At 67.4% G+C, this 48359-nt stretch carries 44 protein-coding genes; 17 read left to right on the plus strand and 27 right to left on the minus strand.

Annotated elements, in window-relative coordinates; genetic code table 11:
- Positions 1–8: 8 nt before the first annotated feature.
- On the minus strand, positions 9–383 hold the full coding sequence (locus ASG69_RS21100) for a histone-like nucleoid-structuring protein Lsr2 (protein WP_056444087.1): 375 nt from the start codon (positions 381–383) through the stop codon (positions 9–11).
- Positions 384–1304: 921 nt separating this feature from the next.
- On the opposite strand from ASG69_RS21100, the gene ASG69_RS21110 reads away from it, so the two are divergent.
- The 6 genes from ASG69_RS21110 (at position 1305) to ASG69_RS22670 (ending at position 5598) form a co-directional block, all read left to right on the plus strand.
- Positions 1305–1634 carry a hypothetical protein gene (locus tag ASG69_RS21110; RefSeq protein ID WP_056444089.1) on the plus strand — a complete coding sequence of 110 codons (330 nt, stop codon included), beginning with the start codon at positions 1305–1307 and terminating at the stop codon, positions 1632–1634.
- 971 nt (positions 1635–2605) lie between these two features.
- A complete protein-coding gene (locus tag ASG69_RS23195) occupies positions 2606–2938 on the plus strand; it encodes a hypothetical protein (RefSeq protein ID WP_235579031.1) in 333 nt (110 codons plus the stop codon).
- 421 nt (positions 2939–3359) lie between these two features.
- Positions 3360–3650, plus strand: coding sequence for a hypothetical protein (locus ASG69_RS21120; protein ID WP_235579032.1), 291 nt, complete (start codon positions 3360–3362; stop codon positions 3648–3650).
- Between the two features lie 207 nt (positions 3651–3857).
- Complete coding sequence (locus ASG69_RS21125) at positions 3858–4115, plus strand: glutaredoxin family protein (protein WP_156380620.1); 258 nt, start codon at positions 3858–3860, stop codon at positions 4113–4115.
- 34 nt (positions 4116–4149) lie between these two features.
- A complete protein-coding gene (locus ASG69_RS21130) occupies positions 4150–4749 on the plus strand; it encodes a DnaB-like helicase N-terminal domain-containing protein (protein WP_082544431.1) in 600 nt (199 codons plus the stop codon).
- 303 nt (positions 4750–5052) lie between these two features.
- Positions 5053–5598, plus strand: coding sequence for a hypothetical protein (locus ASG69_RS22670; RefSeq protein ID WP_156380621.1), 546 nt, complete (start codon positions 5053–5055; stop codon positions 5596–5598).
- A gap of 917 nt (positions 5599–6515) precedes the next feature.
- Here ASG69_RS22670 and ASG69_RS21135 read toward each other — a convergent pair.
- On the minus strand, positions 6516–6893 hold the full coding sequence (locus ASG69_RS21135) for a hypothetical protein (RefSeq protein ID WP_056444095.1): 378 nt from the start codon (positions 6891–6893) through the stop codon (positions 6516–6518).
- A 190-nt stretch (positions 6894–7083) separates the two neighbouring features.
- Positions 7084–7359, minus strand: coding sequence for a hypothetical protein (locus ASG69_RS21140; protein ID WP_056444098.1), 276 nt, complete (start codon positions 7357–7359; stop codon positions 7084–7086).
- Positions 7360–7508: 149 nt separating this feature from the next.
- On the opposite strand from ASG69_RS21140, the gene ASG69_RS21145 reads away from it, so the two are divergent.
- Together ASG69_RS21145 and ASG69_RS21150 are read left to right on the plus strand one after the other, a co-directional pair.
- A complete protein-coding gene (locus tag ASG69_RS21145) occupies positions 7509–7859 on the plus strand; it encodes a hypothetical protein (RefSeq protein ID WP_056444101.1) in 351 nt (116 codons plus the stop codon).
- A complete protein-coding gene (locus ASG69_RS21150) occupies positions 7856–8482 on the plus strand; it encodes a DUF6308 family protein (RefSeq protein ID WP_056444104.1) in 627 nt (208 codons plus the stop codon). The genes ASG69_RS21145 and ASG69_RS21150 overlap by 4 nt, the downstream gene beginning before the upstream one ends.
- Positions 8483–8503: 21 nt before the next feature.
- Here the strand turns inward: ASG69_RS21150 and ASG69_RS22675 are convergent, their stop codons facing one another.
- Together ASG69_RS22675 and ASG69_RS21160 are read right to left on the minus strand one after the other, a co-directional pair.
- Positions 8504–8827, minus strand: a complete 324-nt coding sequence (locus tag ASG69_RS22675; protein WP_156380622.1) for a hypothetical protein — start codon at positions 8825–8827, stop codon at positions 8504–8506.
- 376 nt (positions 8828–9203) lie between these two features.
- Positions 9204–9503, minus strand: coding sequence for a hypothetical protein (locus tag ASG69_RS21160; protein ID WP_056695905.1), 300 nt, complete (start codon positions 9501–9503; stop codon positions 9204–9206).
- Positions 9504–9691: 188 nt separating this feature from the next.
- On the opposite strand from ASG69_RS21160, the gene mobF reads away from it, so the two are divergent.
- Complete coding sequence (gene mobF / locus ASG69_RS21165; protein WP_056444114.1) at positions 9692–15829, plus strand: MobF family relaxase; 6138 nt, start codon at positions 9692–9694, stop codon at positions 15827–15829.
- Positions 15830–15884: 55 nt separating this feature from the next.
- Here the strand turns inward: mobF and ASG69_RS22680 are convergent, their stop codons facing one another.
- The 7 genes from ASG69_RS22680 to ASG69_RS22685 all read right to left on the minus strand — a co-directional run bounded on the left by ASG69_RS22680 (position 15885) and on the right by ASG69_RS22685 (position 26881).
- Positions 15885–16289 carry a hypothetical protein gene (locus tag ASG69_RS22680; protein WP_156380623.1) on the minus strand — a complete coding sequence of 135 codons (405 nt, stop codon included), beginning with the start codon at positions 16287–16289 and terminating at the stop codon, positions 15885–15887.
- Positions 16290–16420: 131 nt separating this feature from the next.
- Positions 16421–22327 (minus strand): helicase-related protein, encoded by a 5907-nt coding sequence (locus ASG69_RS21170; RefSeq protein WP_156380624.1) that lies wholly within the window; start codon positions 22325–22327, stop codon positions 16421–16423.
- 200 nt (positions 22328–22527) lie between these two features.
- A complete protein-coding gene (locus ASG69_RS21175; protein ID WP_056444117.1) occupies positions 22528–23142 on the minus strand; it encodes a hypothetical protein in 615 nt (204 codons plus the stop codon).
- 233 nt (positions 23143–23375) lie between these two features.
- On the minus strand, positions 23376–23789 hold the full coding sequence (locus ASG69_RS21180) for a DUF4913 domain-containing protein (RefSeq protein ID WP_056444120.1): 414 nt from the start codon (positions 23787–23789) through the stop codon (positions 23376–23378).
- On the minus strand, positions 23786–25690 hold the full coding sequence (locus ASG69_RS21185) for a type IV secretory system conjugative DNA transfer family protein (RefSeq protein ID WP_056444123.1): 1905 nt from the start codon (positions 25688–25690) through the stop codon (positions 23786–23788). Before ASG69_RS21185 ends, ASG69_RS21180 begins: the two co-directional genes overlap by 4 nt.
- Positions 25690–26337 carry a hypothetical protein gene (locus ASG69_RS21190; RefSeq protein WP_056444126.1) on the minus strand — a complete coding sequence of 216 codons (648 nt, stop codon included), beginning with the start codon at positions 26335–26337 and terminating at the stop codon, positions 25690–25692. The genes ASG69_RS21185 and ASG69_RS21190 overlap by 1 nt, the downstream gene beginning before the upstream one ends.
- 403 nt (positions 26338–26740) lie before the next feature.
- Positions 26741–26881 (minus strand): hypothetical protein, encoded by a 141-nt coding sequence (locus ASG69_RS22685; RefSeq protein WP_156380625.1) that lies wholly within the window; start codon positions 26879–26881, stop codon positions 26741–26743.
- Positions 26882–27052: 171 nt separating this feature from the next.
- Here ASG69_RS22685 and ASG69_RS21200 point away from each other — a divergent pair, with 171 nt between their 5' ends.
- The 4 genes from ASG69_RS21200 to ASG69_RS21215 all read left to right on the plus strand — a co-directional run bounded on the left by ASG69_RS21200 (position 27053) and on the right by ASG69_RS21215 (position 30762).
- Positions 27053–28327: a hypothetical protein gene (locus ASG69_RS21200; RefSeq protein ID WP_156380626.1), complete on the plus strand. Its 1275-nt coding sequence runs from the start codon at positions 27053–27055 to the stop codon at positions 28325–28327.
- On the plus strand, positions 28324–29106 hold the full coding sequence (locus ASG69_RS21205; RefSeq protein WP_056444133.1) for a hypothetical protein: 783 nt from the start codon (positions 28324–28326) through the stop codon (positions 29104–29106). The genes ASG69_RS21200 and ASG69_RS21205 overlap by 4 nt, the downstream gene beginning before the upstream one ends.
- A gap of 195 nt (positions 29107–29301) precedes the next feature.
- Complete coding sequence (locus ASG69_RS21210) at positions 29302–30309, plus strand: hypothetical protein (protein WP_156380627.1); 1008 nt, start codon at positions 29302–29304, stop codon at positions 30307–30309.
- Positions 30310–30369: 60 nt separating this feature from the next.
- On the plus strand, positions 30370–30762 hold the full coding sequence (locus ASG69_RS21215; RefSeq protein ID WP_056444139.1) for a histone-like nucleoid-structuring protein Lsr2: 393 nt from the start codon (positions 30370–30372) through the stop codon (positions 30760–30762).
- A 3-nt stretch (positions 30763–30765) separates the two neighbouring features.
- Here ASG69_RS21215 and ASG69_RS21220 read toward each other — a convergent pair whose 3' ends face one another.
- The 15 genes from ASG69_RS21220 to ASG69_RS21290 all read right to left on the minus strand — a co-directional run bounded on the left by ASG69_RS21220 (position 30766) and on the right by ASG69_RS21290 (position 44967).
- The gene (locus ASG69_RS21220; RefSeq protein WP_056444142.1) at positions 30766–31344 is read right to left on the minus strand and encodes a hypothetical protein; all 579 of its coding nucleotides are present in this window, start codon (positions 31342–31344) and stop codon (positions 30766–30768) included.
- A 17-nt stretch (positions 31345–31361) separates the two neighbouring features.
- Positions 31362–33008, minus strand: coding sequence for a peptidoglycan DD-metalloendopeptidase family protein (locus ASG69_RS21225; RefSeq protein WP_056444146.1), 1647 nt, complete (start codon positions 33006–33008; stop codon positions 31362–31364).
- Complete coding sequence (locus tag ASG69_RS21230; protein WP_056444150.1) at positions 33005–33331, minus strand: hypothetical protein; 327 nt, start codon at positions 33329–33331, stop codon at positions 33005–33007. The genes ASG69_RS21225 and ASG69_RS21230 overlap by 4 nt, the downstream gene beginning before the upstream one ends.
- Positions 33332–35149 (minus strand): ATP/GTP-binding protein, encoded by a 1818-nt coding sequence (locus ASG69_RS21235; RefSeq protein ID WP_056444153.1) that lies wholly within the window; start codon positions 35147–35149, stop codon positions 33332–33334.
- Between the two features lie 54 nt (positions 35150–35203).
- Positions 35204–36721 carry an SCO6880 family protein gene (locus ASG69_RS21240; RefSeq protein ID WP_056444155.1) on the minus strand — a complete coding sequence of 506 codons (1518 nt, stop codon included), beginning with the start codon at positions 36719–36721 and terminating at the stop codon, positions 35204–35206.
- A complete protein-coding gene (locus ASG69_RS21245) occupies positions 36718–38232 on the minus strand; it encodes a hypothetical protein (RefSeq protein WP_056444157.1) in 1515 nt (504 codons plus the stop codon). Before ASG69_RS21245 ends, ASG69_RS21240 begins: the two co-directional genes overlap by 4 nt.
- Positions 38229–39065: a hypothetical protein gene (locus ASG69_RS21250; protein WP_056444159.1), complete on the minus strand. Its 837-nt coding sequence runs from the start codon at positions 39063–39065 to the stop codon at positions 38229–38231. Before ASG69_RS21250 ends, ASG69_RS21245 begins: the two co-directional genes overlap by 4 nt.
- Positions 39062–39697, minus strand: coding sequence for a hypothetical protein (locus ASG69_RS21255; RefSeq protein ID WP_056444162.1), 636 nt, complete (start codon positions 39695–39697; stop codon positions 39062–39064). The genes ASG69_RS21250 and ASG69_RS21255 overlap by 4 nt, the downstream gene beginning before the upstream one ends.
- Positions 39698–39738: 41 nt before the next feature.
- Complete coding sequence (locus tag ASG69_RS21260; RefSeq protein WP_056695908.1) at positions 39739–40023, minus strand: hypothetical protein; 285 nt, start codon at positions 40021–40023, stop codon at positions 39739–39741.
- Complete coding sequence (locus ASG69_RS21265) at positions 40020–40328, minus strand: hypothetical protein (RefSeq protein ID WP_056444168.1); 309 nt, start codon at positions 40326–40328, stop codon at positions 40020–40022. Before ASG69_RS21265 ends, ASG69_RS21260 begins: the two co-directional genes overlap by 4 nt.
- Positions 40325–40618, minus strand: coding sequence for a hypothetical protein (locus ASG69_RS21270; RefSeq protein WP_056444170.1), 294 nt, complete (start codon positions 40616–40618; stop codon positions 40325–40327). Before ASG69_RS21270 ends, ASG69_RS21265 begins: the two co-directional genes overlap by 4 nt.
- A gap of 43 nt (positions 40619–40661) precedes the next feature.
- Positions 40662–41306, minus strand: coding sequence for a DUF6668 family protein (locus ASG69_RS21275; RefSeq protein ID WP_056444374.1), 645 nt, complete (start codon positions 41304–41306; stop codon positions 40662–40664).
- Positions 41307–41335: 29 nt separating this feature from the next.
- Positions 41336–42970 (minus strand): cutinase family protein, encoded by a 1635-nt coding sequence (locus ASG69_RS21280; RefSeq protein ID WP_056444173.1) that lies wholly within the window; start codon positions 42968–42970, stop codon positions 41336–41338.
- Positions 42971–42996: 26 nt separating this feature from the next.
- Positions 42997–43812, minus strand: a complete 816-nt coding sequence (locus ASG69_RS21285) for a hypothetical protein (protein WP_156380628.1) — start codon at positions 43810–43812, stop codon at positions 42997–42999.
- A gap of 72 nt (positions 43813–43884) precedes the next feature.
- Positions 43885–44967 carry a hypothetical protein gene (locus tag ASG69_RS21290; protein WP_200935351.1) on the minus strand — a complete coding sequence of 361 codons (1083 nt, stop codon included), beginning with the start codon at positions 44965–44967 and terminating at the stop codon, positions 43885–43887.
- Positions 44968–45535: 568 nt separating this feature from the next.
- Here ASG69_RS21290 and ASG69_RS21295 point away from each other — a divergent pair.
- From ASG69_RS21295 to ASG69_RS21310, 4 genes are all read left to right on the plus strand, one after another.
- Positions 45536–46171: a hypothetical protein gene (locus tag ASG69_RS21295; RefSeq protein ID WP_156380629.1), complete on the plus strand. Its 636-nt coding sequence runs from the start codon at positions 45536–45538 to the stop codon at positions 46169–46171.
- 194 nt (positions 46172–46365) lie between these two features.
- Positions 46366–46584: a hypothetical protein gene (locus ASG69_RS22690; protein ID WP_156380630.1), complete on the plus strand. Its 219-nt coding sequence runs from the start codon at positions 46366–46368 to the stop codon at positions 46582–46584.
- Between the two features lie 31 nt (positions 46585–46615).
- Positions 46616–47098, plus strand: a complete 483-nt coding sequence (locus ASG69_RS21305) for a hypothetical protein (RefSeq protein ID WP_235579033.1) — start codon at positions 46616–46618, stop codon at positions 47096–47098.
- Positions 47095–48231: a DUF6545 domain-containing protein gene (locus ASG69_RS21310; protein WP_056444187.1), complete on the plus strand. Its 1137-nt coding sequence runs from the start codon at positions 47095–47097 to the stop codon at positions 48229–48231. The genes ASG69_RS21305 and ASG69_RS21310 overlap by 4 nt, the downstream gene beginning before the upstream one ends.
- Positions 48232–48359: the final 128 nt, after the last annotated feature.

Below are 48359 nucleotides of genomic sequence, written 5' to 3' on the forward strand. Positions count from 1 at the left end.
ATGGTCGGTCAGTGAGCGGCGTCGAATGCTTCGACGACCGCGGTGGGGATCCGGCCACGATCGCTGACCTCGTACCCGTTGCTGTTGGCCCACTCGCGGATCGCCCGCGTCTGCTCAGGGTCGCGCTTGGAGGACTTCTTGGTGGTGGCCTCAGCGGCGGCGCGGACAGCGGATGTGTGCCCACCACGCTTGCGTCCGCCGACTTTTGCGGCATGCTCGATGTAGTAGCCGAACGCCTTCCGGAACTCTTCCGCGTTCTTGTCATTCAGGTCGATCGCGTAGTCGACGCCATCGACGGAGAACTCGATCGACTCCCCGGTGCCATCAGCAATAACGCTCCCGTCGATGTCATCGGTCATTTCGACGATCAGATTCTTGGCCACGGTGCTTGTACCTATCTTTCACTGGTTCAGCGGTCACGCGATGCCTGCTCACCGTGTCACATTCACACGGCCCAGCCCTATGGCAAGACAGGTGTGTCGGAGCGCGGGGTGGTAGCGGGAACTACACGACGGGTGAAAGCGTTCTAGCAGTCGTGGATCACGACGAACGTGTAGCCCTTACCCTCGATGGTCACGATCCCGACGACCCCGAACTACGGGCCGCGCACGATCACGTCACGGATGTTCTGCGCGCGCACCGCCACCTCATCACGGAACCCGGACAGCTGCGTGACTGGTACCGCACTACTGCCCTCGCCAGGTTCCGTGAGGCACCCGACCCTGACTAGAACATATGTTCGAGCTTTGCTACGTTGTTGGTGCGGGGCCGAGTGGTGGCGAACGGGACAAGACCGAGGCGTCACGGAAAGCTCTCGGCCCCGCAAACCACTTGCGAGCAGCGGAGACGGAGCCCGAATGACATCAACAGCCGCGCTCACTCCTGCCGCGCGGTGACCGGTCGTGTTCGAGGACTGGCCAGTCAAGTTCACACCCGCACCGCGGCGGGTCTACGACCCGCCCCTACCTGTCGTCATCGACCTCGGCCGCGCGTTCGCCCGCACCCCACGACCTTCGCACCGAGGGCTTGCGCTGCGAGTGAAGCACAGGGACTGCATCTCACCGGCACCGCGCGCGGATTGCTCCGAGCCTGGGTGCGCACTACCTCCGGCGATTGGATTGGACTGTGCGAGGTCGAGTTGCACAGCGGGAACGGCCACGGCACTCTCCGCACGCACCAATGGTGCCCCTCCGGAGCCATCAGCCCAGCACTCACTGGACCGACCTGACGGCCGGTGAATCAGGGACCTGGCAAGGTGCCACACACGTCCATGAGCTCGACACCCATCGAGAGGATGGCCTCCAATGCCCGCACAGTCCTGGGTGACCCTCATTGTCGGCGTTCTCGCCGTCGTCGGGGTCGCCCTGACCGTCCGCCAACGCACCATCGCTGACAAACGCGCCCAAGCATGGGACCGCATCACCTGGTGCCTCGACCACACCCTCAGTGAAGACGACGACGAAGCCGAACTCGGATGGGGCATCTACGCCACCGTCACCGACTCACACCTGATCACCAGCACCGAACGAGAAGTGCTCCTGGCTGTGGCTGCGCAATCGACCCGTCGCGCACTGGCGCAACCATCGCGGATCGAGGACACTGAGAATCAGAACGAGCAGGAGGACCCGCGATGACCACCACCGAACCGCGCAAGACCGATAAAGCAGCGCGACCACGGGTTGCCGCTGCCGCAGCACGCGCCTACATCACAATGGCTGAGCGCGATCGCAAGCCCGTACCGGATTGGATCCGCGACGCCGCGGCAGGCAGGTCGACCACTGTTCCGCCTGAGCAGCCCTAACCAGCACAGTCAACCGACCGAGAGGCCCGCATCCCGCGATGGGATGCGGGCCTTTCGTCCTCTTCCGGTGCTGGCCGAGCAACCACCTTCAAGGCAGCCGAAACGGAGCCTCACTCTGCTCCGCGGACCACTCGACCGACGGCGTACCGCGGACCTGCACCCGAAGAAGTGCCCAAGTCGGCTCGCGCGGCCGGCAAGTCCGGCGGCCCCGTAGGTCCGGCAGGTCCGGTGGCGCCACCGCCACCGCCACCGCCGAACAACCCGCGATCACCGGCAGATTCTTTGCTCCGTACGTTTCGACATCGCCGGTGCCGCAACCGACACAGGACACAACCACTGCGTACAACCCGTCGATCAACGGACCAATCGGAGCGGAATGGCCCGGAGTTTCCGCATAGCCAACTTCCGAGTCGCGCAAGGTCCAACGGCGGCGGGCGCAGAGGAGTAGGCCGCGAGGGCCATCGCAGACCAACCGTGAGCGGCCGGGGGTAGGCCACCCTGCGTGCGTCCACTGAATGGAACTTCGCTGCGCTCCGTCCTCTGACAAGAACACGTCCTGTGTGTCGTGGTGGCTTCACCGAGTCTCCATCACCTGTGACCGCCCCATCAACCGCTGGCGGCTGCGCCGGCCTATGGGCTCCGAAGAACTTTTCACACCCGCACTGGCTGCGCTCGCATGAAAACTTCTTCGGCCTAACGTTTGACGCGTCGGCCCCGTGCGCTGGTGCCTCTCCTCGGCCACCAAGGCACAAAGAAATTGGCAGGGCGAAGTCCGGTCATCAATTCTCGAGGAGAGGTCCCGTCGTGGCCAAGAACACGACCGCACAGCAGCCTCGGACGAACACTGTTCCCAGCGGCCGCACCGCCGCCGCCATCGTCACCCACACCACGGCTGTCGTTACCGGACCCCAGTCCGCAAAGATCACCGTCACCGTCGCCGCGACCGGAGAGGCGCAGATGATTGTCACCTTCGGGCACGTCATGATGACCTTCCGCAACGCCGAAGCCGTGTGCGCAGTGATCGCCGCGTTCGCCTCGATCCGAGCAGCGCTCGTCGGAGCGGACGGCCACGCTCCCGCCCAGGCGGAACCGGGCGAAGAATTCGGTGCCGCTGCCATCTCCGTGCTGTGGCTCTGAGGCCATGAGCACTCGGTGGTGCCTCACACCCGCTACAGCCCTGAACAGCGCCGGAACGTGCACTGGGTCGACTTGCACATGGGCCCTCTGACCTGGCGCATCGTCGACCGCGTCGGCTACGACACGATGATGGAGGAGTTTCGTCGGGTTCATCGCACAGCGGTCGCGGTTCTATCGACGTAGGCCGGTTCCGCCGGGACCCCGCCAAGACCCTCGATGTGTTCGACGAAGTCTGACGCGATACCAGACGTTCGGCCCCGCAACGCGGGGCCGAACGTCGCCTGTCCACAACGGGTCTATGTCCACATGCTCTCCGGGAGCAAGGCGATGCGAGGTAGGCGTGAATGCCGACTGTGTGAGTCTCCACGGCAGCGCAAAACGCGCCATGTGCCAGAGAGGACACTCGATGATTGCGTGGACAGTGACCACCCACCCGGAGAACAGCCCCGAGATCCTCACCGCATCCGGAGCCGAACCGAACAGCGAGACGGCCAAACGAGCCGCCGCTGACGCCGTGAGGTGCGCCCTTCTCGACGCCCGCGAGCACGCCTCACCTGACAACGGCTGCGCCCCTTCTTACCTCGTCACCCTCGGCGGTGACTTCGCGCTTGTCCTAGGTCTGGGCCGGTGCCGGCTGGAGAACTACAACGGCGTGCTCGACAGCCTCGAACGCTTCGACGGAACAGGCAATAATCACCTTCTCTACCTCTGAAGACGTAAACCGCCGCAAACCCGAAATGCAGCGTCAAAAGTGGCCAATCGGTGACGGAGGGCTTGACTGTGATGTAGCCGAAACTGTTGTGCGGCCATAGCTGTAATGAAACTTTGTTATGAATTGAACAGTGGCGGAACGTGACAATATTGCGGCAAATGAAATATAATCGAATTATTGCTTCGAACTGATCTAAAGGCGCGAGCTGTGTCCGGCATCGCCTTCTACCCCAAGCCGAAATGCCAGCAGTGCACGGCGACGCTCCGGGCACTCGACAAGCTCGGGCACGACCAGACCGCCGTTGACATCACCATCGATTCCGGGGCGCGCGGCTCCGTGATGGCGCTCGGCTACCTCGCCCCACCCATGGCGGTCGTCGACGCTAGTCCGCACTGGGGTGGGTTCCGCGATGGCCGCGTAGCCGAACTGGTGGAAGCGGCAACGTTGCCGGCTGATCCAACCTGACCGAGCTCCTCCAACACCCAGCAAAGGCCGAGAAATGAGTGCACTGCGGGCAGTTCCCGGACACACGGCAACACCGGTACACGTCGATTCGCGATTCGACCTAGCTCCCTACACTGTGGATCTCGCGGATCTCAGCGCCGATGTAGTCGGCCTTGATCCGCGTACCGACCCGGAATCGCTGACCCTTTGTGCGCTCATGTGGTCCGTCGACACCGTCGCCGCCGTACGCGTCACCAGCGCCCTGGAGCCGGCCGACTTCGCGGAACCGGCCTACGCGGAGCTGTTCGCCGTCATCGCCGAACTCGTCACCAGTGAACAGCCGCACGACCCCGCCTCTGTTGCCGCCGTCCTGCACCGAGGCGGGGGAGGGCAGAAGGACGCACCGCTACGCCGAGCCCTCGCGGACGTCGTCACCGCCGACATCACCGGATTCTCCGCTTCCGTGCACTACGCCGACATCGTGCTCTCCCAGTCCTACCGACGGTCCTTCCACATCGCCGGGCAGCGACTCATGCAGGCGGCTGAAGAGGGACCAGAGGACGAGCTGTTCGATTACATGGTCGAGCTCGGCACCGCCCAGCGGGCAGCGTGGAGTCGGCTCAACACCTTCCGGGCCGGGGCAGCGCATCCATGAGCTTCGGGAGATCAGTACAGCTGATTCGTTTCGGTACCTCACCGCATATAGCGACGACGCGGGCCGATGGCGCGACACCGAACGTATACGCGTAACCGACTTCGACACTCGTCGGCACCTTTGAGTGCACCCCGTGTCGCCGGACGCCTTCACGCGCAATGACGCACCGCCCGAGGGGATCGCCACAAGGTGCTACGTGCCTTGTTCTGAGGATGAAGGGTGCAACGTGTCGCCGCACTTGAGTAGAGCGGTATCCCTGCCCGCGTGTAGCTAGAACTAGGTTAGTTCGCCTAGGTTGTGTCCATGACCGCATCGTCTCCGACAGTTGTACCGTGGTATCAGAAGCCTCTATTCACTGCCATTGCAGGAGCTGCTTTCGCAGGTCTGGTCGCATTGGGCGTCCACCAAGTGACGAAAGATGATGAGGCCGAAGCGCCGCCAGAGAATCCGACTATCTCCATCGGCGAACCCGTCGAATGGCGAGGCGCGAGTGGTCAGTACGTAGTTTCCGGCGCAACCACAGACCTGTTGCCGGGGATGCTCGTTTGGTCATTCAACCAGCCCGATGGCGCAGGCACCATATATATGCAACCTGGTCCTTGCAGAGTGGAAGACAATGGAACCTATAAGTGCACGACCGGCTATGCCGGCTCACCCGACGACGACGGTAGGGGCTATCAAGTAATTGTTTCCATTGTCGACGCTCGTCAAGCGGCGCAGCTTGCAGAAAGAATGCTCAATGGAGCAAATATCCCCGAAATAGAAGGCGTTCCTCACGTAACGTCCGGGGAACGATTCGGGCGGTCCGATGCGGTGGCGCAAGTCGCAGCAACCCGGCCGACAGAATAGAGGGCTGACTAGACTTGTAGTAAGAATTCGGTGCGGTAGAACTCGCACGATCGTCGCAACGCTGCGCCCCGATACCACCTTGTTCGTGGTGACGCCTCGGCCGTGCGGTCGGGACGCCGCGGCGAGCGGCATGTACAGGCGGTGAAGATGCCTCGACGTCCGATACCGCCGTCCGGGTAGCGGAGCGGGAACGTGTCGGCGATGCGTTCGCACCCAGGAAACGGGGTGGCGGAGAATACGTGCTGGCGGATCGGTCCGAGACCCCGTGAACCAAGAACCTCGTCTCTTCAATCCGTTGCAACCATGAGTACTGAATCTCGCGGTCCCAACCGCCGAGCCGTCGCCGCCGCGGTCCACGCGAAGAGGTAAGTCGGTGTCGCGGCTTGAAGCCTTCGATAGCGACCAAGCGTGGCGCAGTCCGGTCACTGCCGCGGCCGGCCGCATCGCGCCAGCATGTTCAGAAGGGAAAGCATCACCGGCGCCGTCCGCTTCGCCAACGGCGACCGCAGTTCGGTACCGAACGGCGCCAGTCCGGCGATGTGCTGCGCCGCCTCGGACTTCGGTGAACGCCGCTAACTGGGTGTCGGTGCCGTCCACGCTGCGGGTCTGCACGATGAGGGTGAGGACGGAGGAGATCGCGTGCGCCGCCTGGTCGGGATGGTCGAGATCCGCAGGTACCGATTCGGTGGACCCGACGATGTTGCGCGTCGGTCGTGCCCGGCCGACGCCGTCGACGGTGACGAGTTGGATCATCACGTCGTTGACCCCACGATCGGGGAGCGTCTGCACCTGGTGGCGGATGAACTCGTGCGCGCCGACGTCGTCGACGAACACCCCGTGCGCCAACGTTATGTGGCCGGGTTCCCCAGCGGGGGAGCGCGGCCACACCGTCGCCTCGACCGCTGTGGTCGCGCCGGTCATGCGGTCGCCTGCTCGTCGACGGCCGCGCCGTCGCTCGGTGCGGTGTCGATCGGTGTCGGCACTGTCGGGGTGGTTGCCTTGTTGCGCCGGGGGGTGCTGCGGCGGCCGGACCGGCGTGGTGCGGCGGGGGTGGGGAGGCCGGCGGCTTTGAGCTCCGCGGCGGTCCATCCGGCGGCGATCGCGTCGCGGTACGCCTTCTCGAACGCAGTGTCCGCGGTCGCGGCGGCGTCGCGTGCGTCGGCGACCGCGGAGTGCGCGGCGGCGGCCTCGGTGGCGGCGTCGAAGAGCGTCTCGACGAACCGGGTGCGGGTGTCGATCGCCTCGCGTGCGCGGGCGAGGACAGCGGACTTGTCGAGCGTGGTGATGGCAGACATGAGGGCCTTTCGAGATGGGAGCGTCGGCCGGCACACGCAACCGGACGCACACGACTGGTGGAGCTGCCGTGCGGCGGTGGTGCCGGTGGTGATGGACGCTCGACCGTGACCCTCATCGACGGTCGAACATGGACGACTCTAAATCATGGCCCCGACATGTGCACGGCCGCGCCGCGCGCATGTTCGGGGGTCAGTAGTAGAGGCGCGGGTAGACCCCACGGCTGCCGTTGCCGACGGATCCGCCGAGCAATGCCAGCGGGATCATGAACGCGAACACCACAGCGATGAGCGCGAACACTGCGGCGCCCGCGACGAGTGCGGCGATGACGGCACCGACAACGGCGATGGTGCCGAGCCAGATGATCGCACCGGCGACCCATGCGAGCGGGCGGGTGCGATGTTCGGCGACGTACTTGATCCCGAGGATGAGCAGTCCGCCGCCGGCCAGTGCCAGTGGTGTGAGCATGGTGAGTCCTCCCGGTCGGGAAGTGCACCACCAGGTGCGGCGCACGTGTCGTGACCCGCTGTCTACATCGGGGGTACGACACGAGACCGTCGCGTCGTCGCGCGGATTGCCTCACCGGAGCTGTCGGCGTCGTATGGCAGCCTCTCGGAATGGCCGACGACAGTGCACCACTTCCGCTGCGGACTCAGGTCCGCGACGTGCTCGACGGGCAGGTCGACAACGGAACCCATGCGGTGGTGATCGGGGCCTTCGTCGAGGTGATCACGGCGGGGCACGAACAGTCGGGGTTGTGGGCGCGAGGACTGTTCGTCGACGACACCGGTGCGGTCAAGTTCTGGCTCTTCCCGCGCGCCTTCATGCGCACTGACCGTAAGTACCTCGACGGTGCGACGCAGGTCGTCGTGAACGCTCGCGTGTCGGTCTCGGAGTCTCCCGCGCTGTTGGTCAACCATGTTTCGCGTTCCGGGCTCCGCGATTTCTTGACAGAATCCGCGCCATGAGTGTCACTCTTCCGCCACCCCTCGCAGCCTTTACCGACGACGACGCAGTGGCGCTCCTCCGCGAGTACTACGGCAGCACCTACCTCGGTGCCGGGTGCTACACCGGTGTCTTCTTCGACAGTTGGGCACCGCGGAACCGCGAGGTCGACGCAGACCGGTTCACCGCAGACGATCTCATTGCGGTCACCTTCCTCTCGGTCGACGTCAGCGCGAGAGCGGCGCGAGAAATACTCGTCACCCGCGCCGACGAATTCGCGGAACTGCTCGCCGCTGTCGGTCCCGATCACGACCTCGTCGACGATGTCGACGCACTCACCCGCGACTCTCCGCTGTGGCGTCTCGAGACGACGTTGTTGAGCATCAAATACATCGGTCGAACCAAGGCGACGAAGTTGATGGCCCGCAAACGTCCCCGGCTGGTCCCGATCTACGACGTCGTCGTCGGTGAAGTTCTCAAAACCACGCTCTCGCATCACAACCCCATCCGAGAGGCGTTGCGCGCTGACGGTGGCGCCCTCGATGCCCGTCTACGTTCGATCAGGACTGCGGCGGGCCTGCCCGACGACATCAGTGCACTGCGTGTCCTCGGCGTCATCAGTTGGGTGTGGGGCAAGTCGGAGTGAAGCGCGAGGCGCGACGCCTGGTCAGGTGGTCGGCGGTGCGGTCCAATCGTGGTCGAACACGCGGCGCACTTCTGTATGCCACTCGACGCCGGGGCCGCTGACCCATCCCGCGCCCGGTCTGCCGGTCTGGCCGTTGACGACCAGCGCCGCGAGCGCAGGTTCACCGTTGGCGTGGTTCTGCTCCGAGAGATGATCGAGTATGTGGCGCGCCTGGTTGCGGAGGTCGACACCGCGGACGCCGATAGCTGCGCCCAGTTCCCCATAGGTCAGCAATGACTTGCGCAGCGCCGCCACTACCAATGCGGCACGTGCACGTGAGACGTCGGGACCCCAGTCTTTGGCCATGTGGAGAACGCTAACGCGTCGCGAATGACGAGTGTGCGCCCATACCCCCGCGTCGGTCCGAGTGCGCAGGAGTCGGTCCGAAGTACTGGCCGGTGGCGACGGCGTGGGCGAGATTGCGCGCTCTGGGCCGAGTTTCTGTTTCTCGTCACCGACGCGAACGCAGGACGTCTCGTTGCATTCGTATTCTCCGGCGTCGTCGGGGTTGGGATCTCCGACTCGCGAGTATCCCCCCGCGAGTCGGTGCGCACGGATGGTGAGCTAAACGCCGCCGTGGATGAAGTTATTGCGCCCACACTCTTCGGGCTTCGGGGTGGTGCTAGACCGTTGACTCGGATGAGTCGGCATTGTGCGGGAGTAGATCGGTCTCCGACGACTCCTAGTCGCCGTTACCGGGCAACGAGCCCGACGCGGCGAGCACTGCGAGCAGCGTTCGTGCTTCACCAAGGGTGAGGCCGGCCAGCTCGGCAGCCGCGGTCATCCTCCCCTCCCGCTGTCGGATCGCGGCGAGCGCGCAGGCCTGGCGGCGGCGGGCAGCCTCGGCTTCCTTTGCGGCGGTCAGGAACTCGGTGAGCGAGTCCATGTTCGCCCTGTCGCGCTCGGCGCGGGAGGCGAGGACTTTGCGTCCCGCCTCGCATGCACGGGTGCGCGCGGCGACTCGAGACGAGGTGGACGGCATGTCGGCAACCTAGCTTGTGCGCCGACCGACGCAACCTCACCCGCATAGCGAATCCGCCATCTGACGCATTGAGTTCGCTCTTCAAGCGGCGTCGACAACACAAACACTCGACCACGCTCAACCACAACCCCCACACCTCATGCACTAAGGCCGTAAAAGCTGCTTTCGCGGGTACGTTCCTGATTGTGATGAATCTGCACAAGCTGACCGCCGGCGACGGGTACGAGTACCTGACCCGGCAGGTCGCGGCTGCTGATTCCACCGAGCGTGGGGCGACTTCGCTGGCCGATTACTACTCCGAGAAGGGTGAGTCACCGGGCCGCTGGGCCGGGTCGGGCTTGGCCGAGTTGGGCTCGGTCGCCGAGGGGCAGCAGGTCTCCGAGCTGCAGATGAAGGCACTGTTCGGCGAAGGGCTGCACCCGAACGCCGACGTGATGTTCGAGATCGCGATCGCCCGGGGCGCATCGAAGGCCGACGCCGCGCGCGCCGCCCGGTTGGGTCGGGCGTTCAAGGTCGACTCCGGTGCCACGGCGTACCGGGTGGCGTGCGCTGAGGCGTTCGTCGAGCACAACCTCGCGCGCGGCGAGAAGTGGAACGCGCCGATCGAGACGGCCCAGCGTGCGCGTCTGCGTACCGACGTCGGCACGAGAATGTTCACCAAAGAGTTCGGGCGGACGCCGGCTGACGAGCGGGAACTGTCGGGGTGGGTGGCGAAGATCGGCCGCCAGAAGACCACCGCAGTCGCCGGCTTCGACCTGACGTTCACTCCGGTGAAAAGTGTGTCCGCACTGTGGGCGGTCGCACCGCGGGAGGTCTCGCAGCAGATCGAAGCGGCGCACGAGAACGCGATCGCGGCCGCCGTGCAGTACCTGGAGAAGCACGCGTGCTTCACCCGCGTCGGCACCGGGGGAGTCGCGCAGGTCGACGGCAATGGTCTGATCGCCGCGCAGTTCACCCACCGCGACTCCCGCGCCGGGGATCCGAACCTGCACACGCACGTCGCGATCAGCAACAAGGTCGCCACGACGTTGCCCGACGGGACGACGAAGTGGTTGGCGCTCGACGGGGCCGCGCTCTACCGCAACAACGTCCCCGCCTCCGAGGTCTACAACACCGTCCTGGAAGCGCAACTGCGCGAGCGCATCGGTGTGCGGTTCACCGAGCGCCCGTCGGCGGATCGGTCGAAGCGCCCCGTGCGCGAGATCGACGGTATGGACGACCGACTGGCCGAGCGATGGTCCTCACGCAGCGCGGCGATCAAGACGCGCACCGCCGAGCTGGCCCGCACCTTCCAAGCCGACCACGGACGCGAACCGTCCGCCATCGAAGCGATCTCCCTCGCGCAGCAGGCAACGCTGGAGACGCGCGCGGCGAAGCACGAACCGGTCAGCCACGCCGAGCAGCGCGGCGGGTGGCGCAGCGAAGCGGTGCAGATCCTCGGCTCCGAGGAGGCGCTGTCCGAGCTGGTCTCCTCCATCACCGGACGCGCCGCGGGCGCACCGTCTACGGACTTCGATGCGCCGTGGGTCGGCACGGTCGCTGACGACGTCGTGGCCACGGTCTCGCGTGCCCGCTCACGGTTCCTGCGGCACAACATCCGCGCCGAAGCGGTGCGGCAGGTGCGCACCTACAACCCGCCGACCGAACGCATCGACGCACTCGTCGACGCGATCACCGACGCCGCGTGCGCGGAAGGAACGTCGATCGACCTATCGGGTGCCGCAGATGTGGACCCGGCCGCCGAGATCGCACCGCAGGCGATGCGCCGACGCGACGGACTCGACGTCCACACCCGGCACGAGTCGCAGTTGATGACCACCGCCGCCGTGCTCGACGCCGAAGCGCGCATCGTCGCCCTCGCACAACGCGACGACGGTGTCGCCGTGGCCGACGAGCACGTGGAGATGGCGTTGCTCGAGTCCACGGCGAACGGCCGCGACCTGAACGCCGGGCAACGTTCACTGGTGCGGGCGATGGCCACCTCGGGTGCGAAGTTGCAGCTCGCGCTCGCTCCCGCCGGCACGGGCAAGACAACTGCGATGAACGCGCTGACGCGGTCGTGGCAGAACGCCGGTGGCCGTGTCGTCGGATTCGCGCCGACCGCCGCGGCCGCCGCCGTGCTGCGTCAAGACATCTTGACGACGACGGACACGTTGGCGAAGTTCGTCGACATCACACGACGCCTGCGCGACGGCCGACCGGTGACAGTGCCCGCCTGGTACTCCGCGATCGGAGACAACACTCTGGTCATCGTCGACGAGGCCGGCATGACCGGCACCCTCGACCTGGACGAGGCGGTGTCCGCACTCGCCGAACGCGGCGCGACGGTCCGTTTGATCGGCGACGATCAGCAGCTCGCGTCCGTCGCATCCGGCGGTGTGCTGCGTGACATTCACGACCGCGTCGGCGCACTGTCGCTGTCGCAGGTGGTGCGGTTCCGCGACAGCGCCGAAGGTGCCGCTTCCCTCGCGCTGCGTGAGGGCGACGACGCCGCGCTCGGTTTTTACATCGACCACGGTCGCGTCCACGTCGGCTCCATCCGCGCCGCCACCGACGACGCTTACACCGCGTGGACCGCCGACCGCAACGCCGGCAAGGACGCGATCATGCTCGCTCCGACCCGCGAACTCGTCGCCGAGCTGAACACGCGCGCCCGCACCGACCGACTAGACGCATTTGACGCTCCCGTCGGCCTGGAAGCACCCCTCGCCGACGGCCTGTTCGCCAGCATCGGCGACACCGTCCGCACCCGATCCAACGACCGACGCAACCCGCTCTCGCAGACCGACTGGGTCCGCAACGGCGACCGCTGGATCGTCGAGGAAATCCTCGTCGACGGTTCACTGCTTGTGCGGCACCTCGAACTCGGTCGCACCGTCACCCTCGACGCCGACTACGTGCAGAGCGCGACCGAACTCGGCTACGCCGGAACGGTGCACTCCGCGCAGGGCTCGACCGCGGATACCTGCCACGTCGTCGCCACCGGAGACGAGACGCGTCAGCTCGCCTACGTCGCGCTCACCCGCGGCCGTCAGGAGAACCACCTGTACCTCGCGACGGTCTCTGAGGGTGATCTGCACACCGCGATGACCGAACGCGGGCTGCTCCCACCGACCGCCGTCGACGACCTCCGCACGATCCTGCGACGCGACGGTGCGCAGGTGTCGGCGCACTCGACGTTGGCGGCCGCGGACGACCCGCACCTGAACTTCTCACCCGCCGCACGCGCCTACGACCACTCCGTCGCCGCCGGCGCGGAGGCGCACCTCGGCGCCGAGGTGATGGCCGCGATCGACGTCGCGGCCGAGGAGGAAGTGCCCGGCCTGACCGACGAGACCGCATGGCCGACGCTGCGCGGGCACCTCGCCGTCATCGGGGCGAGCGGCCGCGACCCGGTGCAGGCGCTGCGCACCGCAGTGCGGTCCAAGGAACTCGGTTCCGCACTCGACAAGGCCGCTGTCCTCGACTTCCGACTCGACCCCAAGGGGCAGCACTCCGCCGGCGTCGGGCCGTTGCCGTGGCTGCCGTCTGTGCCGAAGGTGCTCCGCGACAAGCCCGAGTGGGGCGCATACCTCGACGCCCGCGAGAAGTCGGTCACCGCACACCGCGCCTCCCTCGCCGCCGTCGTCCGGACGTGGACACCGACGACCGCCCCGGTGTGGGCGCGGGCGTTCCTCGGCGCCGAGACCGACACTGCGCTGCTGACCGACCTCGCGGTGTTCCGCGCCGCCCACGACGTCGACCCCGCCGACCGCCGACCCACCGGACCCGCGCAGTACGCCGCTGCGTCCCTCAAGGCCCAGCGCACGCTCGATCGGCGAGCGACGAAGGTCATCGGGTCCGGCAACGACGCCGTCGGTCGGTGGCGACCGTTCGTCGATGAGCTCGACCATCACATCGCCCGCGACCCGTACTTCCCGGTCCTCGCCGACCGCCTGTCCGCTGCTGCCCGTGCCTGCATCGACGTGCACGCCCTGGTGCGGGACTCGCTCGGCCAGGCACCGCTGCCGGACGAGCTTCCCGCTGCCGCCCTGTGGTGGCGTCTGTCGAGCGAGCTGTCGGTGGCCGCGCTCGAGGCGGACGGCACCGGCTCCGACCTCGACCCGTCGTGGGCACCGGTGCTGACCGAACTCGTCGGCATGAATGCCGCTGTGCGCGTCATGTCCGACCCGTCCTGGCCGGCGCTGGTGGCGACCGTCGACGCCGCCGACCCGAGCATGTGGACCCCGGGCCAACTGCTCGGCACCGCCTACGAGTTCCTGCACGGCGGCATCGACCCGGTCGATCACGGACTGACCATCCCCGCGCACGAGCTTGCCCAGGCGCTCACCTGGCGCGCCGAGATGCTGGTGCGCGAGAACCACCTCGCCCGCACCTACATCGGCCCCGACGTCGAACCGCTGTCCGCCGAGGACGAGGAAGCCCTCGCTCCCGTCGACGAGACCATCGGCGACACCGCGAGCGACGTCCTGCCGCCCGAGTTCGCCGACCCCGGCACGCTCCTCGCACCCGTCAACGCCGCAGGGCCGGTCGACGACGCGTCCCCGTCGATCCCCGTCGATATGGACGCCGACTATCTCGCCTCCCTCGACGCCCTGGACGCACCGAGCGAGTACGACGACGCGCCGCCGCAGGAGTACGACGGGTACGACACCGAACCCGTCGCCGAGCCGAACGCCGCCCCGCTCGACACGGAGTTCAACGTCGACGCCGAGCCCGAGCCCGAGCGCGCCGTAGTGGACCCGTTCGACGCGATGCTCGACGACGCGAGGGTCGCCCTGCCGTACCCGACGGTCACCCGCGACGAACGCATCAGGCTGCTGCGAGCCGACCTCGACGAGGCCACCGCCCAGCACCGGGCGCTGCGTGCGGCGATCGCCGACGGCACCAGCCCCGCGATGGCGCACAGCGCACCGCTGGTGATCGAAATGCAGGAACGAGCCGACCGGCAGAAGCCGGCGCGGGTGACGATGCTCGACGCCCGCCAGGACTGGACGGACGCCGCATTCGAGGCCGAAGCGCTCTGGCACCACATCGACACCGCCGTCCGCGGCGACGTCGCCGCAGCCGTCGCGGCCGCCGGCGACGACGAGGACGCCCGATTGCTCGCCCAACGCACCCTGGACTGGGAGATCTGGCGCGCCGGATACGCCGACGACGCCGCAGCCACCGCACGGGCCCGCGCCGAGGTCGCCGCCGCCGAGTACGAGCGCGTCACCGCTGCTGACGGGGGAGCGGTGACCAACATCGACGTCATCGCCGCCCGCGGCGCAGCGGAGGACATCGACCTCGGTGTGCTCGCCGACCTCAAGGCCGAAACCGGCCGCATCGAGTCGGCGCTGTGGCGCGCTGAGGCCGCCGCCCGGCGTGAAGCGATGGAGGCACCCACTCAGGTGCCCGTCGTGGACGCTGAGCCTCCACTGGACGTGGCAGGAGAGGACGTCACGGTCCCCGAGACGGTGCAGTCGGCAGTGCTCCTCGCCGAAATGTCAGAGGCCGAGCCGGAGGTTGCGCTGTCGGCGGCGGACGCCGAGCTGTTGGCGCGGATGCAGCAGGACCCGATCCGCCTCGTTCCGGACGCCGACCTCGCTGCGTTCGTCGACCGCGCCGGTCGAGGACGCACCGAGCCCACCGTCGTCGACGACACCGAGAAGCTCCACGCCCACCTCACCGAGCAGGCCGCGGCCATCGCCGACGCCCGCGAACTCGACGCCGAGCTGCGCCGCATCACCGCAGACCATGATGCAGCGCGCACCGAACACGCCACGCTGTCCGACCAGTTGGCCGGGGCCAAGCGACGCGACCGCAAGACACTCGAACCCGCCGTCGAGGACGCACGGACACGGGTCGACCGCCTCGCCCGGCAGGTCCGCGACACGAAGCGCGCCGCCGCCGACGCAGCCGGCCGGGTGCGGGCCGAGACCAACGAGTGGCCGGCGATCACCGCCCGCGCCGCCGACACGCAGCGCCGCGCCGCGGACCTCACGGCCGCCGCGGTCTTCGACACGGCCATCACCGAGCAGCGCCGCCGACTGCGTGCCATGACGCTCGCGACGGAGCGTCACGACGCCGAGCAACGTCTCCGTTCCGTCAACGCCACAACCCGCGCAGCGGAAGCGTCAGCGATCGAAGGAGTCACCGACGCCGAGAATCGCACCGCCACGGCCGAGGTGGCTCGACAGGGCGCGGAGCGTTCCGCCGGGCGTTTGCTCGCGGACGCACCCACCACCGGCCGCGGCAACGGGCCCACACAGGGCGACCGCCGACGTCCGCAGCACGAGGCCGACACCAACGAACGCCGATACGACAACGATCACGGGCTGTGATGATCCCGACGACGTCCGAAGGTGACGGCAGAGTGTCGTAAACAGGAGGATCGCGTCAACCCATTTGCTTAACTCTTAGCCATTCTTTCAGTGCGTCCCGGACTTGAGTCTCGGTGGGTACAGCCGCAGTGGCGAAAGTGCTGGTCCCAGGTTTCCACTTCTTGCCGAGGTGAATCCACGTACCGTCGGTGTAAATGCGAACCAGCGCGTCGCAGCTGCTAGGCCACTCGCCACTAATCATGGTTCCGTCATAAACTCTGAGTTCGATGTTCCAGCATTTTCGTAGAATGCCTTGGTCGGGTCGGATGTTCAGTGCAAGAGCTGACTTGACGAAGTCCGGCACTAGACGGGAAAGATGTTGCTCCAGGGCTTTCAGTGAAGCCTGTTCCGCCGCGTGTAGACGTGCGATGAAGCGCTGTTGCTCAGCGCGCTCCGCATTCATATCGTCCGCCATGCTCATCGGATGAGTATGGCAGTAGGGGTGCGAGATGGCACTTTGCAGAAGGTGTCGCCGGTGGCGGGCACGCTGATCCGTCACGTGTACTTGACGGTGCAGCGTGCCCACGCCGGTTCCAGGCCCCCAGGTCGGCACTACTCCAACTCCGGTCCGGTATCGCGTCCAGGCTCGGTCGGGTCCGATGGCGGAGCTCGCCACCCTCCTTCGGTCCGTCCCGTCTCGGGGCCGCGGTACTCCGGTGGATCCGACAGTCGGCGGGCCGGGAAGTCCGGGTCTGCCACGTCGGTGCCAGGCGCGTTCGATTGCGTGCCGGCCCTCACCTCGGCGTCGAGTTCAGCTTGTCGCATCATGGCGCGGACGTCGTCCGCGGTCTCCATCCCGAGGTCTTCGACGAGCGCGGGGGTGGGGTTGAGCATCAGCGACCAGCCTTCTTCTCGTCCCTTCGCTGCGGCGCGTTCGGCGCGGGCCTCGTTGCGCGCGATCGCTTCGGGGCTGCTCTCGGACTCCTTGATCTCGCGCCGGATGCGCGAGACCTCGTCCGACAGGTCCTTGAGCTGGCGGGCTTTGGGGAAGTCGGAGAGTTCCGTCAGCTCCAGGTCGTCGAGGCGGTGGGCGTCACGGTCGAGATCGCGCTGGGCTTTCGCCAGGTCGGTGTCGACGGTGTGGGCCATGTTCTCTACGCGGGTGAGCAGGCCGAGCGCGTGCTGGCTGCGGTCGCTGTCCCCGATGCGCGCATACAGCGCCGCCGCGTCGATGGACTTCATGGACGACCCGAGCGCGGAGAACGAGAGGTACAGCGAGTTGTCCTGCGCGGGGCGCCGGGCCTCGATGGGGAACCCGCTCATCTCCGCCACGATGACCGACTTCATCAACCCTTCACCCTTGAGCGATGCGTGCGTGGCTTGCAGCGCCGTCACCATCGCCGTGGCCGCCTCGCTCCGCTGGCCGTAGAACCTGCCGCGCACGGTGATGCCGGGCCACTGTTCGGCCTCGCGCCGTGCTCGCAGTTTCGGCGCCGCTTCTCCCAGCATGGCGATGCGCTCACGTGCCCGCGGGACCTCCCGGCGCAGCCGATCGCGGTCACGCTCGATGGAGCGTTGCTCGGCGAAGTGCGAATCGGCCTCGGACTGGAGTTCCTGGAGTTGCGAGTCCAGCTCGATCTGCCGGATGTACCGATCGTCGCCCGTGGCGAGGGCTTTGGTCATCGCCGAGTTCTCCGCGAGGGAGTCCGAGTCGAGGTCGACCACCCGGCGCATCGTGCGGTCGGCCCTCTTGAGCTGTTCGATGAAGTGCGCCTTGCGGTGCACCGTCTGCCACATGACGGTGTCGAACGTCTTCTCCGCGACGTAGTTGAACACCTTGACGTGGGCGTTCTGGTTGCCCTGCCGGATGATTCGGCCCTCGCGCTGTTCCAGATCGGCCGGTCGCCACGGCACGTCGACGTGGTGCAGCGCGACGGCGCGGTCCTGAATGTTGGTGCCGGTGCCCATCTTCTCGGTGGAGCCGAACACCACCGACACCCGCCCGGTGCGGCACATTTCGAACAGCCGCGCCTTTTCCGACGGCTTCGGGTAGTCGTGGACGTAGGCGATGCCGGCGGGGTCCATGCCGCCGGCAATCAGCTCCTCGCGGATGCCGTCGTAGATCGACCAGGAACCGTCTGCTTTCGGGGTGGAGCGGTCGCAGAAGACGATCTGCAACGCCCCCGGTGTCGGGTGGGGTCCCCCGCCGGAGTCGAGGTAGGTGTTCTCGCGGGTGTCATTGTGCACGGCGAGGATTCGCTCGGCGACGATGTGCGCCCGCGAGTTGGCCGGGGGAGCGGCGTCGAGGTGCGCCACTCGCGGGTCGAGGGTGGCGTTGCGGCCGTCGTTGGCGACCTTGAGGGAGTTGTCGATGTCGGGCCTCTTGGCGTCGGCGTTGTCGGCGCGGTACCCGAGGTCGGCGATGAAGTCCTGCACCTCGAGAGCCGGGGTGAACGTGACGTCGGTGTTGCGGCCGCCGTCTTTGACCGGCAGGTTCGCCGGCACCTGATCGCGTGTCACGGCGTCGGTGTAGACGCTGGTCATGCCGATGAGGTCACCGACGTTGGTGAACTCACCGACTCTGGTGACGGCCCGCAGCCGCGATCCGGACGAGTTCAGCTCGACACGCTCGACGGTGTCGGTGAACGTCGACCCCCAGTCGTTGATCTGCCCGACGCCGGCGTCGTCGAGCAGGTCCGGGCGCAGGTAGTGCTGCATCACCCACAGCTCGGCGAGCGAGTTCGCGACCGGGGTGCCGGTGGCGAAGGTGGCCACGCGCTCGGTGTACTCCTCGGGCGGGATGCCCTTGGTGATCGCTTCCTCGCGCCGCATCGCCCGCAGGTAGTTGAGCTTTAGGTCCATGTCGGTGGCCCGGTGCGACCCTTCGTTGGCCAGCTCGGTCACCCCGGAGGCGCGGGCGAGGTTCTTGAACTCGTGGGCCTCGTCGATGAACAGGTAGTCGCATCCCGACGCCTCGAACGTCAGACCGCGGTCCTTCCCGGCCTGTTCCAGCGCCGTGTTCAGTTTCTCCTCAAGCTTGGCCTTCATTGCTTCGAGTCGTTTGATGGTGAGGTCGTTGTCGGCGTCGACGAGCTCCGCGCTCAGCGACTCGACCTGGGCGCGCATGTACTCGGCCTTCGTACCGGGATCGACACCGATCGAGGAGAACGCCGAGCGGGGCACGATGACGATGTCCCAGTCCTGCGAGGCGGATTGCGCGACGAGCAATCTTCGCCCGTCGGCGTCGGTCGCCGCGGACCCGGAGAGGATCCGCGCACCGGGATACCACTGGCCGGCCTCGCGGACGACCTGGTCGATGATGTGGTTGGGCACCACGATCCACGGCTTGTCGGCCAACCCGAGGCGCTTGAGCTCCATCGCCCCCATGAGGATCGTGCCGGTCTTGCCGGCCCCGACGACGTGATCGAGCAGCACCGTCGGCTCGGAGACGATCCGGGCGGCGGCGTTGCGCTGGTACGGATACGGCGCGTACTTCTCCCCGAGGCCGGGGAAGCTCATGTGCTCACCTGAGTGGACGGGGGCGACGAGTGAGTTGAACTTGTCGTTGTAGATGTCGAGCAGCAGCTCGCGGCGTTCCTCGTCCGCGTGCAGCGCCCACTGCCCGAACTCTTGCGACACTCGGCGGGCCTTCGACTGCGCGGCGCGGGTCGCCGCGTCGTGGACCGCCGGTGCGCCGGCGGACTCCTTGAACTCCTTGGAGCTGGCGATCTCGATGGGATCGCTGTTGAGCAGATCGGTCAGCAGTTCGGGCCAGTCGTAGTCGCCGGCGCGCATCCCGGCGTTGCTGATACCGCGGTCCTCGGCGGGCCGGTGCTCGAAGTTGAAGCTGGTCGACCACTGCCCTTTCTTGGGTACCAGCGCCCACTTGAGGTTCTGAGCACGCATCCCCTCGTAGATGCCGACGGACAGCGACCACCGTCCCGACGCCCGTTCGATGGTGACCCTCACGTCGTCGGGCACCTCGAAGGTCTCCCGGACGAACCGGGTGTAGACCTCGATCGGCACCCACGGGGCACCGAGTGAGACGTCGACGTCGGTCTTGCGCGGCGGGATCACTGCGGTCAGTGCGTCGGCGTTGGCCTGATAGCGCGGGTCCAGCGCGGCCAGCTCCTCGGCGTCGGCGAGCTTGCGGCGCACGTTGCCCGAGAGGTAGCTCGATGCCGACACCCACCGCGTCGGGTCGCTGAGGGTGCGGAACGCGCGCCCCTCCATCGCGGTCTCGGCCTGTTCGGTGGTCGTACCGAGCAGTTCGGCGATGCGTCCGACGTCCAGGCGGGCCTGTTCGTCGAGGCTGATGGCCATCGCCTCGTCGACGGTGTCGGCGTGCGTGCGCAGCTCGCGCGAATGCAGCACGTCGGTGTGGAAAATCGCCGCCTTGCGGGCGGTCCTGGTCTCGTCGTCGAAGTGCTCCAACGCGAGAACCTGAGCGAACGTGGGATCGGTGCGCAGAGCCCTGCCCAGGTGGTTCTGGAGCTTCGCCGGGGACTTGGGGTTGATCCATGCGTCGTCGGAGAGTCGGTCGTAGACGTCCTCGGGAATCTCTCCGGCGTAGGGGTCGCCGGCGACGCCTTCGTCCTTGCGCCAGGTCTCGATGAGCTTGTCGAGAGCCTTGTCGTGCTGCGCTTCGGTGAGGTCCTTGGGCACGGTCATGGTGTAGCGGTTGATCGGGCCGTAGCGGGCGACGTAGGCGTCGTACTGCTCACCCAGGATCTCCCGCAGCGCCTGGCGTTCATTGATGCTGGTGTTGCCGTCGCGCTGAGCGGTGATGAGCGCGTGCGTCGTGTCCCGCAGCGAGAGCAGCTCGCCCCATTCGGCGACCTGCTTGGCGCCGCGGGTGTTCACCGTCTCCCAGGTCAGCGAGTCCCAGCGTTCGATGGTGCCGGCCTGCTCGTCGTGCCGCAGCGTTCCGACCGCCAGCTCGTCCTCTTTCGCGCGGCCGACCGCGAGGAGGCCACGCTCGAAGTCCTCGCGGGTGGGACCGAGGGTGTCCCGCCAGGAGGCGGTGTGACCGAGACCCGCTTCCTTCGCGGTGTCGACGATCGCGGCGAGGGAGTCCTCGACCAGCGTCGGCAGGTCGGCCCCGGCGCGGGCGGCGACGGACAGGGTGTCCTCCCCGTACATGCCATGCCCGACCCGCAGCTCACCGAGCACCCATTCGGGGTGATCGGTGTAGACGGCGTTGATCGGTACGCCTTTGTCCTCGCCGGTGTCGTCGAGGGCGGTGGCGTTCTCAAGGCCGAGGAATCGCTCGGTCATCGGAGCGGGCTTCTTGCCGTCCTCGCGGCGACGCAGCACGAGAATGTCGGTGACGACCTCCGTCCCGGCGACCCGTCGGAATGCGTTGGACGGCAGCCGGACCGCGCCGACCAGGTCGCCCAAGGCGGCGATGTCGCGCCGCGCCCGCTGGTTCTGCGCGTCGAGGGTGTAGCGGGAGGTCAGGACGGTGACGTACCCGCCGGGGGCGGTCAGCGCCAGCGACTTGACGATGAAATGGTTGTGGATCGAGTGCTTGGCCTGGTTGTGCACCGGGTCGTAGAGCCGGTAGTCACCGAACGGCACGTTGCCGATCGCAGCCGTGAACGAGCCCTGCGGGACGCTCGTCTTCTCGAACCCTTCGGCGCGGATCTGCGCCGACGGGGACAGTGCCGCCGCGATCGAGGCGGTGGTGGCGTCGAGCTCCACACCGACCATCTGCGCCGACGCCGGAGCGTGGGCGATGAACGTGCCGGCACCGCAACCCGGTTCGAGCACCCGGCCGCCGGAGAACCCGGCCCGGATCGTTGCGTTCCACATCGCGGCCGCGATCGCCGGGTCGGTGTAGTGGGCGTTGAGGATGGTGCGCTGCGCCTGCCCCCACGCCGTGTCGTCGAGCAGGTCGCGGATCTGCTCGCGTTCGGCCGCCCAGTCGGGGCGGCGAGGATCGAACACCTGCGGGGTCGCGCCCCAGCTCGACCAGCGGGCCAGCACCGCTTGCTCGGCCTCGGTGGCGTAGCGGTCCTGCGCGGTGATCGCAGCCAGCGTGCGCAGAGCGTCGATGTTCGCCGTCACCCGTGCTTTGGTGCCGGACGGCACCAGCACCTGTGTGCTCGGGCGGAAGTCGACGGGATCGACCGTCCACGTTGCCTCGACGGGATCGGCGGTGGCCGGCTCGACCGTGACCGAGTCGGCGGGTTGCGTCACCTGCGGGGCCGCGCCGATGAGTTGATCGGCGCGGCGGCCGTCGATGGACAACAGGTGCCGGTTCTGGTTGCCGAAGCTCACCGCGGCTGCGTGATCCTCGCGTTCGAGGGTTTTCTGGTTCTCCTCCGGGATCAGGGAGATGTCGCTGTCGCGGCGCATCCCCAGCAGCGACTCGGTGATCTGGTCGTCGGTCAGGGTGCCGGCGAGGTCGGCGCGGATGCGCACCAGCCGCACCGACGCCTCGTCCTCCCGCGCGAGTCGCCCGTAGGCATCGCGCACCAGCTCCGCCGGTGTCGGAGCGGCGGCAGGCGTCGGCATCGGGGTTGGGGCCGCTGTGGGGACCACGGAGGGGGCCGGTGCGGCGGTCGTGGCCGTTGCTTCGGCGACGAGCTCGGCGGGGTCGCGTGGAGCGGGCAGGGGTGAGGCACCGATGTCGGCCCCGGTGGGGTCGATCGGTGCGGCCCCGTCGGCGTCGAACGCGAACAGGTCCAGTTGGGCGTCGTTCTCGCTGCGGCGGGTTACTTTCCGCTTGCCGCGTACTCGGCCACCCTCTCGTCGAGCAGGCTCGTGAACGATGGATACAGCGGGTGTTCTCGGGACGTCGGGTACGGCTGGTCGTCCTCGATCCTCGCCTGCAGAAGGTGCACTGCGTAATAGCGGAACCTCGACGGCTTCTCCTCCCACAGCAGGTCCTGCAACTGCCGAGTCGAGGTCGCCGGGTCCTCGCAGTTCACCGGCTGGCGCCACCGTTCCGGGTTGCTCCTGTGCACCTGGATCCGCGCTCGGTCCCGCTCCGCTTCCGCTTCCGCGCTCTCCTGATCCGGCGGGTACGCCTCCATGTCCTCCGGGAGCTTCCCGTAGATCTCCTCGTCGATCACGAAGTCCGTCGCCTGCGCCCACGCCTGATTGATCAGACCCACCTGCTCCGAGTGTGGAGCCGGGTGCCCGTTCTCCCGCACGTACCGGGTCAACACCTGGTCCTGCATGTGGACCTTCATGTTGTCGATCCGCTCCGCGATCCGCTCGCTCTCCCTCTCGAGGAACTCCTGCTGATCCTCCGGGCTCAGCTCCGTCGGCAATCCCACGTGCTCCAGGTAGAGCTTCATCACGTCCTGCGTTGTCGGGTCGATCATGGGTGTCACTGTCCTCTCCGTCGGCGAACAAATCGAGCTGGTTGTCATCTGAGTTCTTGGCCACGAGATCGCGCTCCTAGTCGGCGGTACGTCACCGGCCGCGGCCACCGCGCACGGTGGGGGCCGTTATCGTCGTCGTCGGCCGGAGCGCGATCTCCGGCCGCTACAGCCCTGGTGGGTCTAGCCGGACCCACCAGGGCCCATGTGGTGCTTGTGTCAGGTATCGGGAACGGTCAGTCGAGACCGTCGAACCACCCCGGCGGCGGCGGGAGCAAGCTCGCCCGCAGCGGCCGGGTGTCGGTGTGTTTGTCCTTGCCGCACTGGTACATCGGCCCGTTCTCTGGATCGAGCAGCACCCGCAGGTGCGGGTCGGCGTCGTGCACCCACCACGCGGACGGCGCACCCGGGTTGTCGCTCGCCTCCGCCCCTTCCCACGCCAGCCACAGATCGCGCAGCCGCCGGACGACCTCGTCGTGCCGCCACCACTGCGGGCAGAAGACGCGGCCACTCTTGCCGGCCGTCCCGGACAGGCGGCGGGCGATGGTGGGGGAGTACCAGCGGTCGAACCACTCGAACATGGACGCGTACTTGCGTTCCGGCGCTTCCTCGGTGGGTGCGGCCTCGGCGGCGGCGTCGTCGACGCTCACAGGAACGCCTCCACGCCGTCGGTCTTCTCGGTGCCCGCAGTCGCGGCAACGTCGTCGGACTCGTCGTCCACGTCGTCCGGTTCGCTGTCGGTGACGCCGTACGTGGCCAGCGATGCCCGGATGCCGTCGGCGTTGGGTCCGTCGGACCAGTAGACCTTCTCCACCAGCACCGGACGGTTGCCCGAGATCTGCACCAGTGCACGCGTCTTGGGGATCGCGGCGAGGTCGTCGACCGTGAGGATCGGTTCCTTCGACCAGGACTGCGACCGGGAGGTCGATCCGGAGGCGAACATGCCTCCGTTACGCGAATTCGACCACCGTTCGACGTCGTGGTCACCGACCAGCGCGGACAGCTCGGAGAGAGTGTTCTTGTCCTTGAGGCCGCCGCCGTACCAGAGGAAGTTGGCGGCATCGAGGAGCTGCTTGACGCCGTCCTGTCCCCACACCCGCTGCGCCTGGGAGAGGTTCTGCACCACCGTCATCACGCAGATGCCCTGCGATCCGAGGTGCGAGTACCAGGCGGGCAGCTCCGGGAGACGGCACACGTTCGCGGCCTCGTCGAGGACGGCGAGCATCGGCACCCGCAACCGCCCGAACGGGCTCAGCCGCGCGGTGCGTTGGGCGGCGTCGATGACCGACCCGATCAGCGCGGTGGTCAGCGCGGAAGACGAGTCGGGGCCCTCCTTCGACAGTGCGTAGAGGGTGTCGGTGCCGGCGACGAAGTCCTCGACGACGAACTCGTCGAGGCTGTGCGGGTAGCGCACGGTGCGGCCGATCGCGGTGTCGATGTAGCCCTCGTGGGAGAGGTCGACGCGGCTCGGTGGGAGCACGCTCATCGCGTACGACTGCTCTTCCAGCAGTCCGATGAAGCGCCGGGCCATGTCGTATAGGCCGTCACGCTGACGCGGGTTCAGCCCGCGGACCGATTCCAGGCGCATCGCCACGATCTGATGCCCGTGCCGCTCCAAAAGTCGTTGGGGGAGTTCGTTCTCCTCGCCGGAGAGCCACCCGTAGACGTGCAGCAGGTCGCCGCCGCCCGAGGCGGCGGCGAACATCATCTGCGCGAGCAGCTCCTGCGCTCCGCCGTCGAAGTAGGCGTCGACACGGGCGGAGTCGTCGCGCGACGCGGCGGCGAAGTAGGAGGCGAGCTTGCGGGCCTTGACGATCGAATCGACCGAGCGCAGCGGATTCCACCAGAACCCGTCGTCGCCGGTGGCCGGCCCCTCGGCGATCGCCTGCAGGTCATAGCGCCACACCCGGCCCAGTTCCTCCCGGACCCCGCGGGTGTGGTCGTGGCCGTCACGCTTGTTCGAGGTGAACAGCGCCGCCCCCGGTGCCCCGCAGAGCGCGTCGATCGCCAACGCTGCCGTCTTGCCCATACGAGGCCCGGCGAGGGCGAACAGCATGTCCTCCCAGGACATGAACAGCTTCTCCCGGCCGCGTACGGTGCGCCCCACCACCGCCCCGGTGTCCCTGTCGGACAGGGTCTTCACCGACGCGAGGTCGGGGCGGAGCTGGCGGGCGCGGATACGGGCCTGATTGCCGGTGACTCCCGTCAGCTCCGACGGCGACGCCATCAGCTTGGCCTTGGCGTCGACCGCTGTCGTCCCGCGTCCGCGGCGCAGGACCGCGACACCCGTCAACGCTGCAACGGCAAGCATCGCGGCGAGGATTAGGACGACGGTGGACAGAGTCGGCCACGTCAGGGAGCCGGCCGCGACCTCGATCAGCGCCTGGACCGGGTTGCCCGGCACCAGTGCCGCGGTGCCAGCGGCGGCGTGACCGGCCCACAGTGCCCCGTAGGACACCAGCAGCAGTGCGATCAGTGCCACGATTCCGACCAGCGGGAGCATCGACGACTGTGTGCCCGCGCCGCGGGCGGTGGCGGCGTTCTTGGCCATCACAGGTCCACCCCGTCGTCCAGGTTCGTAGACCAGGTGCGGCTGCGCTCCATGATCTCGGCGCCGTCGTCACTGTTGTCGAGGTACTGACCTGTCGCGGCGACACCGGTCGGCGGAGCCGCCAGCTCGGTGCGGGTCACCGGCTCCCACGACGGTTCGACGACAGCGTCGAGTGCGTCCTCGGCGACGGTCTCGAACTCCGCGGCGAGCAGCATCTCAAGTGCGTCACTGCCCGCAGGCTCAGGAGTAGTCGAGTCGGTGCCGGAGTCGAAGTCCGCGCGCAAGCCGTCGACGTCGACACCGGAGTCAGCCAGGCGCTCGTGCCAGGCCGATCCGTACGCGTCGGCGCGCATCGACGCCATCAGCGCGTCCTCCGACGGCGCGGTGTCCATCTCGGCGCGGGCGGTCGCGGCGACAACCGCTGCAGCGCCGGCGCACGCGGCGAGCCTGCCGATCGAAGCGTCGGTGGCTGCGGGGGCGAGCGCGGACGCACCGGTCCATTCGCGCCGCTGCGAGCGTTCGATGCGGGTGGTGCGTTCGTCGAGACTGCGGCGGGTCACGGCCTCGACAGCGGCGGCGCGGGCACGGACGTACGCCTCGCGGGCGATCCGATTGTGGTCCGAGTTGCTACTGCGAATGTTCGACATGAGGGGCCTCACTGGGAGCGTCGGCCAGCTCACGACCCGGTCGTCCCGCGCGATGCGTACGCGCAGAGACCACGGCCGTGCTGGATGGACGCTCGACCGTGACCCTCATCGACGGTCGAACAAGGATCAGCATAGGGCACCCGACCTGCTGCCGTGAAGTGTTGCCGCCGCGTCGCAAGCTTCGCTAAGGCTCCTTGCAGCGTCCTCGAGTTTTCTCTGTCATACGACGAGTGAAAGATCGAGACTCCGACACGGTCGTCTCCACGCGGATGCAGAAAGCAGTCGTCGCAGACACCGATGAGCAGTGATCGCGGGCTGCACCCGTGGCCGGTGCGTAAATTCTCGTGAAATCCCCGATCATGTCGGGCCGGGATCAGCACGTCGATACAGTCCGACGTGCCGGTCACTGACCCATGTGCGCCCACAGCAGCACTCCACCGAGGACTGCTGCGGCGCGATTGACCTGTACCGCTCCGATCAGCAGGGCCAGGCGGAACGTGGCGGGCCACCCGTGATTGACGGCAGTGTCGGTGATGGCGGTCATGACCGCTCGTTGTTTCAACATGGGGACAGATTGATCGGAACCGGCAATCGCCGCCTCCCGAATCCGGGCCGGAATCAACGGGGACTCGACCCCTGATGAGCGGGGCATAACCGTGTGAATCCGGGGTTACGCCCCGCTCATCAGGTACCCGCCAGCAAGTACCCTTTTCTCATGGGATCTCGAACTGAGCCGATGGTCAAAGCGCAGCCCGCTGATCTGGACGCTCTGCGCGCCGACAAAGAACGTGATGATCGAGTCCGAAACCAGCAGGCGGAAGCGGCTGAACGCGCTATTCCCGCGGTCGAGCAACGGCGGCGCCAACTTGCGACTCGACGACCGGGCATCGACCGGGCTCTGCAGCAGTACGACGACCTCGATCGCGGTGAGGCGCCGGAGATTCGCATCCGCGTCCCGTTCATCCAACTCGCGACGCCCCGTGACGACAGGATCCGGAACGCAAAACGCATCCCCCCGGGCAGGCCACAGACGAGGGCGCCCTGGGATCGCAGCAACGACATCTCCACTCGGCCCCCGATGACCAAACTCCTCGCATCGTCGGGCTCACGCGCCCTGCCGACCTATCTCAGCGCTCTGTACATCGCACATCTGCGCGCAGTACCAGGAGAACCATTCGAGAACGACATCCCGAACACACAGCGATGGGGCAGCCACTCCTGGGTCGAACTCGCGGGTATGTACCTCCCGAACAGCGGTGCGCTCACCCCGGGGTCGCGTAAACGCCGCCAGCGGAAGGCGCTGACAACCGCCCTCGACACTCTCGAGCAGCACCGGCTCATTGCCCTCTCCGGCCCAGCGGGTCGCGCCGGCAGATACGAACACTTTCGGGTGCTCACCGAGTCCGGTGCCGAGGACCAGTACCGCGTCCCGGGTGGGACCGCCCCGAACAAGGAGGCCATCCGTGTGCCGTGGACGTTCTTCTCACGCGGATGGCATCTGGTTCTGACCCCGGCCGAGACAGCGACACTGCTGGCGATCATCGACCGGACCGCGCTCTATCGAAACCTGAGGCGAGAACGAGGAATCATGGATATGGGAGTGGATCTGAAAGAGTCGGTCCGCTGGAAGACCTACGGCCTGAGCGACGAGGCATACGAAACCGTGCACAACCTGCATGACTTCGGACTGATCAGGGTGCTCGACCCGATGCCGAATCGAGCAAACCCGAAGCCCTACACTCACATCTCGATGGTCGGTAGGAAAATCGTCCTCCATTCTGAAACCGACGAACGCGTCGCCTTGAGGCTCATCTACCCACCCGAACCGAGCACCCCACGCGAGACTCTGTTCGACAAGGACGCCTTCGACGTCGTCGATACTGCGCTTAGTAAGCGAACTACGGCACTGCAGGCAGTCGCGGATGCAGCCGAGACCCCACCCGATTCGCAACCCCAGACCACGACATCCGAGGGACACTCACCCGCATGACCCTTATCGCGCTTGTAAGTGTTGGAGATGCCATCGTGTGCATGGCGGACAGCAGGACTTCCGATGACACCGGTTCTCAGACCTCGTCGACGGCGATCAAGTCGATTGTCCACCACAGTCATACCGCGTCCGGGGCGGTGTCGGCGATCGTCACGGTGGCCGGGCGTGCGTACTTCACCCCCGGCGACGATGCGGCCAACGATCCGGAGCCCGCGATCGACGTCGTGGCCGGCGCGCTCGATGCCGCCTCCGCCCAGGGGCTCCGATCCGTGCGAGACGTCGGTGAAGCCATATGGCCAACTATCAAGAACAGGATGCTCTCGGACTGCCGATCCTGCAGAGAGGTCAACGAAGGCGAGCCCGATGACAGCGAAGTCGATTGCGACGCGGGGCACGGCATCACTCTCGAACTTGCAGGTTTCGAGCACAGCGTGGACGGACCAGTGGCGATGCGATACCGACGGTGGTGGACGCGGCCCGACAAAATCCAGTTCCTCCCGATGCTGCCCAACAGCGTGTATCTCTCGGCCCAGCAGTTTCACCTACAACTCAATGAAAGCAATCTCCCTCGAATCAAGGACGATGCCAGTCGCCCGATCGAGTCAGGCGGCACCGTCATCCGAGATCTGAGGAAACGCTTCAAGGAGGGGGTCCGCGACTTCAGGCTGAAGGAAGAGGTGGGCGGGATGATTCGTACTACTGTCCTGTACCCGGACGGCTCCGTGAGCGCGGGGGAAATGGACTGGGAATACGACGCGCACGCGTCGACGGCGGAATAGCGAACCGACCAACAGAAGGGACCTTGAACTGGACTTATATCATAATCTAAATTATCGGCAGTGATTATCATAATCGATATGTGCTCCGCGGCGGCGCTACGAACGTATTCCGGCGCGATCACCTCTTCTCGATGTGACGGCGCGGGCGAGTCACACACGCATTCATCCGACAACGCAGGCGGCTAGCCTGGGTCGATGCTGACGAAAGCGGAGGTAGAACCCGGGGTCAAGGCCCTCCGTCGCGCTGGTGGCGATCGCATGTCGGAAGCGTTGGATGCCTGGTCGAACGGTCGATACCAGAGGGCCGCGGCAGCGGCACCGACGGCGTGCGAATTCCTGGCGAAAGCAACACTGTGGCAACAAAACCCCACGTTGATCGTCTCTCTCGAATCGAGACAGGACAAGGCGCTCATCGCCCTCGCGACCGCCCCACACCTGGCCATTCCCGGCCTTCGTACGGTCACTCTCCGCTCGGCACTGGATCGGGTGGCTCTCATGCACGGACCGCTCCCGATCACCAGCGAGCGCCAGCAGCAACTGATCGACTGCCGCAACAGCTCCACGCACGTGGGCATGATTCCGAGATCCGACGGCGAGACCGAAGAGAGGTTCGTGCGGCGCGTCCTTTCCGATTCACTGCTCCTGTCGAACTTTTTCCTCGACCATCTCGACCACGACACCAGTCAGTTCTACGGTCAACACAAGTCGATGGTCGCCGGACTCCTGGACAAGCAACGAACGGAAACGCAGCAACAGGTCGATCGACTCTTCGCGAACGCGAAAACGCGAATCGACAGTTTGCGCGAGCACTTCGACGACGACGAGCTCTGGCGATCGAGCGCGCAGGAGCTGGAAGCCGTGGACCCGCCACGGCTGGCGATGCTTCTCGATTCCGACCAACTACCCACCGAGTACGACTGCCCTTCCTGCGGGTATCGCGGCCGGTTGATCGGTTCGATCGAGGTCGACGTCACCATGGACTTCGATGTGTCAGAAGGCGAATCGATGCCGGCGCCGTTCTTCACCACCTTCTTTCACGCACGATCGTTCCTGTGCAACGTCTGCAAGCTGGAGCTGCGGGGCGCAGAACTAGAGGTGGCGGGGATACCGACTGCATCACGCCAGATCGAGGACCACGAACTAGGCGACGATTTCGACCCCGCCGAATGGGAGGCCATGCGCTACGGCGATGACGACTACTGACGTCCTGGCGCCAACTACGCGTGTCCGAAGCCGTGAAGGGCGCGCACTAGGCTCCTGGTCGTGGCGAAACGCGAGATCGTGGAACTGACCGACGACATCGACGGAAGCGGCATCGCCGACGGGGCCGGGGAGACGATCGACTTCTCCGTCAACGGGGTCGACTACCGGATCGACCTGAAAGACAAGAACGCGAAGGAGTTTCACCGTAAGCTCGATTACTACATCGATCACGCCGGGCGGGTCGGCGGCCGCAAGCGGAGAGCACATTCGACCGCCGTCATCGACGCCGCAGCGGCCGCCGGAAAGTCCGCCAAGCGTGATCCGGAGCAGACGCGGGCGATCCGGGAGTGGGCGAACGCGAACGGCTACGAGGTCAGTGACCGCGGCCGGATCCCCGCGGCGGTGGTGGAGGCGTTCGACGCCGCCCACAACGTCCCTGGCCATTACAACTAGCCCTCACAGGCTGCTGCTGGTGATCCGGTAGTCGCTGACCTTCCACTCCCCCTCGGCGTCGTCGTTCAGCGTCACCGTGGCGGTGTAGGTGATGTACGGGGTGGCCTGCCCGGACTGGTGCTGCACGGTCTGCGCGATGGTCACCGGCACGGTGGCAGTGTCGCCGTCGACAGCGGTGTCCCCGTCGGGTCGTACGACGGCGGTGAGGGTGTCGCTGCTGCGCGCCCACGCCGCCCACTCCGAGATGGGTTTCGGGGCCGGTGACGGCGCCTGTGCGGCGGCGGTGGCCATCGGGCCGGTGAGGTGACCGGCCTGGGTGTGCAGGGCGTCCCACGTCGAGTCCTGAACTGCCGGTTGCCAGGTGAACACACCGGACAAGACGACGGTGGCGACGTCGACCGGGTCGGTTCCGATGGGGTCGATGGCGAACCCGGCGTCGGTTCCCCCGGCGGCGGGGGTGTCGTCACTGTCGCCGGTGACCCACAGCGCGACCGCGGTGCCGACTGCGACGATCAGGACGACGGCCAGTGCGGCGAGCACGAGGGCGATGGTGGGGCCTCGGCGGTGGTGGGTGTCGAACACGGGTGCTCCTTGGCGGGTCATCGGGCGAGGTCGTAGTCGCCGGCGGTGGCGGTGATGGTGGTGACGTAGTTCTGCGTCTCCGCATACGGCGGGACGCCGCCGAACTGCTGCACAGCACCGGGTCCAGCGTTGTACCCGGCGAGCATCAGCTCCACCGGATCACCGGTGATGGCACCGGATTCCATACCCGGGCGCAGATCGTCGAGGACCGCGCAGTTGTACCGTCCTTGCGCCATGACCGCATCCCCGACGTCGTCCGGGTCTCCGGCTCCGGCGGGTCCGGCGACCTCACCGGTCTCGTCGTCGACGGGAAATCCGTAGGACGCCCAGGTGCCGGGCAGGAACTGGGTGTAGCCGCGTGCCCCGGCAGGACTGGTCAAACCGGCCCGAAACCCGGACTCCTGCTTGATCTGTGCCGCGAGGATCGCCGGGGAGAGTTCGCGGCACTGCGCCGCCGAGAGCGGCAGCCACTTCTCGAACTCCGGTGGGATCTGACCGGCGGCGAGGTCGGCGTGGTCGCCGATACCCGCGCCGGGTGCGGTGGTGCAGGTGCCGTTCGCTTTCGGGGCCGATCCGGCCCCGCCCGGTGCGGAACCGTACGTTTGCCCGGGTGCGGGCGGTCCGTGGCCGATGGTGGTGACGTGGACGTGGTCGAAGTGGTTCTGCGTCGGTGATCCCCTGTCCTCCATGACGTTCGGTTCACCGTCGGAGGGGATGTATTGCTGTCGCCAGATCATGTACTCGATCTGCAACACTTCGCGGTTGGCCCAGAGATAGTCCTTGACCTGATCGCCGAGTGCCTTGCCTTGCTCGGAGGACCAGTTGTCGATCATGATGTCGGCGGCCCGGCCGGACGGGTGGTCGTCGAAGCCGCCGCCGTCTGCCCGCCATCCGCCGATGGTCGTGATCTGCGGGAACCTCGCGTGGACGGCGCGGGCGACGCGGACGGTGTCGACCTGGAAGTGCTCCTCCGACCCGACCAAGGCGGGGAGCGCTGCCATCTCGGCGCCGCTCGCCGACACGGTGACGTCCGGTGCGGCCGGGGCCGGCGGGGTGGTCGACGGCGAGCTGCCCGGCGCTCCGGGACCGGCTGCACCGGAACCGGGCTCGGCGGCGGCGGCGTAGAACGGTGCCGGGTCGACGGCGTTGCCGGGTGCCCACCCGCCGGGGTGGTACTCGAAGTGCAGGTGCGCTCCGGTGGTGTCGCCGTTGTTGCCTTCGTTCGCGATGTGCTGGCCGGCGGTGACCCGGTCCCCGACTGTGACGAGGACGCCGTCGGGGAACATGTGCCCGTAGACGGTGGAGACGACCTGGCCGCCGATGTTGTGGTCGAGGACGATCCACTGCCCGAAACCCTGCGCCTCACCGGCTTTGGAGACGACACCGTCGGCGTAGGCGTAGATGGGGGTGCCGATCGGTCCGGCGAGGTCGATGCCGTTGTGCTGGGTGCCCCACCGTGGGCCGAAGCCGCTGGTGAGCTGCGCTTCGCCGGTCTTCATGGGTTTGGCGAACGATCCGGCCGGGACGCCCCCGGCCGACGGCACGGAGGTGCCCGAGGGCAGGCAGTCCTCGTCGCCGCTGGGGCTGAGGGTGGTGACGAACAGGACCACGAACAGTGCCGCCGCGAGGACCGCGACGAGGGCGATGATCCCGCCCTTCTTCACCGCTGCGCCCCGCTCATGACCGACTCGGCGGTCACCGAACGCGGTGCGGCCGCGGCGAGTCGGTCGGTGAGTAGGCGGTTGACCGCGAGCAGCCGTTCGATCTCGGCTTCGGCGGCCCGCAGCTTCGCGACGACCTCGTCGGCGGCCGGGGCGCGGGAGGGCCCGAACTCGGTTTTGATCCACCGGTTCACGGTGTTGACGTGCGCGCCGATCTGTTCGGCGATGGCGGTGACGCACTGGTCGCGGGAGGCGTAGTTGGGCCGGGAGGATCGGTAGGTGCTCAGCGCCCAGTTCCGGACGTCCGCCTCGTAGCGGGGCCGCATCTACAGGTCCCCGGTGCCGGTGTGGGCGGCGACGAGGTCGCTGCGGCCACCCTGGAAGTACTCGGCGAAGCGGGCGTTGGTGTCGTGGACTCCGGTGTCGAGCTCGACGTCGGTGAACACCGTCTGGATGGGGATGCCGGGGGTGTTGTCCTTGGCGACCTTGATCAGGAACTTTCCCCGCCCGATGGGTGCTCGTGCGGTGCGTCGTTCCGCGGAGCGCAGTGCCGCTCCGCGGGACCAGGAGGTCACCATGCTCGCTTCGGCGGGGGTGAACTTGAGTTCGCCGGAGAGTCGTTCGACCTCGCCGATGGGCAGCCCGCCGCACACGACCATCCCGGCGCGGTCGATGAACCCTTTCGCGGTCTTGATGTCGGCCTCGGTGGGCAAGGTCTCGAGGTCGCGGCCGGTGTGGGTGATCATCAGCAGCCCGGCGCCGTCGGTGCGGTTGAGGCGGGAGATCTCGTTGACGCGGGCGACCATGCCGGGGCCAGCGCCGATGACCTGCCACAGCTCGTCCAGGGCGAGCAGGAACAGCCGCTGGCGGTCCAGTCCGGCGTCGGCGAGCAGGTGCGCCGCTTCCACGGTGCCGTAGGCGTCGGCCCAGCAGGAGAGCATCACGGCCGCTTTGAGTGTGGTGTCGCCGCGGTCGAGGGAGGAGACGTCGATGACGATCATGGGGGCGTCGAGGTCGAGCGGTTCGGAGGTGTGGTCGGCGAAGATGTCACCGAGCGGGCCGGAGATGAGCGCGCCGAGCGCCTGCATCAGCTCCGTGATCTGCTCCCGGTATCCGCCCCGCGTCGTCTGATAGGCCGCGCGCTGCATCGCCGCGGATCCGGCGTCGATCCGTTCGTACAGGTCGACCAGCAGCGGGGGACGGTCGTAGCTGAAACCGCCGTCGGAGTAGAGCTCGTCGAGGGCGGTGCCGATGAGGGAGTTCTCGAACGCTTTCACCGAGTGGGTGTCGTAGCGGATCAGCTCCACCAGGGCGCACACGGCGTTGACCTGCCGGGTCCGCACAGTCAGCTCCGCGGTGCCGATCAGCTCGTCGAGCTGGGCGACCCTGGCGCGGTCCCCGGCGGCCGCGGCGTCGACGCGGGCGCGGCGGATGCGGGCGACGGCTTGGCCGAGGGTGCCGGCGGCGAGCGGGTTGAGGTGACCGCCGCCGTAGCCGAGGGTGACGACCTGGCCGCCGACGAGGTGCGCGAGTTTGACGTATTCGGCCTTGATGTCGCCGGCGACGATGGGCGTCTGCCCCCACGCGGTCGCGCCGAGCAGGATCTTGCGGATCAGCGACGACTTGCCGAGCCCTGGCAGGGAGAGGACGAACATCGACGGGTTGGCGATGTGGTTGTCGCGGAAGTAAGCGAACGGGTCGCACGAGACGGCCTCGCCGGTGATGGCGTGCTGGCCGACGATGGTGCCCGAGGCCGGTGCGGCGGCGCCGATGGACCACGGGTTGAACCCGCACACCTGCACCGACGACGCCTCGTACTCGATGGGCGCGGGGACGGCGAGCATCCGGCCTCCGCCGGGGCCGGTGTAGCCGCGGGAGGCGGCGCGCTTGGCTCCGCGCCACCAGGGATCGCCCGTCAGTTCCTCGGTCACCTCACCGTGGGCGTTGCGCCACCGGGCCAGCCCGAGGCCGGTGCGGGTCCACCAGGCCGGTTCGTCGTCGTCGCCGTCGGCGATGCGCTGTGCCAACTGCTCGTAGTCGACGTCGGCGATCAACCAGCGCACCCCGCGAGGGAGCATCTGCAGTTGAACGTTCACGCCTGCATCCGGATCGAGATCGTCGCGGGTACTGGTGGTGATGCTCATGGGGGACCTTCCGGTGGGAACGGCGGGCGGAGAGGACGTGGGCGGTGCTGCAGCTCAGCTGTGCCGCACCAGCGCCGAGGTGGTGACGTGGTCGGGCAGCAGGAACCCGACGCCCAGACCGGCGGCGAACGCGGCGTCCTGGAAGCCGTGGGCGCGGCGCAGCCCGAGGCGAGCGCGGGCGGCGAGCGATTCGATGACCGCGGCGGCGTTCGCGACGTCGGCGGGATCGGCCACGGTGATCGTCACCAGAGCCGAGTAACGCAGTTGCCCGGCCCCGGCGACCATCTCCTTGCGGGTCTGCGAGGTGATCTCGAGGCGCTTCTCCGCTTCGGCGGAGCTGATCTTCGCTCCGCGGGAGTTGATGGCATGCAGCGCGTCTCGGTGCTGCTTCTCGACCTTATTCGCCGCGTCGCCGGCGGAGAACGGCCGGTAGATCAGGGTGAGGCGCTTGCGGAGCAGGTCGTCGTGCGGTTGGAGGAGCGGCTTGAGGACGGTGTCGGTGAACACCGATTCCGGCGGCGCGGCCATCTCGTAGACGACGGAGACGACACCGTCGTGCCGGTACTGCCCCCACAACGAGGAGGCTCGGCCGGGACCGGCGTCCTCCCACGCCACCCCGTGATCGAGGCCGGCGATGTCGAGCTCTTCGAAGTCGTTCTCCGTCGACGGGTTGTACGAGCGGTGCACCGCGGCGGTGATCTCCGCCGCGGTCATCGGCTGCGCGTCGATGCCCGCCCCGGCGAGGTTGCCGTAGAGGTCCGGCAGTCGCCGCGCCAGCTCGGCCGCCATCTCCTCCGGATCGCTCTGCCGTTCCTTGGTGGTGGCGCGGAAGGTGATCGACAACCGGGCCAGCGTGCGGTGACGGCCCGAGGGCATCCGCACCGACGACTGCCGCACGAACGCCGTGGACAGCTCCGGTGCGTACGGGACGACCTCACGCTCGACCAGACGGGAGAGGCGCAGTCCGGTCGCAGGGATGTTCTCCACGACCACCTCGGCGCCGACGATGTCGCCCGGCAGGCCGAGGTCGGCGAGGTAGACGCCCCACTCGGCGGTGTAGAGGTCCTTCTCCCCGCGGGCGACGGCTTCGTCGCCGCCGGGGAGGCAGTCGATGACGACGGTGTACCGCTGCTTCTTGGGGTGATGGATCATCCCGAACTCGTTGCCGTGCCGGTCCATTCCGACGTAGAGCGTGGTGTGCGCCAACCACCCTGGCAGCCGGTAGCGGCCACCGGGGATACGCGAGTGCGGTCCGGCGTGATACTCGGCGGAGCGGCTGACGCGGCTGCGGAAGAACTGCATTCTCAGGTGGCCTTTCTCGTAGAGGGAGCGCCCGCCCGGCGCGATCGCCAGCGGGGCGAGGAGCACCGCGCCGAGCGTCATGAGGGCGAGGCCGGCGGGGACGTTGCCCCAGATCAGGACGGCGAACGCGAGGGCGAAGAAGCCGCCTGCGTAGGCGATGACCTTGTTGGAGAGCCCGAACGCGAAGGTGCTCTTGGGGCGCGTTCCGGCGGAGTAGATCGCCGGTTCCTCGTGGACGGCCGCAGTCGAGGAGAACGCGGGGGCGGTCATTGCTGCACTCGTCCGTGGTAGTTGCCGACTGCGCCGTCGGCGGCGGCGCCGAGGCCTCCGGCGACCCGTGCGGCACCTCCGACGCCGGACCCGACGGTGCGCATCGCACCCGCGGCCCCGGACATGACACCGCCCGTCGCCCGGCGTCCACCGGAAGCCGCTCTCGACAGCGCGCCCGTGGGTCCGGACCGTCCCGACGAGCCGGCCGAGGCCGACCCGCCCGTGTAGCGGCCCTGCATCCCGGCGACCGATCTCGCGCCGGTACCCGCAGCGCCCATCCCGCCGCCACCGCCGCCGGACGCCGCTGGTGAGATGGTCCGTGCCACACCGCCCAGTGCGCGAGCACCGGTCGCGGCGGCCCCACCCGCCAGTGCGCCACCGGCGGCGGCGAGCCCGGCGGCCTGCGCTCCGCCGGCGGCGATGGTCTCCGCGGCCGGGGCGATGATCCGCACCAGCGTGGGTAGGGCGAATCCGACGATCGCCAGCAGCACCGACCCGACGATCACCGAGGACACCGGATCACCGGACGCCGCGGACTGCGCCCAGAACGCGAACAGGTACAGCAGCGTCGCGACGGGCTTGAACAGCAACGCACCGATGGTGAAGGCGATCATCGACTTGTAGGACGAGCGCCCAGTAGCGGTTGCCGAGGATGCCGCGGCGAGCGGGATGACGGCGACGACGACGCAGAGCACCGCCTCGCGGATGAGCAGCGCGATGAGTTGGGCGACAGAGCCGAGGAAGGCGAATCCGGCGCACGCGAGGGCGAACACCGGTCCCAGGCCGGTCTTGTCGTCGAACGCGGTGATGGCGGTGATCTTCTCGTTCAGGTCCGCCCCGACGAACTCCTTCAGGGCGAACGCCGATGCGGCATCCCCGCCTTGATGGAGCATGAGCACCAGCACCGGCAGTAGCGAGACGGTGAACACGGTGCGCACCAGCATGTTCGCGGTCTCCGTCGCCCCTTCCATCACGGCCTGTTTGCGGGCGATGGCGAGTTTGGTCATGGCGATGACGATGGAGGCGAACAGCGCCGCGATGGTGAATCCGGAGACGATGTTGCGTAGCCCCGACATTGCGGTTTCGGCTCCGAGTCCCGGTATGCCGGTGGTCATCCAGAACGTCATCACGGTGCGGAAGGCTTGGGCGTTGCCTTCCATGACGGCTTTGGCGAAGTCGCCGACGGAGTCGCCCCAGAACGCGGAGGCGGCGGACGATGCTGCGGTGGACACGGCCGCGCCGGGGTTGTCCTCGAATGCGTTGATCAGGCAGAAGGTCTCCGGTACGAGGTTTCCGGTTGCACCGTTGATCACGTCGCCGATCCACGGTGCGTCGGTCTCGGCGAGGCATTCGCGCCGATCCTGTTGGAAGGCGTTGCCGTCGTCGGCGATCCCGGTCACCGGGGCTACCGGGGGCGGGGTTGGTTCCTGGGCGGCTGCGGTGCCGGCGCCGAGGCCGAGCAGGGCGAGGAGGACGACGACGGCCGCGGTGAGCCGCGCTAGGCGCGTCACGAGAGCGTCCAGGGGGTGAACCCGGCGATGCTCGTGACGTCGGGTGTCGCGGAGACGGATCGGCCGTCGAGTCGAGCGCGCCACTCGCCGCTGTCGTGGAACAGTGCCGCTCGCATCACGGTCCAGGCGGGGGTGGTGCGCCGCTGGCCGTTGTCGTCGATGGGGATGTTGATCGCGTACTCGACGGAGGCGAAGTCGTCGGTGCAACTGACGATCCGGAACGCCTCGGGGGCTGGGAAGGAGGAACCGCTGAGTCCTTCACCGTCCCAGGACTGGCCGGCCGATTTTTGCGCCAGCTCGTCGGTGGCGACGGTCAGTTTCTCGTAAGCGTCCTTGGCCACCGGGCCGGGTCCGTAGACGCGGCCGATCCAGTTCCACCCGGCGAGCGCCGCGCCCTGGGGGGTGCGGGCGTACCCGGTTAGGACGTTGCCGTCGACGCGGGTGGGGCCGTCGCTGGTGGAGACCAGCGTGGGCAGTCCGACGGTCTGCTGGATCTGCACGCCGGTGGGAGAGGAGACAGGTCCGGCGGTGGCGCATCCGCTGCGCTCGCCTGCCGGTTCCTGCGTGAGCGGTGCTCCGACAGGGTTGTTCGGGACGGTGACCTTACGGCCGAGGATGTCCACGACGGGGGTTCCGAACCCTGTGCGGCCGTTGTTGACCGAACCGGGGACGGACGGGGCCGGTGCCGGCGCGGACGTCGTCGACGGGTCGGCAGTATCTGCGGACGCGTCGTCGTCCCCGAGGTTCGGGACGACGAAGATCAGGCCACCGATGACGGCCAGGACGACGAGGGCGGCTGCCGCGATCAGCAACCGGCGGACGAGGGTGCTCATGAGGCAGCTTTCAGTTCGGTGTAGCCGGCGAGGTCGTCGAGCTCGGCGGCGTCGATGTTCTCCTCGGAAGTCGGGAGCACGATCCGCCAGTCGCCGCCGACCCACTGCAGGGCGACGGGGTAGCTGTAGAGCTGCGAGTCCTCGCCGACTGTTTGTGCCACCGACACTGCGGCGGTCGCCGCATCGGGCTCGTAGGCGGTGACGTCGAAGCCGACGAACCGCGGCGCGGACTCCTTCGGCACGGTCCCGGCGACGGTGACGGCGGCGCGGGCGACCGCGAACGCGTCGCGTCCCGGGCCCGGTGCGGTGACGGTGTTGACCACTTCGGGCCAGGTGCGGTCGTCGGCGACGGCGAGTGCGGTCTGCCCGTTGATCGCCGCCAGAACGGCTCCCTGCGGGCTCTTGTCGTAGCCATGGCGGGTGACTCCGGTTCCCGTCGACGGTCCGGCCGTGGGCGAGCTGGGCACGCTGACGCCCCCCACGGTGCGCCACTCGAGGTCGGCCGGCGCAGAGGCGGTGTCTACCTGCGTCTCTGCAGGTGCGGCACTGTCGCTCGACTCCGACCCGCAAGCTGCGGCTATCAGAACGACGCTGACGGCGGCCATGAGGCGGTCGGTGCGGGACAGTGTCACGGGCGGTACACTTTTCCGGGGGGAGATGCAGTGCCGGGGGTTCATGCCAAGACAACTCTGGCTATGCCGGCGGCGGATCCGATGACGGCGGCGCAGAGGAGGATGCGGGCGAGCGTGCCGTCTTCGACAACCTGGGTGCCGGTGGACTTGCGCTGGTTGACGAAGACCGCTCCGCATACGAAAAGCGCTGCGATGCAGACAACGACGGCGAACCCCATCAGCCATGAGAGAGCGCTCATCAGCGGATCCCATACCTCTGCGGAGAACGTCACGACGTTGGTCGGTGGCTGCGCGAGGACCACAACGATCGATACCTCAGCTATCACGATGCGGTACTGCCGTCCGTGGAGGTGGCGACGGCGGTCGTCTGGGCGCTGTCGATCACCCAGTCGGTGCCGCCGCTGAGCGCGACAGCGCAGACCGCTAAGCCGCAGATGCCGCCGAACAGGGTGCCCAGAGCGCGAGAACTACCGGACGCCAACAGAATTATTCCGAAGGCGATGGCGATACCGGACGCGATCAGGGTTCCGCGGGCGAGCGGGTCGAGAAGCCCAAGCGCTGAGTTGAGAACACCGGTTGTGGCATCTTCGAGTTCGGCTAAGCCCATGCGAACGATCGCGATGGCGCTCACAGGACGAGGCCGTTGATCAGGCCGGAGGCGGAACCGAGAACGACCGCCCCGACAAGGATGTAACCGAGCGCGCCCGTGGCGTCGCCACCTCTACCGGTCAATTTGTCGTAACCGAGCTTGACGCTGCAGATGGAGGCTGCGGCGATGGAACCGAAGATGCAGCCCATCATCAGCCAGCCCATGAGCATGTTGATCTTGTCGCCGAATTCCCCACTGGGCATGATGGGTTCGACGTCGCCAATGTTCTGAGCGAGGAACACGGTGACGTCGGTGCGAAGCGTGAAGAGCATGGTGGGTCCTTTCGGAAACGGGTTAGGTCGAACCGACCTAGGGTCAGTGCTGAGCCGCGTCGCGGGCAGCGTCGAAGGCGGTGTGACCGGCGGCGACGAGGCCGGGGTGCGGGGCGGCCGCGGAGGTCACCGATCGCATACGGCCAGGAGGCGGTGGGTCCGGTTCGGCCGGTGACCACACCGCGAGGTCGGAGTAGGTGTGCACGCGCAGGTCCGGCACCCACGGCAGATGCCACACCGCGGGTGCGGCGGATGCCACGACGTCGGCGCTGCGCCGCAGCGTCTTCGGCAAATTCCCCGGTGCGTCCGGGACCAGAGCCAGACCGAGGACGGTGCACCCTCCGGTGAGACCGGCGGCCGACTGGAGCAGCAGGTCGTGGGCGGCGGTGAGCCCGGTGCGGTGGGTGCGGGCGACGACGATGACCGACCGGTACCGGTCGTGTGCCGGCCACCCGCCGTGCGCGTCGGCGGCGGGTGCCCAGACGCGGGTGAGGGTGGACACACCCGCGCCGCCGTGCGCGCCGAGCAGCCACATCACCGGCGGCCGCCCGACACCGGCGACCGGTTCTGTGTGGACCGGTGCCTGGCGGTCGATCGGTGGGATCCGCAGACCGGCGGGGACGACGGGGGCCGAGCCCGAGGTGTCGTCGCTGTAGAGCTCGTGATTGTTGATCGGCTGTGCGGCCATGTCGACGTCTCCTTCTGCGGGTGAGTCGGTCACCAGGCGGCGGTCGGGGTGGCCCCGGCCGTCGTCGTCGGTGCCGGCGTGGTGGTGGTGCCGGTGGTGGTCGGTGCAGCGTTGACGGCGGTCCGTGCACCCGCGGTGAGGATCTGGCCTGCGCTGCGGACGGTGTCGGGGGTGGCGAGGAGCTGGGCGCTGCGGCCGAGGACGGCTCCGACCTTGTCGGCGAGGGTGCTGTCACCGGTGAGGTCCGCGGCGAGCGCGACGATCCACCGCACCGTCAACTGCACGGGGGTCTCGCCGCGGTTGCCGACCGGGACGCTGTCGTAGGAGCCGTGTTTGACGGCGGTGTTCCAGTAAGAGGTGTCGGTGACGAGCTGCGCGAGGCCGGCGTTGTCGTCGATGGTGCGGGTGACTTCCTCGAACGCGACGTTCACGGCGGAGTCGATCGTCGCCGGGGGCACCAGCTTGACCGCGGCGGTGCCGACCTTTGCGGCGAGGATGCCCAGTGCGGCAGGGGGGTTGGTCAGGCCGACGGCGGCGAGTTGGCCGATGGTATCTGGGGAGATGACGTCCTTGGCGACGGTGATGGCAGCGCCGATCGCCATGCCCGCGATCTTGGTGACCGCGCTGACCGCCTCATCGATGGCTTCGTCGTCGCCGACGGCCGTCGGGTCGGAGTACTTGGCCATCTTTCCGAGCACGGTGTCGGGGGCGCTGGTGACCTCGAATTGACCGCGGGCACTGTCGAAGTCGAGGTTGTCGTTGACCACCGAGGCGCCGGTGAGCAGTGCGGAGCGTCCGACGGCGGTGGAGACGTCGGTGAGGATGCGCACCGGGTCGCGGGTGTCCATCGAGGACTGTCCGGCGATGTTGGCGACCATCTTCGCCGCGGGAGTGTTCGCGGGGGTGTCGCACGCGAGATCGCCTGCGGTGCAGTACGAGGCGACACGGTCGGCGACTGCGCCGAAGTCTGCCTCGGCAGGATCAGGGGCTATGCCGCCCCCGGCGGGTGGTGTCGCGGCGACGGCCGGTGCGAGCTGCACGGACTGCACCGCTGCCCCGTCGGTACCGGGGGCGGGCGCGGGACTGGCGTCACCTCCTCCGAGGACCGGTTCGCCCTGTCCGCGTGTGGGGTCGGAGAACAGTGCGCCGCCGGCGAACCGGTCGGCGTCGATGGGTCCGGTCCCGGCTCCGATCTCGCGGATGACCTCGGAGGCGATCTGACCACCCTGGGAGTACCCGGAGACGAACACTCTGGTGCCGGGGCACTTCTCGGCGATGTCTCCGATCATGGTGGTGGCGTTGTCGATGCCGGTCTGCACGGACGTCGCGTAGGTGTCGGAGGACCGATCACCGGGCTTGCCGCCGAACGACGCCGGATACGGGACGTAGCTGCGGTCCAGTGCGGGTTCGGCGCCGGAGTTGGCGTCGCGCATGGCCGGGACGGTGAGCCGGGAGAAGAACCCGGAATCAGCGTCGGGTGAGCTGTTCTCGTCGATCTCGGTGGTACCGGGGACGACGACCAGGTGCAGCGGTGCGCACCCGTCGGCGGCGGCTGCCGTCGTGGTCGGTGTGGCGTGCGCGGTCGCGGCGGCGAGCAGGGTCGCGGCGACTGCGGTGGCCGCGACGGCGGCGCGAGCCGTTCTGCGGTGCAGGGCGGGGGTCATGGGTGGTGCCTCTCGTCGAGCTCGGATCAGCGGCGGGTGATGGCGGTGATGGAGGTGGTGCCGCCGGACTCGGCGGTGGTGAAGCGTTGAGAGGAGGTGCGCGGGTCGACGGCGGGTCCGCGTTCGACCACGGTCACGTCGTAGACGCCGGATGCAACGGGGTCGGCGAGCACGCAGAACTCGACCGCCGGTTCGAGGGCGTCGATGCCCATGCGCAGGCGTTCGGCCGATGCCATGACGGCTTCCGGTGCACCGACGGCGCGGGCCGCGACCGGGTCACGGTCGTAGTAGAACGCCTTCTCGAAGCGCCAGATCGCGCTCAGGCCGGGATCGGCGGTGCCCTCGGTGACCGGCTCACCGGCACCTTGGCCGGCGCACCAGGTGAAGTCCGCAGCGGCAGCGGCGCCCGCTGCCGGCTGCGCCGCGACAACAGGAGCGGCCTGCGTGCTCGGAAGAAGTGGTGCCGGATCCGCGGTGAGGGTGTCCTCGGTGGCTCCGGTGAGGAACACGGTGGTGACGCCCACCGCACCCACCAGGAGCAGGAGTGACGCGGTGACCGCCACGGCGGACCGTTGACGACGCCACCACGAGGGCCTGGCAGCGGGGCCGGCGGCTCCGCTGCGCAGGGTCTCGGTCGCCGCGTCGAACGTCGATGTCGGAGCGTCCGCGAGCCAACCGTCGTCGTCCGTCTTGACGTCTCGGTCGGCGAGGACGGTGAGGCGTCGGTTCGGTGGCGTGTCGGTGGACGCGGCGGGACTGTCGGTCGGAACGGGCGACCGTTCGCCTGTGGCGGGCGGTGCGGCGAACCAGTCGTCGGCTGCTGTGTCGTCGGGATGAGCCACAGCGGGACCTCCTCGGTCGGGTCGGGCGAACGTCGGGTGCGGACGAGCGGTGTCGGCCGCACCCGGCATCGGTCAGTCCCCGATGTTCAGAGCGGACAGTGCGCCGGTCAGGGCTGCTGCGCCCTGATCGAGCGCGAGGGCGTTGTCGGCGATCACGGTGTCGACCGCCGCCAGGACGTCCGCGCCGCCGGGCACGTCGGTGACCGCTTGGTGAGCCTGCTCGACGTAGGCCGGGGCCGTGTCGGGCACCTGCTGGACGTCCTGCGGCGGCGTCCACACCGGCGCGGCCGGGGCGGGAGCCGGTGCTTCGTGTACAAGGACCGGCTCCTCGATGATCTGCTGTTCTCCACCCGTGACGGTGGCACCGAGGAGGCCGCCGAGTGCGGCACCGGTGACGGTCAGGCCGAGGACGATCGGCGCGGACAGTGCTGCTCCCGCGGCCCCACCGGCCAGTGCGGCTGCGCCGGGGATGAACACCCACCCGACGGGCCCGCCCCACACGATCGCCCCGCTACCGGTGGTCGCGGCGACACCGAGCGCTCCGCCGAGTGCTGCCCCAGTAGCGCTGATGACGGCCGCGGGGACGAGCGAGGCTAGTAATCCTGCGGTGCCGCCGCCGACAATGCCGGTGGCGACTCCCGCGGAGATGCGGTCGGCGCGGGGTGCGTCGGCCAATCCGGCGTCGACGAGGAAGTTCCCGCCATCTGCCTGCAAGGCTTGACTGGTGTTGTTGAACTGCTCCACCAGATTCGGGTCGACGACTGTCGTGTCATACGGCACGATTTCTCCGCCGACGCCGATGTACCCGTCAGGAATGTCGATGGGCGCAATGACGTTGCGGCGCAGGGTCGGTGCGGGCGGTGGGGATGGACGAGGAGATGGTGTCGCCGCCGCCGGCCCGAGTGCCTGGCTGTCGTAAGACGACTGCTGATTGCCGGATCGGTAGTCGTCGTAGCTGCGCCAGTCGCTCTGCTGCACGCGAGGTGACGCATGGAAGCCCGGTAGGAAATCTCGTTCTGCGGTGGGCTCGGGCGGCTGAGCGAGGGGAGTGGTGTCCGTTGTTCCAGACTGGGCAGTGTCGGGTGCGGTGACGAAGTCCTGTGGCGCACCCTCCGCTATTCCTTGACCGACCGTGAGTGCGATCAAGAGCGGCATCGCAGTGCACGCTCCTGCTCGGTATCTATGAGCGTTGTATCTACCGGGATTGTACATTGCAGATTTCCTTGCCTAGTTGGTTGTGGCACAACTACATCGAGGTCATGAATGCCCGCCCGGGTCTGAGGGTCGAACTCGGGATGACACGGTGGCGTGCCGTTGCGCTCACTGTTCGGTTGTTCCGATCGCGGCTCTCATCTCGCCGCGAAGTCCGGCTCGCACAGGGTGAGCGGTCTCGGTGCGACCCACCGTGCGACGACGAGTCCGTCGTCCGACCACGATTCGTGCTCACGGTCGAGGTGTTGGACCAACGAGCAGCGGAAGCGGTCGCCTGTGACCACGTCGACGACAGTCTCCGCACACCCAGGCTCGGTCGCTCTATTGCTCTCTGATGCCATGTCGCTTACCCCCGTCGTCGTAGCACGACAAAGATAGCAAAAAAACACAAATAAAGGTAGAAAAACCACCGCGTCCGGCTTATCGAGCAGATGTTGTGAGATCTCCAGGTGGTCGGGGTTGATCTTGGGTTTTCTTGCCGGTCCTGGTTCGGACCCCTACTGTTCCGAGCGTGGACGGTTATGGACGTTTGGCCGAGTACGCGTGGAAGCGCCGTACGCAGCTGGGTCTGTCGCGTCCGCAGGTCCGCGAGCGGGGCGGGCCATCGGTGCCGACTCTCAAGGACATCGAGGAGGGGAGTGGGCGGACCGTGTCAGCCGGGACACTCGGCAAGCTGGACACCGGTCTCGAATGGCAGCCAGGGAGCGCCGCCGATGTCCTCCGAGGTGGCGAACCGCGGAGCAAGTCGTCGACCGACGTGGACGCCGTTCTGGGCCCCGACACGGTGGTCGTGTCCGTGCGAGTCGTTCTCGACCTGTTGTCCATCTCCCGAGAACTGGACGCGATGGCGCGCGACCGCCAGGATCTCGTCGAACTGAGTGCTCTGTCGCGACGTATGGGAGTTGCCCTGCGTCCAATCTACGGCGAGTACGTCACGCGCTTGTTCGAGGAGAACAGGCGTCAGAACGGTTCGCTGTCGCCGATCTACGCGATGTTCGGGCAACTACTCGACGAGCCGAATGAGTCCACCGACGAGGTGGAGCGCGAGGAGCGTCAGTACAGACGCTGGCTCGCCGGTCGTGACGTCGATGTGCCGGCGGAGACAGTGGCCCGGTTCGAAATGCGTTTGAACAGGGGGCAGAAATGACGGGAACTGCGGCGCAGGAGGCGGTGCCAGTCAACGCTCGACTAGACCTGCTCTTCAAGATCTGGCGCACTGAGGACGGCTCTGAACGAAGCCCTGAGTCTGTGGCATCGGACGTCAGTGTTGCCCTGGGCAGGCAGGTCGCCGCACGAGAGATCTCCGCTCTCCGTGAGGGGACACGTACTGCCACACGAGACATGCTCGAGGCGATTGCGACCGTGTTCCCGTCGAGCAGCAGTTACTTGCTCGACGATTCGGCAGCGCCGAGCATCCACAGTCAGCTCAGTTTGATCGAAGAGGTGCTCCATGGAGGGATCACCGGCATGAGGCTCCGAACAGGTGATGAACGTATGCGCATCGAGCATCTCACGGATCTCTTGGGCGACCTGCGCCGCGCGCGCGAGGCCGGTCCGTAATAGCTACTGGTTCACGATTCCTGGGGGGGAAATGACATTTTCAGCACATGATGTGATCGGTGCAGCCCGTGCCATAGAACTCTTGGTTCCAAGTCCGTGGGACAGAACGGCTTTCCTCGAAAACCTGTCAGCCCACAGAAGTCGGCCGATTGCGCTGGTCCCCGTCGACGCGGTGACGCTGCAGGGCTTGCCATGCGGACTGTGGCTGCAGTTCGACGATCACGACGAAATCGTCTGTCACGCGGACTCGTCGAGTTACCACGTCGACCAGACGATCATGCACGAAGTCGGACACATGGTGCTGGGTCACGGGGGCTCGACAGGTGCAGACGCCACGCTCCGCGAGCTCTGCCCCGACATCGACTTCGATGCGCTCGAATCGGTCATGAAAAGGTCGAACTTCGATGACGATCAGGAAGGCGAAGCCGAGACCTTCGCTGATCTGCTCATGTCGGCGGCAGTGTCGCGCTACAGGCGTTCCTCCTCGATGCACGACTTTCTGGGTCTGACGTGACGTCTTCGGTGCCGATGCTGGTGTCATACCCACTGCTGCTGTGGAGCGTCGGCATCCTCCTCGCGAGGCTTGTGTTTGCGAGCCGGACTGCCACCTCTCGTCTCGTCAATATTGCTTTGGCGCTCGGTATTTCGTCTGAACTCGCTCGCGAAGGGGCGATTCAATCGGTGGTGGCGTCAGCAACCGGCACCGTGATCGACGTGCCGCTGATGCAGCAACTCGGTACCGTGGCGTTACTTCTGGCGCTTGCACCGCTGATCGCTATCGCCCTCCGCTGGCGACGACCTGAGGGGCACGCCTCTACGACCACAGTGATGATGCTTGCACTTACCAGCGGAGCGCTGATGATCGTCGTCGGTTCCTCGGCGCGAGGCTCTGGCGAGTACATCGATGTCCAACCGGGTTGGCGAACGGCGGTGTACTTCGCGCTGTTCTCTGCGTGGGCAGCGTTCATGCCGTATCTCTACCTGCGTGTTTCTGTGGGGGAGCTGCGCCGCGGTCAGCTGCCAACACAAGCGTCGATGGTGTTCTGGCTGTTCGCGATCGTGGCCTTGTGGGGTTTGGAGGAGGCCGTCTCGATCTTGCTGATGGGAGTGTTCGCCGCAATCGGAATCGCTCGGGACTTCGTGGCCTTGCGGGTGACGCTGAACGAGGTCAGCTTCATCTACTTGCTGGCAGTGGCAACGCTGTGCGCGGCATTACCTCTCTGGCGAGCAGTCACCGAGTCGCTGGGCGTCGACAGCTGGACCCGGTCGATCCGCTCTCTGACGCCGATGTGGTCCGACCTCGTTCAGGCCTGTCCGGAGGTTGTCCTCCGTCACCCGTCTCCGCAGTCGTCGCCCGTGCATCGAGCTCATCGCATGTGCGTGGAGATCAGGGATTCGCTGAGTCTGCTGGGCCGCTACGTTGAAGACCTCCCTACGGAGGGGCCGGTCGACAACAGTTCTGCCGCAGAGGTTTTCTACCTCGCAGCACACAGACGACGCGCCGACGAGCCGGCAGGAGCGTTCATCAAAGTGCCGATCGAGCCGTCGGTCGATTTGAAGCAAGAAGTTCGAGTGCTGGCTGCCATCGGTCGTCACTGGCCGATCGAGCCGAGACTTATCGCAACAACGCAGGGGGAACACCAATGAACGACAACACCGTGAGACCTGTACGAGCGTCCGACCGCGTGCTGCCGCATCCACCGCGGCGACTTCCGGTGGTCGGCGACATCCTGGACCTCCACGTCACCGAGTCCAGCCAATGGGCGATGCGAGAC

It is taken from the genome of Rhodococcus sp. Leaf225, assembly GCF_001426145.1.
Taxonomy (GTDB): Bacteria; Actinomycetota; Actinomycetes; order Mycobacteriales; family Mycobacteriaceae; genus Rhodococcoides.

What these genes read in the sequence shown, in the direction of transcription:
- ASG69_RS21110 (WP_056444089.1), top strand. Translation starts at nt 1,305, where the DNA reads ATGCCCGCACAGTCCTGGGTGACCCTCATTGTCGGCGTTCTCGCCGTC.
- ASG69_RS21130 (WP_082544431.1), top strand. Translation starts at nt 4,150, where the DNA reads ATGAGTGCACTGCGGGCAGTTCCCGGACACACGGCAACACCGGTACAC.
- ASG69_RS22670 (WP_156380621.1), top strand. Translation starts at nt 5,053, where the DNA reads ATGACCGCATCGTCTCCGACAGTTGTACCGTGGTATCAGAAGCCTCTA.
- ASG69_RS21135 (WP_056444095.1), bottom strand. Translation starts at nt 6,893, where the DNA reads ATGTCTGCCATCACCACGCTCGACAAGTCCGCTGTCCTCGCCCGCGCA.
- ASG69_RS21140 (WP_056444098.1), bottom strand. Translation starts at nt 7,359, where the DNA reads ATGCTCACACCACTGGCACTGGCCGGCGGCGGACTGCTCATCCTCGGG.
- ASG69_RS21145 (WP_056444101.1), top strand. Translation starts at nt 7,509, where the DNA reads ATGGCCGACGACAGTGCACCACTTCCGCTGCGGACTCAGGTCCGCGAC.
- ASG69_RS21150 (WP_056444104.1), top strand. Translation starts at nt 7,856, where the DNA reads ATGAGTGTCACTCTTCCGCCACCCCTCGCAGCCTTTACCGACGACGAC.
- ASG69_RS22675 (WP_156380622.1), bottom strand. Translation starts at nt 8,827, where the DNA reads ATGGCCAAAGACTGGGGTCCCGACGTCTCACGTGCACGTGCCGCATTG.
- ASG69_RS21160 (WP_056695905.1), bottom strand. Translation starts at nt 9,503, where the DNA reads ATGCCGTCCACCTCGTCTCGAGTCGCCGCGCGCACCCGTGCATGCGAG.
- mobF (WP_056444114.1), top strand. Translation starts at nt 9,692, where the DNA reads ATGAATCTGCACAAGCTGACCGCCGGCGACGGGTACGAGTACCTGACC.
- ASG69_RS22680 (WP_156380623.1), bottom strand. Translation starts at nt 16,289, where the DNA reads ATGAGCATGGCGGACGATATGAATGCGGAGCGCGCTGAGCAACAGCGC.
- ASG69_RS21170 (WP_156380624.1), bottom strand. Translation starts at nt 22,327, where the DNA reads ATGCCGACGCCTGCCGCCGCTCCGACACCGGCGGAGCTGGTGCGCGAT.
- ASG69_RS21175 (WP_056444117.1), bottom strand. Translation starts at nt 23,142, where the DNA reads ATGATCGACCCGACAACGCAGGACGTGATGAAGCTCTACCTGGAGCAC.
- ASG69_RS21185 (WP_056444123.1), bottom strand. Translation starts at nt 25,690, where the DNA reads ATGGCCAAGAACGCCGCCACCGCCCGCGGCGCGGGCACACAGTCGTCG.
- ASG69_RS21190 (WP_056444126.1), bottom strand. Translation starts at nt 26,337, where the DNA reads ATGTCGAACATTCGCAGTAGCAACTCGGACCACAATCGGATCGCCCGC.
- ASG69_RS22685 (WP_156380625.1), bottom strand. Translation starts at nt 26,881, where the DNA reads ATGACCGCCATCACCGACACTGCCGTCAATCACGGGTGGCCCGCCACG.
- ASG69_RS21200 (WP_156380626.1), top strand. Translation starts at nt 27,053, where the DNA reads ATGGGATCTCGAACTGAGCCGATGGTCAAAGCGCAGCCCGCTGATCTG.
- ASG69_RS21205 (WP_056444133.1), top strand. Translation starts at nt 28,324, where the DNA reads ATGACCCTTATCGCGCTTGTAAGTGTTGGAGATGCCATCGTGTGCATG.
- ASG69_RS21210 (WP_156380627.1), top strand. Translation starts at nt 29,302, where the DNA reads ATGCTGACGAAAGCGGAGGTAGAACCCGGGGTCAAGGCCCTCCGTCGC.
- ASG69_RS21230 (WP_056444150.1), bottom strand. Translation starts at nt 33,331, where the DNA reads ATGCGGCCCCGCTACGAGGCGGACGTCCGGAACTGGGCGCTGAGCACC.
- ASG69_RS21235 (WP_056444153.1), bottom strand. Translation starts at nt 35,149, where the DNA reads ATGAGCATCACCACCAGTACCCGCGACGATCTCGATCCGGATGCAGGC.
- ASG69_RS21240 (WP_056444155.1), bottom strand. Translation starts at nt 36,721, where the DNA reads ATGACCGCCCCCGCGTTCTCCTCGACTGCGGCCGTCCACGAGGAACCG.
- ASG69_RS21250 (WP_056444159.1), bottom strand. Translation starts at nt 39,065, where the DNA reads ATGAGCACCCTCGTCCGCCGGTTGCTGATCGCGGCAGCCGCCCTCGTC.
- ASG69_RS21270 (WP_056444170.1), bottom strand. Translation starts at nt 40,618, where the DNA reads ATGCTCTTCACGCTTCGCACCGACGTCACCGTGTTCCTCGCTCAGAAC.
- ASG69_RS21275 (WP_056444374.1), bottom strand. Translation starts at nt 41,306, where the DNA reads ATGGCCGCACAGCCGATCAACAATCACGAGCTCTACAGCGACGACACC.
- ASG69_RS21280 (WP_056444173.1), bottom strand. Translation starts at nt 42,970, where the DNA reads ATGACCCCCGCCCTGCACCGCAGAACGGCTCGCGCCGCCGTCGCGGCC.
- ASG69_RS21290 (WP_200935351.1), bottom strand. Translation starts at nt 44,967, where the DNA reads ATGCCGCTCTTGATCGCACTCACGGTCGGTCAAGGAATAGCGGAGGGT.
- ASG69_RS22690 (WP_156380630.1), top strand. Translation starts at nt 46,366, where the DNA reads ATGCTCGAGGCGATTGCGACCGTGTTCCCGTCGAGCAGCAGTTACTTG.
- ASG69_RS21305 (WP_235579033.1), top strand. Translation starts at nt 46,616, where the DNA reads ATGACATTTTCAGCACATGATGTGATCGGTGCAGCCCGTGCCATAGAA.